At 74.2% G+C, this 57,094-nt stretch carries 51 protein-coding genes (1 of these 51 cut by a window edge); 34 read left to right on the top strand and 17 right to left on the bottom strand.

Annotation, left to right across the window (positions count from 1 at the left end; genetic code table 11):
- Nucleotides 1–745 carry the 5' end (the start) of a polyprenol phosphomannose-dependent alpha 1,6 mannosyltransferase MptB gene (gene mptB / locus ACFQH9_RS09315; RefSeq protein WP_379565527.1) on the bottom strand. Its footprint begins 824 nt before the window's first position, so the window shows 745 of its 1,569 coding nt (coding positions 1–745); the start codon lies at nucleotides 743–745; the stop codon falls past the left edge of the window.
- Between the two features lie 171 nt (nucleotides 746–916).
- Between mptB and ACFQH9_RS09310 the strand changes: the two genes are divergently transcribed.
- From ACFQH9_RS09310 to ACFQH9_RS09280, 7 genes are all read left to right on the top strand, one after another.
- Entirely contained in the window at nucleotides 917–1,741 is an 825-nt protein-coding gene (locus ACFQH9_RS09310) for a helix-turn-helix transcriptional regulator (RefSeq protein ID WP_379565526.1), read from the top strand.
- Nucleotides 1,738–3,174, top strand: coding sequence for a Fe-S cluster assembly protein SufB (gene sufB / locus ACFQH9_RS09305; RefSeq protein ID WP_379565524.1), 1,437 nt, complete (start codon nucleotides 1,738–1,740; stop codon nucleotides 3,172–3,174). The genes ACFQH9_RS09310 and sufB overlap by 4 nt, the downstream gene beginning before the upstream one ends.
- A gap of 88 nt (nucleotides 3,175–3,262) precedes the next feature.
- Complete coding sequence (sufD, locus tag ACFQH9_RS09300; protein ID WP_465269518.1) at nucleotides 3,263–4,426, top strand: Fe-S cluster assembly protein SufD; 1,164 nt, start codon at nucleotides 3,263–3,265, stop codon at nucleotides 4,424–4,426.
- A gap of 31 nt (nucleotides 4,427–4,457) precedes the next feature.
- A complete protein-coding gene (sufC, locus tag ACFQH9_RS09295; RefSeq protein WP_379565522.1) occupies nucleotides 4,458–5,216 on the top strand; it encodes a Fe-S cluster assembly ATPase SufC in 759 nt (252 codons plus the stop codon).
- Nucleotides 5,213–6,535, top strand: a complete 1,323-nt coding sequence (locus tag ACFQH9_RS09290) for a cysteine desulfurase (protein ID WP_379565521.1) — start codon at nucleotides 5,213–5,215, stop codon at nucleotides 6,533–6,535. The genes sufC and ACFQH9_RS09290 overlap by 4 nt, the downstream gene beginning before the upstream one ends.
- A complete protein-coding gene (gene sufU / locus ACFQH9_RS09285; RefSeq protein ID WP_379565520.1) occupies nucleotides 6,535–6,987 on the top strand; it encodes a Fe-S cluster assembly sulfur transfer protein SufU in 453 nt (150 codons plus the stop codon). The genes ACFQH9_RS09290 and sufU overlap by 1 nt, the downstream gene beginning before the upstream one ends.
- Nucleotides 6,984–7,403 carry a metal-sulfur cluster assembly factor gene (locus ACFQH9_RS09280; RefSeq protein WP_379565519.1) on the top strand — a complete coding sequence of 140 codons (420 nt, stop codon included), beginning with the start codon at nucleotides 6,984–6,986 and terminating at the stop codon, nucleotides 7,401–7,403. The genes sufU and ACFQH9_RS09280 overlap by 4 nt, the downstream gene beginning before the upstream one ends.
- 96 nt (nucleotides 7,404–7,499) lie before the next feature.
- On the opposite strand, the gene ACFQH9_RS09275 is transcribed toward ACFQH9_RS09280, so the two are convergent.
- The 4 genes from ACFQH9_RS09275 to ACFQH9_RS09260 form a co-directional block, all read right to left on the bottom strand.
- A complete protein-coding gene (locus ACFQH9_RS09275; RefSeq protein WP_379565518.1) occupies nucleotides 7,500–8,648 on the bottom strand; it encodes an adenylate/guanylate cyclase domain-containing protein in 1,149 nt (382 codons plus the stop codon).
- Nucleotides 8,649–8,655: 7 nt separating this feature from the next.
- Nucleotides 8,656–9,105 (bottom strand): universal stress protein, encoded by a 450-nt coding sequence (locus ACFQH9_RS09270; RefSeq protein WP_379565517.1) that lies wholly within the window; start codon nucleotides 9,103–9,105, stop codon nucleotides 8,656–8,658.
- Nucleotides 9,106–9,186: 81 nt separating this feature from the next.
- The gene (locus tag ACFQH9_RS09265; RefSeq protein ID WP_379565516.1) at nucleotides 9,187–10,395 is read right to left on the bottom strand and encodes a lycopene cyclase family protein; all 1,209 of its coding nucleotides are present in this window, start codon (nucleotides 10,393–10,395) and stop codon (nucleotides 9,187–9,189) included.
- A gap of 2 nt (nucleotides 10,396–10,397) precedes the next feature.
- The gene (locus ACFQH9_RS09260; protein ID WP_379565514.1) at nucleotides 10,398–11,177 is read right to left on the bottom strand and encodes an SDR family oxidoreductase; all 780 of its coding nucleotides are present in this window, start codon (nucleotides 11,175–11,177) and stop codon (nucleotides 10,398–10,400) included.
- Nucleotides 11,178–11,332: 155 nt separating this feature from the next.
- Between ACFQH9_RS09260 and ACFQH9_RS09255 the strand changes: the two genes are divergently transcribed.
- The 5 genes from ACFQH9_RS09255 to ACFQH9_RS09235 all read left to right on the top strand — a co-directional run bounded on the left by ACFQH9_RS09255 (nucleotide 11,333) and on the right by ACFQH9_RS09235 (nucleotide 17,516).
- Complete coding sequence (locus ACFQH9_RS09255; protein ID WP_379565513.1) at nucleotides 11,333–12,955, top strand: ABC-F family ATP-binding cassette domain-containing protein; 1,623 nt, start codon at nucleotides 11,333–11,335, stop codon at nucleotides 12,953–12,955.
- A 220-nt stretch (nucleotides 12,956–13,175) separates the two neighbouring features.
- Entirely contained in the window at nucleotides 13,176–13,385 is a 210-nt protein-coding gene (locus ACFQH9_RS09250) for a helix-turn-helix domain-containing protein (protein WP_028932228.1), read from the top strand.
- A 254-nt stretch (nucleotides 13,386–13,639) separates the two neighbouring features.
- Nucleotides 13,640–15,571: an ABC transporter ATP-binding protein gene (locus tag ACFQH9_RS09245; protein WP_379565633.1), complete on the top strand. Its 1,932-nt coding sequence runs from the start codon at nucleotides 13,640–13,642 to the stop codon at nucleotides 15,569–15,571.
- Between the two features lie 65 nt (nucleotides 15,572–15,636).
- Nucleotides 15,637–17,082: an MFS transporter gene (locus tag ACFQH9_RS09240; RefSeq protein WP_379565512.1), complete on the top strand. Its 1,446-nt coding sequence runs from the start codon at nucleotides 15,637–15,639 to the stop codon at nucleotides 17,080–17,082.
- Entirely contained in the window at nucleotides 17,079–17,516 is a 438-nt protein-coding gene (locus tag ACFQH9_RS09235; RefSeq protein WP_379565511.1) for a MarR family winged helix-turn-helix transcriptional regulator, read from the top strand. The genes ACFQH9_RS09240 and ACFQH9_RS09235 overlap by 4 nt, the downstream gene beginning before the upstream one ends.
- A gap of 63 nt (nucleotides 17,517–17,579) precedes the next feature.
- Here ACFQH9_RS09235 and ACFQH9_RS09230 read toward each other — a convergent pair whose 3' ends face one another.
- Nucleotides 17,580–18,548 carry an AraC-like ligand-binding domain-containing protein gene (locus ACFQH9_RS09230; protein WP_379565510.1) on the bottom strand — a complete coding sequence of 323 codons (969 nt, stop codon included), beginning with the start codon at nucleotides 18,546–18,548 and terminating at the stop codon, nucleotides 17,580–17,582.
- Between the two features lie 260 nt (nucleotides 18,549–18,808).
- On the opposite strand from ACFQH9_RS09230, the gene ACFQH9_RS09225 reads away from it, so the two are divergent.
- A complete protein-coding gene (locus tag ACFQH9_RS09225; RefSeq protein WP_379565509.1) occupies nucleotides 18,809–20,944 on the top strand; it encodes a molybdopterin-containing oxidoreductase family protein in 2,136 nt (711 codons plus the stop codon).
- Nucleotides 20,945–21,025: 81 nt separating this feature from the next.
- On the opposite strand, the gene ACFQH9_RS09220 is transcribed toward ACFQH9_RS09225, so the two are convergent.
- Nucleotides 21,026–21,691: a TetR/AcrR family transcriptional regulator gene (locus ACFQH9_RS09220; RefSeq protein WP_379565507.1), complete on the bottom strand. Its 666-nt coding sequence runs from the start codon at nucleotides 21,689–21,691 to the stop codon at nucleotides 21,026–21,028.
- A 108-nt stretch (nucleotides 21,692–21,799) separates the two neighbouring features.
- On the opposite strand from ACFQH9_RS09220, the gene egtA reads away from it, so the two are divergent.
- The 9 genes from egtA to ggh all read left to right on the top strand — a co-directional run bounded on the left by egtA (nucleotide 21,800) and on the right by ggh (nucleotide 32,640).
- The gene (egtA, locus tag ACFQH9_RS09215; protein WP_379565506.1) at nucleotides 21,800–23,230 is read left to right on the top strand and encodes an ergothioneine biosynthesis glutamate--cysteine ligase EgtA; all 1,431 of its coding nucleotides are present in this window, start codon (nucleotides 21,800–21,802) and stop codon (nucleotides 23,228–23,230) included.
- Between the two features lie 2 nt (nucleotides 23,231–23,232).
- Nucleotides 23,233–24,636 carry an ergothioneine biosynthesis protein EgtB gene (gene egtB, locus ACFQH9_RS09210; RefSeq protein ID WP_379565632.1) on the top strand — a complete coding sequence of 468 codons (1,404 nt, stop codon included), beginning with the start codon at nucleotides 23,233–23,235 and terminating at the stop codon, nucleotides 24,634–24,636.
- A gap of 3 nt (nucleotides 24,637–24,639) precedes the next feature.
- Nucleotides 24,640–25,500, top strand: coding sequence for an ergothioneine biosynthesis protein EgtC (gene egtC / locus ACFQH9_RS09205; RefSeq protein WP_379565505.1), 861 nt, complete (start codon nucleotides 24,640–24,642; stop codon nucleotides 25,498–25,500).
- Between the two features lie 55 nt (nucleotides 25,501–25,555).
- Nucleotides 25,556–26,539 (top strand): L-histidine N(alpha)-methyltransferase, encoded by a 984-nt coding sequence (gene egtD, locus ACFQH9_RS09200; protein ID WP_379565504.1) that lies wholly within the window; start codon nucleotides 25,556–25,558, stop codon nucleotides 26,537–26,539.
- A gap of 104 nt (nucleotides 26,540–26,643) precedes the next feature.
- Nucleotides 26,644–28,017, top strand: coding sequence for an ABC transporter substrate-binding protein (locus tag ACFQH9_RS09195; RefSeq protein WP_379565503.1), 1,374 nt, complete (start codon nucleotides 26,644–26,646; stop codon nucleotides 28,015–28,017).
- A 1-nt stretch (nucleotide 28,018) separates the two neighbouring features.
- Nucleotides 28,019–28,918 carry a carbohydrate ABC transporter permease gene (locus ACFQH9_RS09190; protein WP_379565631.1) on the top strand — a complete coding sequence of 300 codons (900 nt, stop codon included), beginning with the start codon at nucleotides 28,019–28,021 and terminating at the stop codon, nucleotides 28,916–28,918.
- Nucleotides 28,915–29,718, top strand: coding sequence for a carbohydrate ABC transporter permease (locus tag ACFQH9_RS09185; RefSeq protein ID WP_379565502.1), 804 nt, complete (start codon nucleotides 28,915–28,917; stop codon nucleotides 29,716–29,718). The genes ACFQH9_RS09190 and ACFQH9_RS09185 overlap by 4 nt, the downstream gene beginning before the upstream one ends.
- Nucleotides 29,719–29,728: 10 nt before the next feature.
- On the top strand, nucleotides 29,729–30,901 hold the full coding sequence (locus tag ACFQH9_RS09180; protein ID WP_379565501.1) for an ABC transporter ATP-binding protein: 1,173 nt from the start codon (nucleotides 29,729–29,731) through the stop codon (nucleotides 30,899–30,901).
- A 311-nt stretch (nucleotides 30,902–31,212) separates the two neighbouring features.
- The gene (gene ggh / locus ACFQH9_RS09175; protein ID WP_379565500.1) at nucleotides 31,213–32,640 is read left to right on the top strand and encodes a glucosylglycerate hydrolase; all 1,428 of its coding nucleotides are present in this window, start codon (nucleotides 31,213–31,215) and stop codon (nucleotides 32,638–32,640) included.
- A gap of 63 nt (nucleotides 32,641–32,703) precedes the next feature.
- Here the strand turns inward: ggh and ACFQH9_RS09170 are convergent, their stop codons facing one another.
- From ACFQH9_RS09170 to ACFQH9_RS09160, 3 genes are all read right to left on the bottom strand, one after another.
- The gene (locus tag ACFQH9_RS09170; RefSeq protein ID WP_379565499.1) at nucleotides 32,704–33,414 is read right to left on the bottom strand and encodes a TSUP family transporter; all 711 of its coding nucleotides are present in this window, start codon (nucleotides 33,412–33,414) and stop codon (nucleotides 32,704–32,706) included.
- A gap of 250 nt (nucleotides 33,415–33,664) precedes the next feature.
- Complete coding sequence (locus ACFQH9_RS09165; RefSeq protein ID WP_379565498.1) at nucleotides 33,665–36,496, bottom strand: aconitate hydratase; 2,832 nt, start codon at nucleotides 36,494–36,496, stop codon at nucleotides 33,665–33,667.
- A 261-nt stretch (nucleotides 36,497–36,757) separates the two neighbouring features.
- On the bottom strand, nucleotides 36,758–38,218 hold the full coding sequence (locus ACFQH9_RS09160) for a flagellar basal body protein FliL (RefSeq protein ID WP_379565496.1): 1,461 nt from the start codon (nucleotides 38,216–38,218) through the stop codon (nucleotides 36,758–36,760).
- A 249-nt stretch (nucleotides 38,219–38,467) separates the two neighbouring features.
- Here ACFQH9_RS09160 and ACFQH9_RS09155 point away from each other — a divergent pair, with 249 nt between their 5' ends.
- From ACFQH9_RS09155 to ACFQH9_RS09125, 7 genes are all read left to right on the top strand, one after another.
- On the top strand, nucleotides 38,468–39,784 hold the full coding sequence (locus ACFQH9_RS09155; RefSeq protein ID WP_379565495.1) for an NlpC/P60 family protein: 1,317 nt from the start codon (nucleotides 38,468–38,470) through the stop codon (nucleotides 39,782–39,784).
- 57 nt (nucleotides 39,785–39,841) lie between these two features.
- Entirely contained in the window at nucleotides 39,842–40,972 is a 1,131-nt protein-coding gene (locus tag ACFQH9_RS09150; protein ID WP_379565494.1) for an AAA family ATPase, read from the top strand.
- Nucleotides 40,969–41,937 (top strand): DUF58 domain-containing protein, encoded by a 969-nt coding sequence (locus ACFQH9_RS09145; RefSeq protein ID WP_379565493.1) that lies wholly within the window; start codon nucleotides 40,969–40,971, stop codon nucleotides 41,935–41,937. The genes ACFQH9_RS09150 and ACFQH9_RS09145 overlap by 4 nt, the downstream gene beginning before the upstream one ends.
- A 7-nt stretch (nucleotides 41,938–41,944) precedes the next feature.
- Nucleotides 41,945–42,937: a VWA domain-containing protein gene (locus ACFQH9_RS09140; RefSeq protein ID WP_379565492.1), complete on the top strand. Its 993-nt coding sequence runs from the start codon at nucleotides 41,945–41,947 to the stop codon at nucleotides 42,935–42,937.
- A 105-nt stretch (nucleotides 42,938–43,042) separates the two neighbouring features.
- On the top strand, nucleotides 43,043–43,753 hold the full coding sequence (fabG, locus tag ACFQH9_RS09135) for a 3-oxoacyl-ACP reductase FabG (protein ID WP_379565491.1): 711 nt from the start codon (nucleotides 43,043–43,045) through the stop codon (nucleotides 43,751–43,753).
- A gap of 30 nt (nucleotides 43,754–43,783) precedes the next feature.
- On the top strand, nucleotides 43,784–44,560 hold the full coding sequence (gene fabI, locus ACFQH9_RS09130) for an enoyl-ACP reductase FabI (protein WP_379565490.1): 777 nt from the start codon (nucleotides 43,784–43,786) through the stop codon (nucleotides 44,558–44,560).
- Between the two features lie 36 nt (nucleotides 44,561–44,596).
- On the top strand, nucleotides 44,597–45,649 hold the full coding sequence (locus ACFQH9_RS09125; RefSeq protein WP_379565489.1) for a ferrochelatase: 1,053 nt from the start codon (nucleotides 44,597–44,599) through the stop codon (nucleotides 45,647–45,649).
- A gap of 226 nt (nucleotides 45,650–45,875) precedes the next feature.
- Here the strand turns inward: ACFQH9_RS09125 and ACFQH9_RS09120 are convergent, their stop codons facing one another.
- Nucleotides 45,876–47,057 carry an FAD-binding oxidoreductase gene (locus ACFQH9_RS09120; protein ID WP_379565488.1) on the bottom strand — a complete coding sequence of 394 codons (1,182 nt, stop codon included), beginning with the start codon at nucleotides 47,055–47,057 and terminating at the stop codon, nucleotides 45,876–45,878.
- Nucleotides 47,058–47,127: 70 nt separating this feature from the next.
- Between ACFQH9_RS09120 and ACFQH9_RS09115 the strand changes: the two genes are divergently transcribed.
- Nucleotides 47,128–47,985 carry a LysR family transcriptional regulator gene (locus ACFQH9_RS09115; protein ID WP_379565487.1) on the top strand — a complete coding sequence of 286 codons (858 nt, stop codon included), beginning with the start codon at nucleotides 47,128–47,130 and terminating at the stop codon, nucleotides 47,983–47,985.
- Nucleotides 47,986–48,145: 160 nt separating this feature from the next.
- Here the strand turns inward: ACFQH9_RS09115 and ACFQH9_RS09110 are convergent, their stop codons facing one another.
- On the bottom strand, nucleotides 48,146–48,934 hold the full coding sequence (locus ACFQH9_RS09110) for a hypothetical protein (RefSeq protein ID WP_379565486.1): 789 nt from the start codon (nucleotides 48,932–48,934) through the stop codon (nucleotides 48,146–48,148).
- A 158-nt stretch (nucleotides 48,935–49,092) separates the two neighbouring features.
- Here ACFQH9_RS09110 and ACFQH9_RS09105 point away from each other — a divergent pair, with 158 nt between their 5' ends.
- From ACFQH9_RS09105 to ACFQH9_RS09095, 3 genes are all read left to right on the top strand, one after another.
- Nucleotides 49,093–49,932 (top strand): DUF3097 domain-containing protein, encoded by an 840-nt coding sequence (locus tag ACFQH9_RS09105; protein WP_379565485.1) that lies wholly within the window; start codon nucleotides 49,093–49,095, stop codon nucleotides 49,930–49,932.
- A gap of 70 nt (nucleotides 49,933–50,002) precedes the next feature.
- Complete coding sequence (locus tag ACFQH9_RS09100) at nucleotides 50,003–50,434, top strand: NfeD family protein (RefSeq protein ID WP_379565484.1); 432 nt, start codon at nucleotides 50,003–50,005, stop codon at nucleotides 50,432–50,434.
- Between the two features lie 14 nt (nucleotides 50,435–50,448).
- Nucleotides 50,449–51,660, top strand: a complete 1,212-nt coding sequence (locus tag ACFQH9_RS09095; protein WP_379565483.1) for an SPFH domain-containing protein — start codon at nucleotides 50,449–50,451, stop codon at nucleotides 51,658–51,660.
- 89 nt (nucleotides 51,661–51,749) lie between these two features.
- On the opposite strand, the gene ACFQH9_RS09090 is transcribed toward ACFQH9_RS09095, so the two are convergent.
- From ACFQH9_RS09090 to ACFQH9_RS09070, 5 genes are all read right to left on the bottom strand, one after another.
- Nucleotides 51,750–52,544: an energy-coupling factor ABC transporter ATP-binding protein gene (locus ACFQH9_RS09090; RefSeq protein ID WP_379565482.1), complete on the bottom strand. Its 795-nt coding sequence runs from the start codon at nucleotides 52,542–52,544 to the stop codon at nucleotides 51,750–51,752.
- The gene (gene cbiQ, locus ACFQH9_RS09085) at nucleotides 52,541–53,305 is read right to left on the bottom strand and encodes a cobalt ECF transporter T component CbiQ (RefSeq protein ID WP_379565481.1); all 765 of its coding nucleotides are present in this window, start codon (nucleotides 53,303–53,305) and stop codon (nucleotides 52,541–52,543) included. The genes ACFQH9_RS09090 and cbiQ overlap by 4 nt, the downstream gene beginning before the upstream one ends.
- 1 nt (nucleotide 53,306) lies before the next feature.
- A complete protein-coding gene (locus ACFQH9_RS09080; RefSeq protein WP_379565480.1) occupies nucleotides 53,307–53,666 on the bottom strand; it encodes a PDGLE domain-containing protein in 360 nt (119 codons plus the stop codon).
- Nucleotides 53,663–54,379: an energy-coupling factor ABC transporter permease gene (locus tag ACFQH9_RS09075; RefSeq protein ID WP_379565479.1), complete on the bottom strand. Its 717-nt coding sequence runs from the start codon at nucleotides 54,377–54,379 to the stop codon at nucleotides 53,663–53,665. Before ACFQH9_RS09075 ends, ACFQH9_RS09080 begins: the two co-directional genes overlap by 4 nt.
- A gap of 150 nt (nucleotides 54,380–54,529) precedes the next feature.
- Nucleotides 54,530–55,384, bottom strand: a complete 855-nt coding sequence (locus ACFQH9_RS09070; protein ID WP_379565478.1) for a glycosyltransferase family 2 protein — start codon at nucleotides 55,382–55,384, stop codon at nucleotides 54,530–54,532.
- Nucleotides 55,385–55,791: 407 nt separating this feature from the next.
- Between ACFQH9_RS09070 and ACFQH9_RS09065 the strand changes: the two genes are divergently transcribed.
- A partial coding sequence (locus ACFQH9_RS09065; protein WP_379565477.1) for a glycosyltransferase family 2 protein occupies nucleotides 55,792–57,094 on the top strand: 1,303 nt, incomplete at its 3' end.

Below are 57,094 nucleotides of genomic sequence, written 5' to 3'. Positions count from 1 at the left end.
TGTGGATGCCGCTGACCAGGTGGAACAGCACCAGGGGATTGGCCGCGCCGAGCCACAGCGCCAGGCCCGCCTCGACCCCGCAGCGGCGGGCGAGCTTGGGCAGCGCCCAGAGGATCAGGGCCACGCCGCCCAGCGCCAGCACCCGGTGGGCCAGGACGCCGAACACGACGTCGTTGCCGGTCAGCGCGGTGATCCCGCGTCCGACGACGAGGAACAGGGGCCCGTAGGGCGCCGGCGTCTCCCGCCAGATCGTCGGGATCGTGCGGGTCAGCGGGTCGTCGACGCCGAGGGCCTGCGCAGGGCCGAGCACGTACGGGTCGAGGCCGCGGGCGACGATCGCCGACTGCGCGAGGTAGCTGTAGACGTCCTTGGAGAACAGCGGCGGCGCCAGCGCCAGCGGCAGCGCCCACAGGATCCCCGCGCGGCCGATCGAGAGCCGGTCCGGCGCGGGCGGCACCGCACCGCGCGCCGAGAGCATCCGCCCGATCCACAGCCAGGCCAGCACGAGCATGCCCATTCCCGCGTAGGTCAGGGCGAGCGCGAGGGTGGCGTTGCGGGAGGGGAGGCCGACCAGCCGCAGGCCGTTGAGCGGGTTGGGCACGGGCAGCGCCCCGGCGCCCAGGGCGCCGACGGCCATGAGCAGGGCCCCGGTGAGCCCGAGGCGGCGCGCCGGTCTCGCCGGATCGGCCGCGACGGGCCGGTCCGCCGGCGGCGACCCGGTGGGGTCCAGGGCGGGGGCGGCCATGCGGGGAGCCTAACGACCGGCCCCCGGGCGGCCGGCCGGAGTCGCGCGCCGGGACCGCGGACGGCCCGCGGCGGGCCGTCGAACGGCGCCCGGCGGGTGATCGTGGTGAGTCCGCTCACCCGCGCGGGGGGCGCCTTTGCCGTGTCGGCGCATATACGCAACACTGGTGTTGTGAAAACAGCCGGACCGAGCACCGCGACCGGGGCGCCGCAGGCGTCCGGCGTCGTCGTGCCCGCACCGGCCGGGCACGCGGCGCACCTCCCCGCCCATCCCGAGGGTCGCACGCGGCTCGCGGTCGCCCGGCTCCTGCTGGAGCAGGGGCCGGTCACGGCCGCGGAGGTCGCCGCCGAGCTGGAGCTCTCGGCCGCAGCCGTGCGCCGGCACCTGGACGCCCTGATCGCCGACGGCGAGGCGGAGACCCGGGAGGCGCCGCGGCGCACCCGGCGCTCGCGCGGCCGGCCGGCCAAGCAGTTCCTGCTCACCGACGCCGGCCGGGTCCGCTTCGGGCACGGCTACGACGACCTGGCCACCTCGGCCCTGCGGTTCCTCGCGGCGCACGCGGGGGAGCAGGCCGTCGGCGAGTTCGCCCGGTCCCGCGTGCACGAGCTCCTCGGCGGCGCCGAGGACGAGATCCACGCGGCCGGCACGCCGGAGGAGCGGGCCGAGGCGCTGGCGCGGGTGCTCACGTCGCGGGGCTACGCCGCGGCGGCCCGGGAGGCGGGGCACGGCGTGCAGCTGTGCCAGCACCACTGTCCGGTGGCCCACGTCGCGGCCGAGTTCCCGGAGCTCTGCGAGGCCGAGACCGCGGCCTTCGCGGAGGTCCTGGGCACGCACGTGCAACGCTTGGCCACCATCGCGCGCGGCGACTCCGCGTGCACCACCCACGTCCCCACCGTGTTCCCGGAGGTTCCCGAACGCCTCCGGATCGGGCAGCGCCCGGGAGCGGCGGGGCAGCAAGCGACCACCACGTCCCCGAGAGGGAGGCAGTCTTCATGACGACCACTCCTGAGGTGAAGCCAGGGCTCACGCAGGAGGAGACGCTCGCGACGCTCGGCCGGTACGACTTCGGCTGGTCGGACCCGGACGTCGCCGGCGCGTCCGCCCGTCGCGGTTTGTCCGCCGACGTGGTGGCCGACATCTCCCGCCTGAAGAACGAGCCGCAGTGGATGCTCGACTTCCGGCTCAAGGCACTGGACCTCTTCGAGCGCAAGCCGATGCCGCGCTGGGGCTCGGACCTGTCGGGCATCGACTTCGACAACATCAAGTACTTCGTGCGGTCCACGGAGAAGCAGGCCACCTCGTGGGAGGACCTGCCCCCGGACATCAAGAACACCTACGACAAGCTGGGCATCCCGGAGGCCGAGAAGGCCCGCCTGGTCGCCGGGGTCGCCGCGCAGTACGAGTCCGAGGTCGTCTACCACCAGATCCGCGAGGACCTGGAGGAGCAGGGCGTCATCTTCCTGGACACCGACACCGGCCTGCGCGAGCACCCGGAGCTGTTCAAGGAGTACTTCGGCTCGGTCATCCCCAGCGGCGACAACAAGTTCTCGGCGCTGAACTCGGCCGTGTGGTCGGGCGGCTCGTTCATCTACGTGCCGCCGGGCGTGCACGTCGAGATCCCGCTGCAGGCCTACTTCCGGATCAACACCGAGAACATGGGCCAGTTCGAGCGGACGCTGATCATCGCCGACGAGGGCTCGTACGTGCACTACGTCGAGGGCTGCACCGCGCCGATCTACAAGTCGGACTCGCTGCACTCCGCGGTCGTCGAGATCGTCGTCAAGAAGAACGCCCGGGTCCGGTACACGACCATCCAGAACTGGTCGAACAACGTGTACAACCTGGTCACCAAGCGGGCCAAGGCCGAAGAGGGCGCCACCATGGAGTGGGTCGACGGCAACCTGGGCTCCAAGGTGACCATGAAGTACCCGGCCGTGATGCTGATGGGCGAGCACGCCAAGGGCGAGGTCTTGTCCATCGCCTTCGCCGGCGAGGGCCAGCACCAGGACGCGGGCGCGAAGATGACGCACCTGGCGCCGAACACGTCGTCGACGATCATCTCCAAGTCGGTGGCGCGCGGCGGCGGGCGCACGTCCTACCGCGGCCTGATCCGGGTCAACCCGCGGGCCAAGAACTCGAAGAGCACGGTCAAGTGCGACGCGCTGCTGGTCGACACGATCAGCCGCAGCGACACCTACCCGTACGTCGACATCCGCACGGACGACGTGCAGATGGGCCACGAGGCCACCGTCTCGAAGGTGTCGGACGACCAGCTCTTCTACCTGATGAGCCGCGGTCTGACCGAGGACGAGGCCATGGCGATGGTCGTGCGCGGGTTCGTCGAGCCCATCGCGCGCGAGCTCCCCATGGAGTACGCCCTCGAGCTGAACCGCCTGATCGAGCTGCAGATGGAGGGTTCCGTCGGATGACCGGCGATCTTCGGAGCCTGCGGAGAAGGATCGACGCATCGTGACCGTTCCGAACACAGCCCCCGAGGTCGCGGGGCTCGCCCCCGAGCTGGCCGGCGCGAAGGAGGGGCAGGGCGAGAAGCCCGTCCTCTCCGCCGGCGAGCGTTTCACCTCCTACGACGTCGAGGCCTTCGAGGTCCCGGGCGGGCGCGAGGAGAACTGGCGGTTCACCCCGCTCAAGCGCCTGCGCGGGCTGCACGACGGCAGCGCGGCGCTCGACGGGCGGGCGCCGGTGACGGTGCCCGTCGCCGCGGGCGTCACCGTGGAGACGGTCGGGCGGGACGACGCACGGATCGGCGAGGGCGGCACCCCCGCCGACCGCGTGGCCGCCCAGGCCTGGTCCGCGTTCGCCGAGGCCACCGTCGTCACGTTCGACGGCACCCCGGAGCCCCTCACGATCACGGTCGAGGGCCCCGGCGCCGGGGCGACGGCCGCGGGTCACCTGCAGCTGCGCACCACGCCGTTCGCCGAGGCCACCGTGGTGCTCGAGCACCGCGGGTCCGGGGTGCTGGCGGACAACCTCGAGGTCGTGCTCGCCGACTCCTCGCGGCTGACGCTGGTCGTCACCGACGAGTGGGCGGACGACGCGGTGCACGTCTCCGCGCAGCACCTGTCCGTCGGCCGGGACGCGACCCTCAAGGTCGTGTCGGTCTCGCTCGGCGGCGACCTCGTGCGCGTCAGCCCGACGGTGACCTACCGCGGGCCGGGCGGCGACGTCGAGCTGGTCGGCCTGGGCTACGCCGACGCCGGGCAGCACCTCGAGCAGCGCCTGCTCGTCGACCACGCCGTGCCGAACTGCCGGTCGAACGTGCTCTACAAGAACGCCCTGCAGGGCCGCGCGGGAACGCCGGACGCGCACACCGTGTGGATCGGCGACGTGCTGATCCAGGCGGCCGCGGAGAACACCGAGACCTTCGAGTTCAACCGCAACCTCGTGCTCACCGAGCACGCGCGGGCGGACTCGGTGCCGAACCTCGAGATCGAGACCGGCGAGATCGTGTCGGCGGGCCACGCCAGCGCGACCGGCCGGTTCGACGACGAGCAGCTGTTCTACCTGCAGAGCCGCGGCATCCCCGAGGACCAGGCCCGGCGCCTGGTGGTCCGCGCGTTCTTCGGCGAGATCCTGCAGCGGATCCCCGCCGCCACCCTGCCCGACCTGCGCGAGCGGCTCGAGGCGGCCATCGAGGCCGAGCTCGCCGTGACCGGCGTCTGAGCCCTTCCCACCACAGGAGTTCCGAACAGCGATGTCCACCCTGGAGATCAAGGACCTGCACGCGTCGGTGAGCACCGACGACGGTCCGAAGCCGATCCTGCGCGGTGTCGACCTGACCGTGAAGGCCGGCGAGACCCACGCGATCATGGGGCCGAACGGCTCCGGCAAGTCCACGCTCGCCTACGCGATCGCCGGGCACCCGAAGTACGAGATCACCTCGGGCGAGGTCCTGCTCGACGGCGAGAACGTGCTCGACATGAGCGTCGACGAGCGGGCCCGCGCCGGCCTGTTCCTCGCCATGCAGTACCCGGTCGAGGTGCCCGGCGTCTCGATGGCGAACTTCCTGCGCTCGGCGGCCACCGCGATCCGCGGCGAGGCCCCGAAGCTGCGGACCTGGGTCAAGGAGGTCAAGGGCGCGATGTCCGACCTCGGGATCTCGGAGGAGTTCGCGGACCGCTCGGTGAACGAGGGCTTCTCCGGCGGCGAGAAGAAGCGCCACGAGGTGCTGCAGCTCGCCCTGCTCAACCCCAAGATCGCGATCCTCGACGAGACCGACTCCGGCCTCGACGTCGACGCGCTGCGGGTCGTGTCCGAGGGCGTCAACCGGTTCCGCTCGCCGGAGAACGGCATCCTGCTGATCACGCACTACACGCGCATCCTGCAGCACATCACGCCGGACTTCGTGCACGTGTTCGCCGGCGGCCGGGTCGTCGAGTCCGGCGGCCCCGAGCTGGCCGACGACCTCGAGAAGAACGGCTACGAGCGCTTCGTGGCGGCGGCCGCGTCATGACCGCCGTTCAGACCCCCAAGGAGACGGAGCTCGCGGAGTCGACCGTCGGCAGGGCGGGTCTGGACGTCGCCACGATCCGCGCCGACTTCCCGATCCTGTCGCGCACCGTCCGCGAGGGCCGCCCGCTGGTGTACCTGGACTCCGGGGCCACCTCGCAGCGGCCCCGCCAGGTGCTCGACGCCGAGCGGGCGTTCCTCGAGACGCACAACGCCGCCGTGCACCGCGGCGCGCACCAGCTCGCCGAGGAGGCCACGGACGACTACGAGGCCGCGCGGGCGAAGATCGCGGTGTTCACCGGGGCCGAGCCCGAGGAGCTGGTGTTCACCAAGAACGCCACCGAGGCGATCAACCTCGTCGCGTACGCGATGAGCAACTCCTCGATCCGTACGGGCCTGGGCGCGGAGTCGGAGCGGTTCGCGGTCGGCCCCGGCGACGAGATCGTCGTCACCGAGCTGGAGCACCACGCCAACCTGGTGCCCTGGCAGGAGCTGTGCCGGCGCACCGGGGCGACCCTGCGCTGGTACTCGGTCACCGAGGACGGCCGCATCGACCTGGACTCGCTTGAGCTCACCGAGCGCACCAAGGTCGTGGCCTTCGCCCACCAGTCCAACGTCCTGGGCTCGATCGCCCCGGTCGAGGAGCTGGTGCGGCGGGCGCGGGCCGTCGGCGCGCTCACCGTGCTCGACGCCTGCCAGTCGGTGCCGCACATGCCGGTCAACCTGACCGCGCTCGGCGTCGACTACGCCGCCTTCTCCGGGCACAAGATGCTCGGCCCGTCCGGGGTCGGCGTGCTCTACGGCCGCACCGAGCTGCTCGACGCGATGCCGCCCTTCCTCACCGGCGGGTCGATGATCGAGATGGTGCGGATGGAGGGCTCGACCTACGCCCCGCCGCCGCAGCGCTTCGAGGCCGGCGTGCCGATGACGTCGCAGGCCGTGGGCCTGGGCGCGGCCGTGGACTATCTGTCCGCGATCGGCATGGACACGGTCTTCGCGCACGAACGCGAGCTGACCGAGGTCGCGCTGGACACGCTGCGCGAGGTCGAGGGCGTGCGGATCATCGGGCCGGACTCGCTCGAGCAGCGGGGCGGCGCGGTGTCCTTCGTGGTCGACGGGGTGCACGCGCACGACGTCGGGCAGGTGCTCGACGACCGGGGCATCGCCGTGCGGGTCGGGCACCACTGCGCCTGGCCGCTGCACCGGCGCTTCGGAATCGCGGCGACCGTCCGGGCGTCCTTCCACGTGTACACCACGGTGGAGGAGGTGGCCCAGCTCGCCGACGGCGTGCGGGCCGCCCGGGAGTTCTTCGGGGTCGCGTGATGCAGCTCGAACAGATGTACCAGGAGATCATCCTGGACCACTACCGCCAGCCCCACGGGGCCGGCCTGCGGGACCCGTTCGACGCGGAGACCCACCACGTCAACCCCACCTGCGGCGACGAGGTCACCCTGCGGGTGAAGCTCGACGGCGACGGTGCGAACCGCACCGTGCAGGACGTGTCCTACGAGTCGCTCGGGTGCTCCATCAGCCAGGCGTCGACGTCGGTGCTGACCGACCTCGTCGTCGGCAAGAGCGTCGAGGAGGCGTTCCGGATCCTGGAGTCCTTCCAGGAGATGGCGCAGAGCCGCGGGAAGATCCCGGGCGACGAGGAGGTCATCGGCGACGGCATCGCGTTCGCCGGGGTCTCCAAGTACCCGGCCCGCGTGAAGTGTGCTCTGCTGGGCTGGATGGCGTTCAAGGACGCGGTCGCGCGGGTGAAGGAGGAGGCATGAGCGACAACACCGCCGGGCGGACGGACGAGGAGATCGTCCGGGGCGCCGCCGGGATGCCGGAGCCGCCGGCCGCCACGGCCACGTCGGACGGGGAGGGCCCCTCGCTGGACGACATCGAGGAGGCCATGCGGGACGTCGTGGACCCCGAGCTGGGGATCAACGTCGTCGACCTCGGCCTGGTCTACGGCCTGAAGGTCGAGGACAACAAGGCGATCATCGACATGACCCTGACGTCGGCGGCCTGCCCGCTGACGGACGTGATCGAGGAGCAGGCCCGCTCCGCCCTCACCGGCGGCAGCACCGGCGGCCTGGTCGAGGACATCACGATCAACTGGGTCTGGATGCCGCCGTGGGGCCCGGAGAAGATCACCGAGGACGGCCGCGAGCAGCTGCGCGCCCTCGGCTTCCGCGTCTGAGCTGAGTACTCGCACCATGGAACCATGATGCGCAGAGACGGCCGTCAATCGCGCATCATGGTTCCATAGCGCGTTTTCAACCGGTCCAAATGCGCATTATGGTGCCGTAGTGCGTTGTCCGCCGCCGTCGCCGCGCTCGCGCAGCAGGTAGGGCTGCAGGTGCCGGTAGCCCCGGACCTGCAGGGGCTTGAGCCGGCGCACGGTGAACCGCTCGTCGCCCTCGATCCCGTGCGCGACCTCGCGGTCGACCAGCACCGTGTCGGGCCGGGCGTGGGTGGTGAGCCGGGCGGCGATGTTGACCGGCTCGCCGTAGACGTCGCCGAAGCGCTGCAGCACGTCGCCGGCGGCGAGCCCGATCCGCAGCGGGGGCAGCGAGGGCTCCCGGCGCACCCGCTCGCGCAGCCGCAGGGCCAGCCAGGCGGCCTCCGCCGGCTCGTCGGTCACGAAGAGCACCTCGTCGCCGACCGTCTTGACCAGCCGCCCGCCGCAGTCGGTGATCACCTCGGTGGTGGCGGCCTCGAAGCGCTCGATCATCTCGGACAGCTCGGCGGGGGAGCGGCGCCGCGTGGTGCGGGTGAAGCCGACCATGTCCGCGAACCCGACCGTGAGGGTGCGGGTCTCGGCCGACTCCGGGTCGTCGAGCGGGCCGACCACGAACCGCGAGACCGCGGCCGCCAGGTGCCGCCGCCAGATGTAGGCCTGTACCCGTTCCAGGGTCGGCAGCAGCTCGGCCGCGAACCGCAGCGCGGCCTCCGGCGCCATCTCGCCGGAGGCGGAGCCGACCGTCGGTGCGGAGGCGGAGCCGACCGTCGGTGCGGGAGCGGAGCCGACCGTCGGCGCGGCGCGGTCGGCCACCATCCTCGCGAGCATTCCGACCTGCCAGTCCGCGAGCCGGGACACCGACTGCGCGATCGCCCTCAGGACCGTCTCGCGGACGTCGGTGGGCAGCGATCGGGCGACGGTATCGGTGGCGAGCAGCCCGGCGGCGTCGACGTCGCCGTCGGTGAAGTAGACGAGGTCGTCCGGCACCTCGGGGAAGCCGAGCGAACGCCAGAGCCGCAGGCCCTCCTCCTCGGGCACCCCCGCGCGGGCGAGCACCTCCGCGCGGGTGTACCGGCGGGGGCTGCCCAGGATCATCTCCTCCAGGGCCCCGACCAGCGGCGCGGACTCCGCCAGCCGGCGCCGCTCGCCCCGGGCCGCGGCGTCGAGGAAGGACCCGAGGTCGTCCAGCCAGCCCTCGCTCACGGGCCGCTCAGGTGGTGTGCACGATCAGGACGTCGACGCCCGAGCGGCGCGCGACGTCGGACGGGACCGAGCCGAGGATGCGGCCGCTGAGGGTGTTGAGCCCCTTGTTGCCCACCACGAGCAGGTCGGCGTTGCGCTCCTTGACGGCCTTGCGCAGCACGTCGGCCGGGGCCCCGTCCTCCGCGACCTTGGAGATCTTGGTGGCGCCGATCGCCGCGGCCTTGTCCTCGGCGGTGCGCAGGACCTCCTCGGCGGGCGTCCAGCCGCGTACCTGGTAGGCCTCCTCGCCGAGCGCGTCCTCGGCCTCGGCCGTGTCCTCGCGCGAGGCCGGCGTGTACGCGGAGACGAGCACGAGCTCGGCGTCGGAGTCGCGCGCGACGGCCGCCGCGCGCTCCACGGCGACGTACGAGGTCGCGGAGCCGTCCGTGCCGACGACGACGGTGGTGTAGGCGGACATGTGCCCTCCGGGGATCGGTCACACGATGGTCCCGGCAGATTACCGGCGGGTAGTTCGCTGACCTGCACCGACTCGCGAGCGTCACCCGGTGGTGGCGGGCCGGGCCCGGGGCAGCAGCGCGGGGCCGACGAGCCGGGCGCGCAACGGCCAGTCCGCGCGGGCCCAGAGCGCACGCATCGCGGCGGCGGTGCCGGGCAGGTCGGCGCGGCCGGTGAGGTAGGCCCACCGGTGGTGCGCGGGCAGGCCCAGGAACACCTCGAAGAAGGCCGGCACCCGCTCCGGCGGCATCCGCAGCAGCGCCTCCAGGCCGCGGTGCCGCAGCACGTGCACCATCCGGGCCTGTGCGGGCCACACCACCGCCCGGGCCGCGCGCAGGGGAGTCGGGCCGGCGAGCGCCTCCGCGAGCCGGGGTGCCAGCCGCAACGCGGTGGCCACCGAGAAGCCCGTGGCGGGATGCACCAGCGCCCCGGCCGCGCCGAACGCGGGTCCGGGGGCCAGGGTGGCGCCGATCGGGCCCTCGACGGGGAAGCGCACGCGCTCCTCCTCCGCGCCGGCCGGTGCGCGGACGCCGTGGTGCGCCAGGCGCGCGTGCAGCCGGTCGCGGAGCTCGGGCAGCGGCAGCCCCGGCCGGCGCGCCAGGGAGGTCTCCTCGACCAGCACCCGGCCGCCGCCGAGCGGCACGGCGTAGAGGAAGGTCGGCCAGGCCCCGGTCGACCCGGCCGCTCGGCCGTGGTCCTGCCGCCAGTCCATGAACAGCGCCTCGCCGGGCGCGACGAGCGGTGCCGCCACGGCCTCGTCGACGACCAGCCCGTAGGCCGTCTGCTCCGCGACCGGCCTGCGGGCCCGGGCGGGCCGGTGCCCGGTGGCGTCGACGACCAGCCGGGCAGGGATGCGCCCGTCGGTCACCCGGGCGTAGCCCGGCTCGCTGCCCAGCACCTTCGCCCGGTGGACCGTGACGCCGGCCAGCCCCGCGTCGAGGTGGGCGCGCAGGGCCGCGGTGTCGAGCACCGTGTACTCCCAGCCCAGCCGGTGCTCGGCCAGGGCCACGGCCCGGCCCGTCGCGCGTGCGGCGACCACACCCGCGGGCAGGTCCGCGGGCAGCTCGCCGGCCCAGGCCGCGTAGGTCGCGCGCCAGGGGCGGTCCGGGGCGGGATCGGCCAGGGCGGTCCGCAGCCCGATCCGCGCGCAGGCCGCGGCGAGCGCGCGCCCCGCCGGGCCGCCCCCGGCCACCAGCACGTCGACCGCCCCGGGCGCCGGGGCGGACCCGGCCCGCACGGCGGGCTCCCGCACGTTCAGGCGTTCCTCCCCGAGGCCAGGGCGCCGCCGTCGATCCGGACGGTCTCGCCGGTGATCCACCCTGAGGCGTCGGACACCAGGAACCCGACGGCCGCGGCGACGTCCTCCGGCGTGCCGAGCCGCTTCAGCGGGTAGCCGTTGGCCACCCCCTCCTCGTCGCGCTCGTAGAGCGCGGCCGCGAACCGGGTCTTGACGACGGCCGGGGCCACGGCGTTGACCCGGACGCCCGGGCCGAGCTGCCCGGCCAGCTCCGCGGTCAGCCGGATGAGCGCGGCCTTCGACGCCCCGTAGGCGCCGATGACGCCGGTCGACCGGATCCCGGCCATCGAGGCGATGTTGACCACCGCTCCGCCGTGCTCGCGCATCCACGCGCGGTACGCGAGCTGCACGAACGCCAGCGGTGCGACGACGTTGACGTCGAAGATCTTCGACACGGCGCCGAGGTCGGCGTCGACCAGCGGGCCGTACTGCGGGTTGATGCCAGCGTTGTTCACCAGGATCGCGAGGTTGCCGAACTCCTCGACGGTGCGGGCGACCGCCTCCTCGCGGTGCGCGGCGTCGCCCGCGTTGCCGGCGACGGTGAGCACGCGGCCCGGGGCGCCGAGCTCCGTCGCCGCGGCCTCCAGGTCCGGCTGCCCGCGGCCGGTGATCGTGACGGACGCGCCGCGGCCCAGCAGCTCCGCGGCGACGGCGAGCCCGATCCCGCGGCTCGCGCCCGTGACGAGCGCGGCGCGCCCGGCGAGATCGCCGGGCCGATCTCCGGTGACTTCGGTCATGGCAGGGACCCTACGGGGGAAATCGGGGTGCGCGGGCCGGTAGGCTGGAGGCGTGATCCTGATCGAGTAGGCGCCGCGCCGCGGGACCCCCAAGAAGGTTGGGTGGAGCCCCGCAGGCCGCCCTCCTCGTCCTCGACCCCTCCCGGAGTCCCTTCGTGATCACCGCCACCGACCTCGAGCTGCGCGCCGGCTCCCGCATCCTGCTGTCCGGCGCCACGCTGCGGGTGCAGCCGGGCGACCGGATCGGCCTCGTGGGCCGCAACGGCGCCGGCAAGACCACCTCCCTGCGCGTGCTGGCGGGGGAGGGCGAGCCCTACGGCGGCGCCGTCTCCACCAACTCGCCCGTCGGCTATCTGCCGCAGGACCCGCGCGAGGGCGACCTCTCGGTCACCGCGAAGGACCGGGTGCTGTCCGCCCGCGGCCTCGACGAGCTGCTGCGCAAGCTGGAGAAGGTCCAGACCAGGATGGCCGAGCTGGTCGACGGCCCCGAGAACGAGAAGGCCGTCCGCGAGTACGGGCGGCTGGAGGAGCGCTTCGCCGCCCTCGGCGGGTACGCCGCCGAGAGCGAGGCCGCCCGGATCTGCACCAACCTGGGTTTGCCTGAGCGGGTGCTGCACCAGCAGATCGCCACGCTCTCCGGTGGCCAGCGCCGGCGCGTCGAGCTGGCCCGCATCCTGTTCGCGGCGTCGGACGGCGGGTCGCAGAGCGCCACCACGCTGCTGCTCGACGAGCCGACCAACCACCTCGACGCCGACTCCATCACCTGGCTGCGCGGGTTCCTGCAGGCCCACGAGGGCGGGCTCGTGGTGATCAGCCACGACACGGACCTGCTGGCCGCCGTGGTGAACAAGGTGTGGTTCCTCGACGCCACCCGCGGCGAGGTCGACCAGTACAACATGAACTGGAAGCGGTACCTCGAGGCGCGCGCGACGGACGAGAAGCGCCGCCGCCGGGAGCGGGCCAACGCCGAGAAGAAGGCATCGGCGCTGCACGCCCAGGCCGCGAAGATGGGCGCCAAGGCCACCAAGGCCGTCGCCGCGAAGAACATGGCGCGCCGGGCGGACGAGCTGCTGGCCGGGCTGGAGCCCGAGCGGCAGGCGGACCGGGTGGCGAAGATCCGCTTCCCCACGCCGGCGCCGTGCGGGCGCACCCCGCTCACCGCGGAGAACCTCTCCAAGGCCTACGGGTCGCTGGAGGTGTTCACCGGCGTCGACCTCGCGGTCGACCGCGGCACCAAGGTCGTGGTGCTGGGGCTCAACGGCGCGGGCAAGACCACGCTGCTGCGGCTGCTGGCCGGCACCGAGCAGTCGGACTCCGGCGAGGTCGTCCCCGGGCACGGGCTGCGCACCGGGTATTTCGCGCAGGAGCACGACACGCTCGACATGGACGCCAGCGTCTGGGAGAACATCCGGCACGCCTCCCCGGACGCCCCGGAGCAGCAGCTGCGCACGGTCCTGGGGTCGTTCATGTTCTCCGGCGAGCAGCTGGAGCAGCCGGCGGGCACGCTCTCCGGCGGTGAGCGCACCCGGCTCGCGATGGCGGGGCTGGTGTCCAGCGCGGCCAACGTCCTGCTGCTCGACGAGCCCACCAACAACCTCGACCCGGCGAGCCGCGAGCAGGTGCTCGACGCGCTGCGCCGCTTCGAGGGGGCCGTCGTGCTGGTGACGCACGATCCCGGGGCCGTCGAGGCACTCGAACCCGACAAGGTGATCGTGCTTCCGGACGGTACCGAGGACCACTGGTCCGCGGACTACCTGGAACTCGTCCAGCTGGCGTAGGAGACACACCCGTGACGCGGAGGTGACCTCCGCGTGACCTCCGAGCTCCCCGCGATCACCCGTCCGCGTGATCCGAACGGGCGAACCGTTCACCGATCATGCGGGATGTTGCGCTGGCCACATCCCGGCAGAAGGATCATCATGGCTCGCACCGACGAGCCGATCGGCGGCTCCGGTCCGCGGGCGGGGGTCCGCGGTGGGGCAGAGGAGGTCAAGTGTCGTGGCCGACCTGAAGAAGGGCGCTCGGATCACGGGCACCCAGCGGGACAAACTCGCCACCGATCTGAAGAAGAAGTACGAGAAGGGCGCCAGCATCCGCGCCCTGGCCGAGCAGACCGGGCGCAGCTACGGGTTCGTGCACCGGGTGCTCAGCGAGACCGGGGTGACGCTCCGTGGCCGGGGCGGGGCGACCCGCACCAAGAAGAAGTAGCACCGCCGCACGACCCAGGACGTCACCGAACAGCAGCCACACACCTCACGCGCGCCCGCCACCGTCCGCAGCGCGACGGCGGCGGGTCGGCGCGCGGGCGCCCGTACCCGGGCGCATGATGGAACCGGTCGAGACGCGAATCGTGCGCCCGGAACCGCATTGTGGATCCATGATGCGCGGCAGGAGCGCAGGAATCCGCATTATGGTTCCGTAATGCAGTCCGGGTGAGGTGTGTGGACAGGCCTTTCACGATCATGCGCGGGATGACGCGGGCAGCCGACGCCCCGCGTTCCGTCGCCAAGGGCACGATCCCGCGGATCTGGGCGTTCGCCCGCCCCTACCGCCGCTGGCTGCTGGCCTTCCTGCTGCTCACGACCTGTACGGCCGTCATCGGTGTGGTGACCCCGATCCTGGCCGGGCGGGTCGTCAACGCCATCGTCGCCGGGGGCGACGGGGCCGCCCGGCAGGTCGTCACGCTCGCCCTGGCCATCGCCGCGCTCGCCGTGGGCGAGGCCCTGATCGGGCTGGGCACCCGCTGGTTCTCCGCCCGGATCGGCGAGGGCCTGATCGTCGACCTGCGCACCGCGGTGTTCACCCACGTGCAGCGGATGCCGATCGCCTTCTTCACCCGCACGCGCACCGGTGCCCTGGTCAGCCGGCTCAACAACGACGTCATCGGCGCCCAGTCGGCGATCACGACCACGCTCGCGAGCGTCCTGTCCAACGTCATCCAGCTGACCCTCGCGCTCGCCGTGATGATCGGCCTGGCCTGGCAGGTCACCGTGCTCGCCCTGCTCCTGCTGCCGATCTTCGTGCTGCCCGCGCGGCGGATGGGCCGGCGCATCGCCGACCTGCGGCGCGACTCGGCGAACCTCAACGCCTCGATGAGCACGCAGATGACCGAGCGGTTCTCCGCGGCGGGCGCGACGCTGGTCAAGCTGTTCGGGCGGCCGGCCGAGGAGGCGCGCGAGTTCGGCGAGCGGGCCGAGCGGGTCCGCGACATCGGGGTCCGCACGGCCATGGTCTCCCGGGTCTTCGTCGCGTCCCTGTCGCTGGTCTCGGCGCTGGCCCAGGCGCTGGTGTACGGCCTCGGCGGGTGGCTGGCCGTCACCGGGCGGATCGAGCCGGGCACCGTCGTGACCCTGGCCCTGCTGCTCACCCGGCTCTACACGCCGATGACCGCGCTGGCCAACGCCCGGGTGGACGTGATGACCGCGCTGGTCGCGTTCGAGCGGGTCTTCGAGGTGCTCGACCTGCAGCCGATGATCCGGGAACGGCCCGGGGCCCGCGGGCTGCCGCCCGGGCCGGTGTCGGTGCGCCTCCGGGACGTGCACTTCTCCTACCCGACGGCCGAGCAGGTCTCGCTCGCGTCGCTCGAGGACGTCGCCGTGCTGGACCGCCGCGCGCCGGGGGAGGTCCTGCACGGTGTCGACCTGGAGGTGCCGGCGGGTTCGCTGCTGGCGCTGGTGGGGCCGTCGGGCGCCGGGAAGTCGACCATCGCCTCGCTGCTGCCGCGGCTGTACGACGTCGACTCGGGGGTTGTCGAGCTCTCCGGCGTCGACGTCCGGGACCTGACCTTCGAGGCCCTGCGCGGCGCCGTCGGCGTCGTGACCCAGGACGGGCACCTCTTCCACGACACCATCGCCGCCAACCTGCGCTACGCCCGCCCGGAGGCCACGGACGCGGAGCTGCGCGAGGCCCTGCACCGGGCCCGGCTCGGCGACCTGCTCGACCAGCTGCCCGACGGGCTGGAGACGGTCGTCGGGGAGCGCGGCTACCGGCTCTCCGGGGGCGAGCGGCAGCGCCTGACGATCGCGCGGCTGCTGCTGGCCCGCCCGCCGGTCGTCGTGCTCGACGAGGCCACGGCGCACCTGGACTCGGAGTCCGAGGCCGCCGTCCAGGAGGCCCTGGCCGAGGCCCTGGTCGGGCGCACCGCGATCGTCATCGCGCACCGGCTCTCCACCGTCCGCGCCGCGGACCGGATCGCGGTCGTCGAGGCCGGGCGGGTCACCGAGCAGGGCACGCACGCCGAGCTGCTCGCCGCCGAGGGGCGCTACGCCGCGCTGCACCGCACCCAGTTCGCCGACCCGGACAGCCCGGTCGACGAGCGGAACCTCGCGACGCAGTGCCTCGTGCCGGGCTGCACCCACACCCACGACGAGGGCGATGTGCCTCTCATCCGCTGACGGACGCCGGGCGATGGTTGTACTCTGCTAACGATTGTGTTCCGGCAACCGTTGCGGAGTTCCCCGTGCCCGAGCTCGACCGCAGGCGCCGCCTGCTGGTCCTCGTGATCTGCTGTTCCAGCCTGTTCGTGGTCAGCATGGACTCGACCATCGTCAACCTGGCGCTGCCGTCGATCCAGACCGACCTGTCGGCCTCCGTGACCTCGCTGCAGTGGACCATCGACGCCTACACGCTCACCCTCGCGAGCCTGCTCATGCTGGCCGGGTCGACCGCGGACCGGGTGGGGCGCAAGCGGGTCTTCCGGATCGGGCTGGTGCTGTTCGGCCTCGGGTCGCTGCTGTGCAGCGTGGCGCCGTCGGCCGGCGCGCTCGTCGGGTTCCGGGTGGTGCAGGCGCTCGGCGGCGCGATGCTCAACCCGGTCGCGATGTCGATCATCGTCAACGTCTTCACCGACCCCCGCGAGCGGGCCCGCGCCATCGGCGCGTGGGGCAGCGTCGTCGGGCTGAGCATGGCGCTGGGCCCGCTGATCGGCGGCGCGCTCGTCGACGTCGTCGGCTGGCGGTCGGTGTTCTGGGTCAACGTGCCGGTGGTCGCGGTGGCCGTCGTGCTGGCGACCCGGTTCGTGCCGGAGTCCCGGGCCCCCCGCCCGCGGCGGCTCGACCCGGTCGGCCAGGTGCTGATCGCGGTGCTGCTGGGCGGCGCCACCTTCGCGATCATCGAGGGTCCGGCGCAGGGCTGGACCTCGCGGTGGGTGCTCGGGTGCGCGGTGGCCGCGGTGGCGGCGCTGGTCGCGCTGCTGCCCTGGGAACGCCGCCGCCGGGAGCCGCTGCTCGATCCGCGGTTCTTCCGCAGCGTCCCCTTCGCCGGGGCCACGGTGATCGCGGTCTGCGCCTTCGCGAGCCTGGCCGGCTTCCTCTTCGTCAACGCCCTCTACCTGCAGTCCGCCCGCGGGTACTCGCCGCTGCACGCCGGGCTCCTGACGCTGCCGATGGCCGCGATGGCCGCGGTCCTGCCGAGCGTCGCCGGCCGGTTGATCGCCACCCGCGGCGCCCGGATCCCGCTGCTCGTCGGTGGGGCCGGGATCGTGCTGTCCGGCCTCGTGCTGCTGATGCTGCGCACGGACTCGCCGCTGTGGGTGCCCATCACCGCGTACGTGCTGTTCGGCATCGGCTTCGGCATGATCAACCCGCCGATCACCAACACGGCCGTCTCCGGGATGCCCGCCGCCCAGGCCGGGGTGGCCTCCGCGGTGGCGTCGACGAGCCGGCAGGTCGGCACGGCGCTCGGCGTCGCGGTGATCGGGTCGCTGGTCACGGCCTCGGTGGTCGGGCCGCTCCCGACGGGCCTCGCCGCGGCCACCCACGTCGGCTGGGCGGTGCAGATCGGCTGCGGGCTCGTGGTGCTGGTCCTCGGGGTGGTCTCGACCGGCGCCTGGGCCCGGCGCACCGCCGCCCGGACGGCCGAGCTCTTCTCCTCGCCGGACGCGCCGACCCCGGCGGGTGTGCGGTGAGCACGGCCGCCGACCCGGTCCGGCCGCTCGACCCGGCCGATCCCGCGGTGCGCGCGTGGGGCCGCATGCGGGCGCTGGTGGTGGACCAGCACGACCGGCGGCGCGAGGCGTGCGAGGCCGTCGGGCTCAGCTTCGTGCGGGTCAAGGCGCTGCTCGAGGTGGCGCGCGAGCCCGGGACGCTCTCCGAGCTGGCCGACCGGCTGTCGGTCGACCGCCCCTACGCCACCGTGGTGGTCGACGAGCTGCAGAAGCGGGGGCTGGTCCGGCGGGAGCACCACCCGGACGACCGGCGCTGCAAGATCGTCAGCGCGACGGCGGAGGGGGAGCGGGCCGCCGCCACCGCGCGGGCGATCCTCGGCGACCCGCCGCCGGCCCTGCGCGCCCTCCCGCCCGAGGACCTCGCCCACCTCGACCGGATCCTCGCCTCGCTCTGACCGCCTCCGCGAGTCGGGAGTTCCGGCCCCGCGAGTCGGGGTTTCGGCACCGCGAGTCGGGGTTCAGGGGACGAGGTGCCGGGCCCGGTAGACGCTGGGGGAGACCCCGTAGGCGCCCCGGAAGGCGCGGCTGAACGTCGCGAGGTCGGGGAAGCCCCAGCGCCGCGCGACGTCCGTGACCGGCTCGCCCGCCCGCCGCCGGTCGGCGAGCTCGCGGCGGCAGTGCTCCAGTCGCAGCCTCCGGATCCGCCGGTTCACCGTCTCCCCGGTCGTGGCGAACAGCCGGTGCAGCTGGCGCACGGACACGAAGTGCGCCCGGGCCATCGCGGCCGGCCCCAGGCCGGGGTCCGCCAGGTGCGCGTCGACGTAGGTGAGCATCTCGCGCAGCAGCGCCTGCTGCGGGCGGTCGACCGCCATGGGGCCGGTGAGATGCTCCGCGGCCAGCGTGGTGACGAGGTCCCCCGTCTCGTCGGCGACCCGGGCGGCCCCCGCGGGGCTCAGGCGCGGCGGGGCGGCGAGCAGCCCGCGCAGCAGCCCGCCGACGATCCCGGACAGGCCCTCCCGGCCGTGCATCCGCACGGCGGTGACCCGGGCCGACTCCCCGGCGTCGAGCCCGACGGAGGCGCGCGGCCAGGTGAAGACGTCGAGGCGCCAGTCTCGGCCCAGCCGCCAGCGGAACGGCCGGCCGGTCTCGTAGATCGCGAAGTCGCCGGCGGCGAGCGCGGCCCGGCGGCCGTCCTGCTCCACCACGCCGGTGCCCCGGGTGATCATCCCGATCTGGAGGAACTCCCGGTCGTCCGCGGCGGCGAGCGAGGGCGTGCGCCGGCACACCTGGTCGACCGAGCAGACCTCCGACACCTGCAGGTGGGCGACGGTCGCGCTGCGCACCGTGCCGCTGAACGTGCCGACCCGGCGGTCGGGGGCGATGTCGAGGGCGACGAAGTCGTGCCGGATGGCCTCCCGCCACTCGTCGAACCGGCGGGTGGCGCACGTGTCGGTGCCGCCGGGCACGGATCCCGGTGCGAGGACCACGGTCACCTCCTGCTCACGGCGGCGGTCCCGCCGGCCCGCTCCGGAGGGAACCAGACGCAGGTTCGCAGCGTGTTGCGGGCGCGTCAACGCCTCCGCCCGCCGGTCCCCACCGCCGGCACCCGTCGCTCCCTGCCGGGGTGGCCGTCGCCCCTTGCCCACCACCGGTCACTCGCTGCCCACTTCCGGTCGCTCCGTGCCAATCCCGTCCGCGCGCCGGCGACCCAGGATGGATCACCCCACCACGATCCGGAGCCGCAGCGATGACCCTGGCCGACCTGCCCCTCCTCGCCGTCGGGGAGACGGGCACCCACCGCGCGATCTGCCCGCACGACTGCCCCGACGGGTGCTCGATGCTCGTCGGCGTCGAGGACGGGAGGGCGACGGGCGTGCGCGGGGACCCCGACCACCCGTTCACCCGCGGCGGCCTGTGCGTGAAGGTGAACAACTACGTCGACCGGGTCTACAGCCCGGACCGGATCACCACGCCGTTGCGCCGCAGCGGCCCCAAGGGCTCCGGCCGGTTCGCGCCGGTCACCTGGGACGAGGCGATCGCCGAGATCGCCGACCGGTTCCGCGGCGTGGTCGCCGAGCACGGGCCCGAGGCGATCATGCCGGTCAGCTACCTCGGCACCCAGGGCACGCTGAACGGGCTCAACGTCGGCGACCCCTTCTTCAACCGACTCGGCGCGACCGTCGCGGAGCGCACCTTCTGCGACTCCGGCGCCTCGACGGCGTACGTGATGAGCCTGGGTCCGACGGCCGGCGTCGACCCCGAGAGCCTGGTGCACTCCCGGTACATCGTGATCTGGGCCTGCAACATGGTCTCGACGAACCTGCACCTGTGGCCGTTCGTGGCCGAGGCGCAGAAGCGGGGCGCGAAGGTCGTCGTCATCGACCCGGTGCGGCACCGCACCGCGAAGCGGGCGGACTGGCACATCCCGATCCGCCCCGGCACGGACGGGGCGCTGGCCCTGGCGCTGATCCACGTCATCCTCGCCGAGGGCCTGACGGACGCCGAGTACGTCGCCGAGCACACCGTCGGCGTCGAGGAGCTGGCCGAGCGGGTGCGCGACTGCACCCCGGAGTGGGCCGCGGAGGAGACGGGCGTCCCGGCCGAGGACATCCGGACGCTCGCGCGCGAGTACGCCGCCGGGCAGCCGTCCATGATCCGGATCGGGGTGGCCGTCGAGCGGCACTCCGGGGGCGGGCAGACCGTCCGGGCCATCTCGTGCCTGCCCGGTCTGGTCGGCGCCTGGCGCAGGCCCGGCGGCGGGCTGCTCGCGCTCCCGCTCTGGGCCTTCCCGGTGAACTGGGACGCGCTCTCCCAGCCGCAGCTGCGGCCCGAGGGCACCCGGGTGGTCAACCAGTACCTGCTGGGGAAGGCGCTGACCGGGGAGATGGGGCTCGACCCCGGGATCCACGCCTTGATGGTGTACAACGCGAACCCGGTCGTCGTGTGCCCGGACCAGGAGCGGGTGGTCGCCGGACTGGCCCGCGAGGACCTGTTCACCGTGGTCAGCGAGCAGTTCCTCACCGACACCGCGCAGTACGCGGACATCGTGCTGCCGGCCACGACCCAGCTCGAGCAGCTCGACGTGATGTTCTCGTGGGGGCACTTCTACATCGGGCTGAACCGGCCCTCGATCGCGCCCGTGGGGGAGGCGGTCCCGAACACCGAGCTGTTCCGCCGGCTCGCCGCCGCCATGGGCTTCGACGACGAGTGCTTCACCCTGAGCGACGAGGAGCTGATCGAGCGGGCCTACGACTGGGGTGCCCCGGCGCTGCAGGGCATCACCCCGAAGTCCCTGGCGAGGACCGGTTGGGCGCGGCTGAACCTGCCCGACGCCGACCACTACGCCCCGCACGACGTCGGCGGCTTCCCGACGCCGTCGGGCAAGCAGGAGTTCCTCTCCGCCGCCGCGGCGGGGGGCAACTTCGTGCTCCCGCTGTTCCGGCAGGGCTCGAACGAGGCCCAGCCGGGCGGCGAGGTGGACCCGCTGCCGCACTACATCCCGCCGGCGGGCGCCGACCCGGCCTACCCGCTGCACCTGATCTCGCCGAAGGCGCACGCGTACCTCAACTCCAGCTACGGCAACCTGCCCGCGCAGCAGCGGGTGCAGGGGGAGCCGTCGGCCACGGTCCACCCGGCCGACGCCGCGGAGCGCGGGATCGTCGAGGGCACGCTCGTGCGCGTGTTCAACCAGCGCGGCGAGTTCCTGGTCCGGGCGCGGCTCTCCGACGAGGTCGCCCGCGGGGTGGTGCTCGCGACGATGGGGCAGTGGCGCTCGCTGGCGAAGGGCCTGGCCACGGTCAACGCCGTCAACCCCACCGAGTTCGCCGACCTGGGCAACGCGCCCACCTTCTCCGACGCGCGGGTCGAGGTCGAGCCCGCCTGAACGGTCCGCTCCCGACCTGCCCGCCGGCCCCTCACCCCCTCCGGGGCCGGCGGGCCTGCCCGCCCACCCGGGCCCGGCGGGTCAGCGGCGCAGGGTCCGCACGCTCTGCTCGACGAGGTCCAGCACGCCGTCGAGCGCGTCGGCCGGCAGGCCCATGGCCAGGTGCGAGACCAGCCCCTCCAGCACCAGCTCGAGGTACTGGGCCAGCACGGGGACCGGGACGTCGTCGCGCAGGGCCCCGGCGGCGGCCTGCCGCTCGAGCCGTTCCCGGGTGGCCGCGGTGAGCTCGGCGGAGTGCGCCTGCCAGCGCTCCCGGAAGTCCGGGTCGGTGCGCAGCCGGCGCGAGACCTCCAGCCGGGTGCCCAGCCAGCTGCGGTCGCCGTCGATGTCCGGTTCGCCGTCCGGGGCGCCGTCCGGGTCGTCGTCCGGGTCGTCGTCCGGGTCGTCGTCCGGGTCGTCGTCCGGGGAGTTCCCGCGGGCGCCGTCGAGCAGGTCCCGCATGACCTGGACCAGGCCCTGCTCGGCGACGACGTCGGCCATCCGGCGGGCGTCCTGCTCGGCGAGGGCGAGGAACAGCGCGTCCTTGTCCCGGAAGTAGTGGAAGATCGCGCCGCGGGAGAGCCCGGTGCTCTGTTCGAGCCGCCGGACCGTCGCCCCCTCGTACCCGTGCGCGGCGAAGCACCGCCGGGCGCCGTCGAGGATGTGCTGGCGCCGGGCGGCGAGCTGGTCGGTACTCACGCGGGGCACCGGCCCAGTATCCCGTACGTACGTCTTGGGGCGCAGGACGTGCACCGTCCCCGGAGAGGGCCCGGGAAGGACCTGAAACTGTCGGGCCTCGCGGGTAGCGTTCGATCCGTGCTTCCAGACGCGGGGATCGTGCCCGCCGTCCCGGGGCCGGAGGGCGGGTCCGCGCCCTCCGGGATCCCGGTGCAGGCGGGACCCAGCTCCACGACCCAGAGGGCGGAACCGCCCGCGGGGGGTGCCGAGCTGCGCAGCCGGGCGGAGGCCGAGGCCTACGTCGCGTCGGTCTGCTTCAAGCACGGGCCCCCGCGGTACCTGGGCGTGGAGCTCGAGTGGCTCCTGCGCCCCGGTGGTCCCGCCGACCCCGACGGTCCCACCGACCCCGCCGGTCCCACCGACCTGGCCGACGTGCTCGCCGCGCTCGGCCCGCACGCCCCCGCCTCGCTCGTCCCCCGTTCCCCCGCCGCCCCGCTGCCGCACGGCTCGGTCGTCACCGTCGAACCCGGTGGCCAGGTCGAGCTCGCCAGCCCCCCGACGGCCGGCCTCGGCGCCCTCCTCGCCGCCGTGGAGGGCGACACCGCCGCCCTCCACGCCCGGCTCGCCGTCCGCGGCCTCACCCCCGAACCCCGCGCCGCCGATCCCGTACGGCCCGCGCGGCGGCTCCTGCAGCTCCCGCGCTACCGCGCGATGGAGCGCGCCTTCGACCGGCTCGGTCCGCACGGCCGCAGCGGCATGTGCTCCACCTCCGCCGTGCAGGTCGCGCTCGACGCCGGCGAGCGGGCCGACCTCCCGGCCCGGTGGGCGGCGTTGCACGAACTCGGCCCGGTCCTCGTCGCCGCCTTCGCCAACTCGCCGCTGCTGCACGGGCGGCGCACCGGCTGGAAGTCGAGCCGGCTGGCCGCGTGGCTGGCGCTCGACCCGGCCCGCACCGCCCCGCCCGTCTCGCTCGACGGGGATCCGGCCCTGACCTGGGCCGAGCGCGTGGTGGGCACGCCGCTGCTCTGCGTGCGCAGCGACGGCGAGTGGCCCACGCCGGAGGGCGTGAGCTTCGCCGACTGGGTCGAGGGCCGGCTGCCCGGGCGCAGGCCCACCGTCGCCGACCTCGAGTACCACATCTCCACGCTGTTCCCGCCGGTCCGCCCCCGCGGGTTCCTCGAGGTCCGCTACGTCGACGGGCAGCAGGGCGCGGACTGGGCGCTCCCGGTCGCCGTGCTCGCGGCGCTGACCGCCCGGCCCGCCGTGGTCGACCGCGTGCGGGAGATCTGCGCCCCCGCCCGGCTGCGCTGGACCTCCGCGGCCCGGCACGGTCTGGAGGACCGCGTGCTCGCCGCCGCCGCCGTCGAGGTGTTCACCCTCGCCTGCGCCGAGCTGCCCGCGCTCGGCCCGCCGCCGGCTCTGCTGGCCCGGCTCGTCGAGGTCACCGAGCGCCGCGTGGCCGCGGGGCGCTGCCCCGCGGACGTGCCGCTGCCCGGGGAGCCGGCCCCCGCCGGCCCCCTCGAGACCCTCGAGATCATCCCGTCCCCGACGGAGGGAGCACTCCCGTGACGATCACTCCCGAGACAGACCCCCACCGCACCCCCGAGCAGCTCCGCACGCACGTGGCGGCGCTCCTCGACCGGTCCCGCGCCCGGAGCACCGGGCTCACCGACGCGGTCGACGAGGCCGACCTCCTCGCCCAGCACTCGCCGTTGATGTCCCCGCTGGTCTGGGACCTCGCGCACATCGGCAGCCAGGAGGAGCTCTGGCTGGTCCGGGACGTCGGCGGCCGCGCGCCGCTGCGCCCGGAGATCGACGGGCTGTACGACGCCTTCCGGCACAGCCGGGCCAGCCGCGTCGAGCTGCCCCTGCTGACCCCGGCCGAGGCACGGCGGTACGTCGCCGAGGTGCGGGAGAAGGCGCTCGACGCGTTGGAGCGCAGCCCGCTGCGCGGCCGCCGGCTGGAGCACGAGGGCTTCGCCTTCGGCATGATCGTCCAGCACGAGCAGCAGCACGACGAGACGATGCTCGCCACCCACCAGCTGCGGTCCGGGGCGCCGGTGCTGCAGGCGCCCGAGCCGCCCGCCGGGCGCCGGCTCGCCGCCCGCGAGGTGCTCGTGCCCGCGGGCGGGTTCACACAGGGCACCTCCACGGAGCCGTGGGCGCTGGACAACGAGCGCCCGGCACATACCGTCTCCCTGCCCGCCTACTGGATCGACACCCATCCCGTGACGAACGGCGAGTACACCGCGTTCGTCGAGGCCGGCGGGTACGCCGACCCGCGCTGGTGGAGCGAGGAGGGCTGGCGGCACCGCACCGCGGACGACCTGGTCGCACCGCAGTTCTGGGAGCGCGACTCCGCGGGGGAGTGGTGGCGGCGCCGGTTCGGGGTCGTCGAGCGCGTGCCGGCGGACGAGCCGGTGGTGCACGTCTGCTTCCACGAGGCCGCGGCATACGCCCGGTGGGCCGGGAAGCGGCTGCCGACCGAGGCGGAGTGGGAGAAGGCCGCGCGGCTCGACCCGGCGACCGGGCGCAGCCGGCGCTACCCGTGGGGGGACGAGGCGCCCACCGAGCGGCACGCCAACCTCGGGCAGCGCCACCTGCGGCCCGCCCCGGTCGGCGCCTACCCGGAGGGGGCGTCCCCGCTGGGCGTCGAGCAGCTGATCGGCGACGTGTGGGAGTGGTGCGACTCGGGGTGGCACCCGTACCCGGGGTTCGAGGCCTTCCCGTACCGCGAGTACTCCGAGGTCTTCTTCGGCGGCGACTACAAGGTCCTGCGGGGCGGCTCCTTCGGCACGGACCCGTCCGCGATCCGCGGCACCTTCCGCAACTGGGACCACCCGATCCGCCGGCAGATCTTCTCCGGCTTCCGCTGCGCACGGGACGCGTCGGCCGCCGAGGTCGCCGAGGTCGCCGAGGTCGCCGAGGTCGCCGAGGTCGCCGAGGTCGCCGACCTCGTGGATCCGCGCGCCTGACCCGTGTGCCGCCACCTGGCCCACCTGGGCCCGCCGCGGACGCTGTCCGCGCTGCTGCTGGAGCCGCCGCACGGGCTGCTGCACCAGTCCTACGCCCCCGCCGACATGCGCGGCGGGGGCACGGTCAACGCGGACGGCTTCGGCGCCGGGTGGTACCCGCCCGTCGACCCGGCGGGCAACGGGCACGCTCCCGAGCCCGCGCGCTACCGCTCCGACCAGCCGATCTGGTCGGACGGCGCGTTCGCCTCGCTCGCCGCCGCCACGCGCAGCCCGGCCGTGCTCGCCGCCGTCCGGTCGGCGACGACGGGGATGCCGGTCGTCAGTACCGCGGCGGCCCCGTTCACCGAGGGGCCCTGGCTGTTCAGCCACAACGGTGTGGTGCGCGGCTGGCCCGGCTCGGTCGCGGACCTGGCCGCCGGGCTGCCGGTCGTCGACCTGCTGACCCTCGACGCCCCCACGGACGCGGCACTGCTGTGGGCGCTGGTCCGGCACCGGCTGCGGGCGGGGGAGGACCCGGCCCGGGTGCTGTCCGGCGTAATCCTCGCCGTCGAGGCCGCCGCGCCGCACTCCCGGCTCAACCTGCTGCTCACGGACGGCAGCACGATCTGGGGCACCGCCTGGGACCACGCGCTGTCCGTGCGCGTCACGGACGAGGCGGCCACCGTCGCGTCGGAACCGCTCGACGCGGACCCGGGATGGACGCCCGTGCCGGACCGGCACCTCGTCGTCGCGGCACCCGGGCGCCTCGAACGACGGGCGATCGGCCCTGCCACCACCCCTGCCGTCACCCCTGCCGTCATCCCCGGCCACCACCCCACGGACACCGGGATCCCGGACCACGGGACCCGCGCGCCCCACCCCTGAGCAGCGACCCTGCTCGACCCGGGCCCGTCCCGGACGCACCGCGAGGAGCACGTACATGACCCGGCCGAACCACCTGACGGAGCTGGTCGTCCACCTCACCGCGGCCGACGCGGAGGCGGCGCTGCGGACCGACGCCCGCGCCGGGCTCACCGCGCACCCGAAGGAGCTCCCGCCCAAGTACTTCTACGACGCCCGCGGCAGCGAGCTGTTCGAGAAGATCACCGAGCTGCCCGAGTACTACCCGACGCGCACCGAGCGGGCCCTGCTCGAGGAGTCGGTCGCGGCCATCGCCGAGGCCTCCGGCGCCGACACCGTCGTCGAGCTGGGGTCGGGCTCCTCGGCCAAGACCCGGCTGCTGCTCGACGCCTTCCGCGCGGCCGGCACCCTGCACCGCTACGTCCCGCAGGACGTCAGCGAGGCGGCGCTGCGCGGCGCGCTGGACGCCCTCGCCGTCGAGTACCCCGACCTGTACCTGCACGGCGTGGTCGGCGACTTCACCGAGGACCTCACCGCCCTGCCCACCGGCGGCCGCCGCATGATCGCGTTCCTCGGCGGCACGATCGGCAACCTGCGCCCCGCGGAGCGCGCCGCCTTCCTCGCGCACGTCCGCTCGGTGCTCGAACCGGGCGAGCAGCTGCTGCTGGGCACCGGGCTGGTGATCGACGAGCCGACCCTGCTCGCCGCCTACGACGACGCCGCCGGCGTCACCGCGGAGTTCAACCGCAACGTCCTGCACGTGCTCAACCGCGAGCTGGGCGCCGACTTCGTGCCCGAGGCGTTCGCCCACGTCGCGGCCTGGGACGCGGAGAACGAGTGGATCGAGATGCGGCTGCGCGCCGAGAAGGACATGCGGGTGCGGGTGGCGGAGCTGGACCTCACGGTCGACTTCGCCGAGGGCGAGGAGATGCGCACCGAGATCTCGGCGAAGTTCCGGCGCGAGGGTGTGCAGGAGATGCTGTGCGAGGCGGGCTTCGACCTCACCCGCTGGTGGGCCGACGCCGACGGGCGGTTCGCGCTCTCCCTGGCCACGGCCGTCTGAATCGCGTTGTGGAACCATGACGCGCCCTGTCGCACTATGGTTCCACAACGCGTTCTCGACGGTCGATTTGACGCGTTGTGAAACCACAATGCGTCTCGCTCTGCATGATCCGTCCTCTCTGGATAGTGTTCCGCCCGACGGGGGAGGGCGGGATGCAGCTGTCGCGGCGCCAGGTTCTGCGGCTGGGGCTCGGTGCCGCCGCGTCGGGCCTGCTCGCCGGCTGCGCCCTGGACACCACCGGTGCGCCCGGCTCGCAGGGTTCGGGCGGGCTGGTCTTCTACTCGACCCAGCTGGCCACCACCGCGGAGGCCGAGGCCGTCCGGCGGCAGATCCTCGCCGGGTTCCCGCGCGAGGTGCAGTTCGTCAGCGACAGCTCGGCCAGCAAGATGTTCGACCGGGTGCGTGCGGACGTGCGGGCGGGTTCCTCGAGCATCGCCCTGCTCGGCGCCCTGCAGGGGGAGTTCGCCACGCTGGCGAAGGAGGGCCTGCTCCGCGACATGACGGACGTCGTGGAGCAGCTCGCCGACCGCGGCTTCACCCGCCAGTACCTCGACCTCGCCCGCATCGACGGCCGGTACGCCTTCGTCCCGTGGATCTCGGCGAGCTACATCATGGCGGCCCGCCGCGAGGCGCTGCAGTTCCTGCCCGCCGGGGCCGACCTGCAGCGGCTCACCTACACCCAGCTCCTGGACTGGACCCGGGCGATCCAGCAGGCCACCGGCGCCCCGCGGTTCGGCCTCCCCGCCGGGGAGAAGGGCCTGCTCAAGCGGTTCCTGCAGGGCTACACCTACCCGAGCTTCACCGGCGGGGTGAACACGACCTTCGCCTCGGCGGACGCCGTCGCGATGTGGGAGTGGCTGCGCGCGATCTGGGCCACGGCGAACCCGCAGTCGGTGACCTACGGCTTCATGCAGGAGCCGCTGCTCTCCGGCGAGGTCTGGGTGGCGTGGGACCACGCCGTCCGGCTGGTCGACGCGCTGCAGACCCGGCCGGACGACATCGTCTCCTTCCCCGCACCCACGGGCCCGAAGTACCTGGGCTACCTGCCCGTCCTCGGCGGTCTGTCGATCCCGCGGGCCGTCGCCGACCCGCAGCCGTCGATCGAGCTGATCCGGCACCTCACCGACCCCGCGCGGGTCTCGACCACCCTGCGGACCGTGGCCTGGTTCCCACCGCAGGACCTGGCGACGGTCCCGGGCGGGCTGCCGCCGGGCGTCGGGCAGGAGGCGGAGACCCTGCAGCGGATGGTCGGCACGCCCGGTGCGGTGGCGGGGTCGCTCGCGGTCGGGCTGGGCGGGCAGAGCGGCGCCTACGACAAGGTCTTCACGGACACGTTCCGCGCGATCGTGCTCGACAACGGCGACGTGCGCGGCACGCTCGCCACCCAGGCCGTGGCCCTGCAGGGCGTGCTCGACACCGCGAAGGCCGCGTGCTGGGCGCCGGACCCGGTCGGACAGGGGGTGTGCCGCGTTGGCTGAGGTGACCGAGGCGGTGCGCACGACCTCGCCGACGACGGAGCGGGGTCGCGGGGGGCCGCGGCGCTGGCTGCCCTACCTGCTGCTCGCGCCGAGCGTCGCCTACCTGCTGATCTTCTTCGCGTCGCCGATGATCCAGGCGTTCGGGCTCGCGTTCACCAGCACCAGCGGCGAATGGGGGCTCGGGTCGGTCCGCGCGATGCTCGGCGACGACCGGTTCTGGCCGGCCCTGTGGACCACGCTGATCCTGCTGGTCGTGCTGCTGCCCCTGCAGTTCGCGCTGGCCCTGGCGATGTCGATGGTGATCACCTCGCGGCTGCGGGCCTCGGGCTTCTGGCTCTACGTGTTCCTCCTGCCGCTGGGCGTCAGCGAGCTCGGGGCCGGCATCCTGTGGTACTCGATCTTCGTCGAGCAGGGCTGGCTGAACACCGTGCTGCAGTCGTTCGGGCTGATCGACCGGCCGGTGATCTGGCTGGACTACCGCGAGCCGTGGCGGGTGGTCGGCACGATCGTCGTCGCGGAGGCCTGGCGGTCCACCTCGCTGATCGTGATCATCCTGGTGGGCGGGCTGCGGGCGATCCCGCGGGACTACCTGGAGGCCGCGGACGTCTTCCACGCCGGCCCCTGGCAGCGGATGCGGCACGTGGTGCTGCCGATGATGCGCCCGACCATCCGGACCGCGCTGATCGTGCGGACCGTGCTGGCGTTCGAGGTGTTCGCCACCGTCGTCGCGCTGGGCGGCACCGGCACGGACGTGCTCGCCACCCAGGCCAACCGCGCCTACACCGAGTACCAGGACGCGCACCTGGCCTCGGCCTACGGGCTGGTGATCCTCGTCGTCTCGCTGGTGGCCGTGGGGATCATCCTGGCCGCGCTGCCCACGCGGAAGGAGCGCGGGGAATGACCGCGCGGCGGGTGCTCGGCTACGGCGGCGCGGTCCTGCTCGCCGGCTGGATCCTGGTGCCGATCTGGTTCGTGGTGGTCGGCGCGTTCAGCACCGCCGACGCCATCTACAGCTACCCGCTCGCGGCCTGGCCGGACTGGTCGCTGGAGTCGATGCGGTTCTTCGTGACCTCGGCCGGCGTGCCGGAGGCGCTGCTGTCCAGCGTGACCGTCGCGGTGCTCACCGGGGCGCTCACCCTGCTGCTCGCCGCCCCCGCCGGCTACGCGCTGGCGCGGTTCGTCTTCCCCGGTGCGGACGCCTACCGGCTGGCCGTGCTGTCCACCCGCGCGTTCCCCGTGGTCGTGCTGTCCATCCCGCTCGCGGTGTTCTTCCTGCAGTGGGGGATCTACGACTCGATGTGGGGCGTCGCGCTCATGCACACCGCGCTGGCCCTGCCGTTCGTGGTGCTCATGGTGGCCGCGGTGTTCGCCGGCGTGCCGGTGGACCTGGAGGAGGCCGCGCAGATCTTCGGCTGCAGCCGGTTCGGGGCGTTCCGCCGGGCCGTCGTGCCCAACGCCGCCCCCGGGCTCGCCGCGGCGGCGACCTTCGCGGTGCTGCTCAGCTACAACGAGGTCTTCGCCGCCTCGATCCTCACGCTCCAGCACCCGACGCTGCCGGTCTTCGTGCTCACCGGCCTCACGCAGGCGCCGCTGCCCTTCCGGTACGCCGGCGCGTTGTTCCTGCTGGCCCCGGCCTTCCTGTTCATCCTGCTGATCCGCCGCCGCCTGCTCGGGGTCGGCGGCAGCCCGACGCTGCGGTAGAGGAGCCCCCGTGTCCGACATCCGGCTCAGCGGGATCACCAAGCGGTACGCCAGGCACGCCGCCCCCGCCGTCGACGACGTGTCCCTGACCGTCCGGGACGGTGAGTTCTTCGTGCTCCTCGGCCCCTCCGGCTGCGGCAAGACGACGCTGCTGCGCACGATCGCCGGCCTCGAGCAGGCCGACGCCGGCACCGTGCACCTGGGGGACCGGGACGTCACCGCGCTCCCGCCGCGCCGCCGCGACCTCGCCATGGTCTTCCAGGGCTACGCGGTCTTCCCGCACCTGACGGTGGCCGAGAACATCGGCTTCGGGCTCGCCATGCGCAAGGCGCCGAAGCGGGAGATCGCCGAGGCCGTGGAGTACGCCGCGGGTCTCGTCCGGCTCGACGACGTCCTCGACCGCTACCCGTCCGCCCTGTCCGGCGGGCAGCGCCAGCGGGTCGCCGTGGCGCGGGCGGTCGCCGTCCGGCCCGGCGTGCTGCTGATGGACGAGCCGCTGTCGAACCTCGACGCCCTGCTGCGGCTGAGCTTCCGCTCCGACCTCAAGGCGCTGGCCAAGGAGCTGAACACGACGATCGTCTACGTCACCCACGACCAGGTCGAGGCACTCTCGCTCGGCGACCGCGTCGCGGTGATGCGCGCCGGCGGGATCGTGCAGTGCGGCACCCCGATGGAGGTCTACGACCGGCCCGTGACCCGCTTCGTCGGCGGCTTCCTCGGCACGCCGCCCATGAACCTGCTCCCGGTGCGGCGCGCGGAGGGCGGCTGGTCGGTGGCCGGGCACCCCTTCACGGTCCCCGCGGCGATCGCCGACCGGGTCGGCGACGAGGTGTGGGCCGGCATCCGCGCCGAGAACATCGAGGCCTCCACCACCGAGGTGCCCGACGCGCTGCCCGCCCGCATCCGGCTCGTCGAGCCGCTCGGCTCGCAGCTGCTGGTCTCCGCGACGACGAACGCGACGACGGGTGGGACGGCGGGCGGGACGGCGGCCGCGGGGGTGGTCGGCGTTAGCACGGCGGGGGAGGAGAGCGTGAAACTCCTCACTCCCACCGACTTCCCGGCCGGCGACGGCACCCCGCTGTGGCTGCGCGTCCCCCCGGAGCGCGTGCGGTGGTTCGACCCCGCGAGCGAGCGCGCGCTCGACGGCGCCGACCGGGCCGACGCCGCGGTGAGCAGCGGCTGAGCGCCGTCCCTGCGACCGTCCACACCGGATTGTGCGTGAGCGGGCGTAACGCGCCGCAATCGTCGTTCGAATAGCGAGGAAACGATCGTCGTCCGCGGCGTGGGCCGATCCGCGCCGCAGGTCGACGGATCGTGGCGCCGTCGTGCTCGTCGACCACCCGTACCGGTGATCCGGCGGCCGTAACGCCTCCGCGGCGGCCCGATGAAGCGAGCGACGACATATTGAGCCGTTCGATACTCGCGGTTACCCTGCAGTTAAGTACCGCCGATACCGATGAGGCGTGGATATACGCCGGAAGGAAGCACATCCCCGTGAGCACGGAGTCCGACACCGGCAATCATCCGGCCCCCTCCGCCGCCGCTCCCCAGGCCCCCGGCAGGCCGGGCGGAGTTCCGGACGCCGCCTACGGCTCCGCGCTCACCGAGGCAGGGCTCGGCATCCGTGCGGCCGAGGTGCTGCGGACCAACGACATGGGTGGGTGGACGAAGGCGGCTCCGCTGCTCTACCCGCACCAGTGGAGCTGGGACAGCGCGTTCGTCTCCCTCGGCTGGGCACAGGTCGACGTGCGCCGGGCGATGACCGAGCAGCTGCGGCTGTTCGAGGCGCAGTGGCGCAACGGGATGGTCCCGCAGATCGTGTTCAACCCGCTGGCCGGGCCGGAGTCGTACTTCCCGGACCCCGCGCGCTGGGCCGTCGAGGTGTCGCCCGAGGCCCCCGTCGGCGTCGCCGAGACCAGCGGCATCTGCCAGCCGCCGGTGCACGCGATCGCCGTGGCGCGGATCTGGGAGGTCGCGCTCGGCACCGAGGCCGAGGCGGACGTCCGCGGCCGGCTGCGTGAGCTCTTCCCCAAGCTCCTCGCGTGGCACCGGTACCTCGCCGAGCACCGCGACCCGTCGGCGTCCGGCCTGGTCACGACGTACCACCCGTGGGAGGGCATCGACAACTCCCCGCGCTGGGACGGCGTGCTCGGCCGGCTCGAGATCGGCGAGGTCCCGCCGTACACCCGTCGGGACGTCCAGCACGTCGCCGACGCCGGCCAGCGCCCCACCGACGCGCACTACGACCGGTTCCTCTGGCTGCTCGAGCTGCTCAAGCGGTACCGCTACGACGACGCCGTGATCCACGAGCGGTACCCGTTCCTGGTCAAGGACGTGTTCTTCACCTCGGTGCTGATCATGGCGAACCGGGCGCTGCTCGAGATCGCCGACGTCGTCGGGGCCACGCAGGCCCAGCGCGCGGCGATCCAGGGCTGGATCGACCGGGCCCGCGCGGGCGTGGCGGCGGCGACCGACCCCGCGAGCGGCATGACCTACGACGTGGACCTGGGCGCGGACGCGCCGATCGAGGTCGCGACGTTCGCCGGCATGTCCGCCCTGCTCGACGCCGGCGCCCCGACCGCCCGGCGCGCCCGCGCGCGCTCGCTCCTCGACTCCGAGGACTTCGCCGGTCACCCGGACCTGCGCTGGGCGATGCTGCCGAGCACCAGCCCCCGCGAGGAGTGCTTCGACCCGCGCAACTACTGGCGCGGCCCGGTCTGGCCGATCGTCAACTGGCTGTACTGGAAGGGCCTGCGGGACGGCGGCGACACCGCCCGCGCCGCCGCCCTCCGCGAGGCCGCGCTCGACTCGCTGCGCCACGTCGGCTTCGCCGAGTACTTCGACCCGATGACGGGCGAGGCCCTCGGGTCGGCGATGCAGTCCTGGACCGCCGCCGTCGCCCTCGACTGGCTGGCCTCCTGACCCTGAGCGTGCCTGCTGCCCCGGAGCGGACGGGATGCCTGCACGAGCACGGCCGGCCCACGGCTAGGCGAACTGCGCCTGCACCAGCAGAGCGACGGCGGCGACCGCGGCCAGGCCCAGGACCGCGGGGCGGGTCCAGCCCCGGTCGAGGATCCGGCGCAGCGGGTTCGACAGCAGGAAGCCCACGGCCATGAACGGGATCAGCACCGCGCCCTGCAGCAGGTGCGCCCCGTCGACCTGGCCGCCGAGCGCCAGGACGGCCAGCGAGAGCAGGGTGCCGAGGCCGAAGTAGGCGCCGAGGGTCGCACGGACCGTGGCGCCGTGTTCGTGCTGGTAGAGCAGCGCGACCGGCGGCCCGCCGATCCCGGCGGCGGTGCCCGACACCCCGCTCACCGCGCCCGCGACCAGCAGCGCCGCCGGGGTCGGGCGCAGCTGCAGCCGGACGAGCGAGGCAGCCACGCACACCAGGACCGCGGCGGCGACGAAGGTCGCGAACTCCCGGTACGGCAGCAGGGCCACCACCGTCGCGCCGAGGACGGCGCCGGGCAGCCGCCCCGTGAGCGCCCACGCCACGCCCCGCCAGTCGGCGTCGCGCCACTCCCGGACGAGGGCGAGCACGGCGTGCGCCCCCGCGACGACGATCAGCGGGACCGGGACGTAGGCCGGGTCCAGCAGCGCCAGCAACGGTGCGGCCACGAGTGCTATCCCGAAGCCGACGGTGCCCTGCACCACCGCCCCCGCGGCCACCACCAGCCCGGCCCACAGCACCACCACGGGGTGTCACCGTACGAGCCCCTTCGCACCGCCCGCGCACAGGAGCGGAGAAGACGGTGTGGAGAACGAGTCCCGGCTGGTGCTCGGCGGCCTGGCGCAGCACCCGCTCGAACGTCGACCGGCGACACCGCACCGCCATCAGCGCCTCCGGTCGAAGGTCTGCCCCTCACACAAGGGCACGCGCATGATCGAGACGACGACGGGCCCCGCACTCGTGAACCGAGTGCGGGGCCCGTCGTCGAGTCGTTGCTCAGGAGCGGAGCATGCCGCGCAGCACGTACTGCAGGATGCCGCCGTTGCGGTAGTAGTCCGCCTCACCGGGGGTGTCGATGCGGACGGTGGCGTCGAACTCGACCGTCTCGCCCGACTCCTTCGTGGCCGTCACGTGCACCGTCCGCGGGGTGGTCCCGGAGTTGAGCTCCGTGATGCCGGCGATGTCGAAGGTCTCGGTGCCGTCGAGGCCCAGGGACCGCGCCGACTCGCCCTGCGGGAACTGCAGCGGGATCACGCCCATGCCGATGAGGTTCGAGCGGTGGATGCGCTCGAAGGACTCCACGATCACGGCCTTGACACCCAGCAGCGCGGTGCCCTTGGCCGCCCAGTCACGCGACGAGCCGGAGCCGTACTCCTTGCCGCCCAGCACGACCAGCGGGGTGCCCGCGGCCGCGTAGTTCTGCGCGGCGTCGTAGATGAACGCCTGCGGGGCGCCCTCCTGGGTGAAGTCCCGGGTGTAGCCGCCGGAGACGTCGTCGAGCAGCTGGTTGCGCAGCCGGATGTTCGCGAACGTGCCGCGGATCATCACCTCGTGGTTGCCCCGCCGCGAGCCGAAGGAGTTGTAGTCCTTCTTCTCCACGCCGTGCTCGTCGAGGTACTGCGCCGCCGGGGTGCCCGGCTTGATCGAACCGGCGGGGGAGATGTGGTCGGTGGTGACCGAGTCCCCGAGCAGCGCGAGCACGCGGGCGCCGGTGATGTCCTCGACCGGGGCCGGGTCGCTCGCCATGCCCTCGAAGTACGGGGGCTTGCGGACGTAGGTCGACTCCTGGTCCCACTCGAAGGTCCGGCCCTCGGGGGTGGGCAGCGAGCGCCACCGCTCGTCGCCCCGGAAGACGTCCGCGTAGTCCTTGGCGAACATCTCCTCGGTGATCGCGCCGTCGATCGTCGCCTGGACGTCCTGCGCCGACGGCCAGATGTCGCGGAGGTAGACGTCCGTGCCGTCCGTGTCCGTGCCCAGTGGCTGGGACTCGAAGTCGAAGTCCATCGTTCCGGCCAGCGCATAGGCGATGACCAGCGGCGGGGACGCCAGGTAGTTCATCTTGACGTCCGGGTTGATCCGGCCCTCGAAGTTCCGGTTGCCGGACAGCACCGAGACGACGGCGAGGTCGGCCTCGTTGACCGCCTGCGAGATCTCCTCGGGCAGCGGGCCCGAGTTGCCGATGCAGGTGGTGCAGCCGTAGCCGACCAGGTGGTAGCCGAGCTTCTCGAGGTAGGGCCAGAGGCCGGCCTTCTCGTAGTAGTCGGTGACAACCTGCGAGCCCGGGGCCATCGAGGTCTTCACCCACGGCTTGACCGCGAGGCCCTTGTCGACGGCGTTCTTGGCCAGCAGGGCCGCCCCGAGCATGACCGAGGGGTTCGAGGTGTTGGTGCACGAGGTGATCGAGGCGATCACGACGGCGCCGTGGTCGATCTCGAACTCCGCGCCGCCCATCGTGACCTTGGTCGGCTTGCTCGCCCGGCCCGTGGAGCCGTGGGCGGCGGAGATCGGCGCGTGCGGCTTGCCGGCGTCGCCGTTGCCGTCGTGCGCCGGGGAGGCGGGGTCACTGGCCGGGAAGGACTCCTCGCCGGCCTCGTCGACCGTGGAGCCGGAGGAGGCGGCGTCGTCCGGGTCGGTCTGGTCCGGCGCGGAGGCGTAGTCGACGAGCGACGACCGGAACGCCTCCTTGGCCTGGGCGAGCTCGATGCGGTCCTGCGGGCGCTTCGGGCCGGCGATCGACGGGACGACCGTCGACAGGTCCAGCTCGAGGCTCTCGGAGTACCGCGGCTCGGCCTTCGGGTCGTGCCAGAGGCCCTGCTCCTTGGCGTAGGCCTCGACCAGGGCGACCTGCTCGGCGGAGCGGCCGGTGAGCTTGAGGTACCGGACGGTCTCGTCGTCGATCGGGAAGATCGCGGCGGTGGAGCCGAACTCGGGGCTCATGTTGCCGATGGTGGCCCGGTTGGCCAGCGGCACGGCGCCGACGCCCTCGCCGTAGAACTCGACGAACTTGCCGACCACGCCCTGCTTGCGCAGCATCTCCGTGATCGTGAGCACCACGTCGGTGGCGGTGGCGCCGGCCGGGATCTCGCCGGTCAGCTTGAAGCCCAGCACCTTCGGGATCAGCATCGACACGGGCTGGCCGAGCATGGCGGCCTCGGCCTCGATGCCGCCGACGCCCCAGCCCAGCACGCCCAGGCCGTTGACCATCGTGGTGTGCGAGTCCGTGCCGACCAGGGTGTCCGGGTAGGCCTGGCCGTTGCGGGCCATCACGACGCGGGCCAGGTGCTCGATGTTGACCTGGTGCACGATGCCGGTGCCCGGCGGGACGACCTTGAACTCGTCGAACGCGCCCTGGCCCCAGCGCAGGAACTGGTAGCGCTCCTTGTTGCGCTGGTACTCGAACTCGACGTTGCGCTCGAACGCGTCGGGCCGGCCGAACACGTCGATGATCACCGAGTGGTCGATGACCAGCTCGGCGGGCGCGAGCGGGTTGACCTTGGACGGGTCGCCGCCCATCTCGGTCACGGCCTCGCGCATGGTCGCCAGGTCGACGACGCACGGGACGCCGGTGAAGTCCTGCATGATCACGCGCGCAGGCGTGAACTGGATCTCGGTGTCCGGCTCGGCCGCCGGGTCCCAGTTCGCGAGCGCGCGGATGTGGTCGGCGGTGACGTTGGCACCGTCCTCCGTGCGCAGCAGGTTCTCCAGCAGCACCTTGAGGCTGTACGGCAGGTTCTCCGAGCCCTCGACGGCCGAAAGCCGGAAGATCTCGTACTCGCTGCCCCCGACCCCGAGGGTCCCCTTGGCTCCGAAGCTGTCGGTACTGGCCACTGTCGGCTCTCCTCCTGGTGGCGTGGTGGGCGCGTCTTCTTCTCGGGTGTCCCGCGGGAGTCTCGCGCACCGTGGGCTCCACGGCAGGACGACCCCGTCCCACCTCAAACAGTACGCCTGTCCTATATACGGGGTCGAGGGAGGGGGTCGCAGGTCACGGGCGTACCCCGAAACGGGCGGGGGAAAGACCGGGAACGACGCCGGAACGCACGGCGACCGGCGGCGCGAGGTNCCCCGCCCGCCCGCCGCGCGGACGGGGGATCAGTTGCCGGCGACCAAGGCGTCGAGGTCGCCGGGCTGCAGCGCGCCGAGCAGGTCGGCGTAGAGCTGGACGACGGTCTGACCGGGCGAGACGTACCAGGACCCGCCGTCCTCGGTCGTCACCACCTTCACGTCCAGCACCGCCGCGGCCAGCCGCGGGACCAGCTGCCGGACGGCCGGCGTGGTGCCGACCTGGGCGCCGACGAGCGAGCCGAGCTGGCCCGCGCACAGCTGCGGCGGCGCGCCCTCGACCCCGCTGATCGTCAGGCAGTCGCCGGTCCGGGTCACGGTGACCCCGGTGCCGGTGCCGTCGTCGACGGTCAGGCTCGCCAGCGAGAGCGCGGTGCGCCCGCGGACCTCCGTCTCGGTGGTCCGCAGGTCGACGAGGCGCGCCCCGGTGGGCTGCGCGCCTGCGGCGTCGTCGACGAGGGCGGGTCCGGCGTCGTGCAGCGCGGCCATCTCGGTCGGGTCGGTCAGCTCGATCACCCGGCGGACGTCCGCGTCGAGCGCGGCCTGGACGAGGTCGCGGACGGCGTCCTGCGCGCTCCCGGCCCCGCGGGCGTCGACCGACGTCGTCGGCCACGGCGCCACGGCGTCCTTCAGCGCGTAGTCGGCCGCGGTGTAGAGGCCGCTGACGTACCACTCGCCGTCGACCTGCACGGTGGCGACGCGGATGGGCTCGCCCTGCTCGCGCACGACCTGCGCGATGTCGATCGTCTCCGGGACGGCCGCGGGCGGGGCCCCGTTCGGGTAGACCTTGGCCTTGAAGGAGTCGGTGAACGGCAGGCTCGCCGGATCCCGGGTCGTCGTGATGGTGCCGGCGACGAGCTTGGTGATCGTGACGTTCGGGCGGACCTGCTCGGCGCCGGCCTCGTCGAACCGCAGCCCGGAGAAGGTCACGGTGTCGAGGCTCGCGTCGGCCCGCGCGTCGGGGCGCAGCACGTCGAGCCGCTGCAGCTCACCGGTGAGCACCGAGCCGAGGTCGGTGAGCAGGCTGGCCTCGTCGGGCGCCATCCGGCTGTAGGCACGCAGGTAGTCGCGGCCCTCGAGGTCCGCGGCGAGCGCGGTGACGGCGCCGTTCGGAGAGCTCGCGCCGCCGCTGCCGCCGAGCAGCGCCCATACCGCGACGCCCCCGCCCGCCAGCAGGGCGAGCACCGCGACGGCCGCGGTGACCAGTGGCCACCGCCGCTTCCGCCGCGGCCCCCCGGCGCCGCCGCCACTGCCGTCGCCGCCGGGCCCGGGCGGCGGGCTCCAGGCGGGCGGCCCACCGTAGGCCGGCTGGGCCGGGTACTGCTGCGGCGGGTACTGCTCGGTGGGGTACTGCGCGGCCGGGGCCGCTCCGACGCCGGGGCCCTCCGCCCACGCGCGGTCGCCCGGGTACGGCTGCGGGCCGGTCGACGGGCCGGGGTCCCGGCCTCCCGCGTGCGGACCCTGCCCGGGCCCCTGGCCGCCGTCGCTCACCGTCGTACCCCCTCGTCGGGCACCCGCCGTCGGGTGCGCTCGCCGGGATCATGGTGGATCCCGGGTGTCCGGAACAGGGTGGGAGTACCGGGTTGTGCTCCTCCGTCCGGCCCAGCCCGCGGCGCGGCCGGGACCGGCCGCCGTCCTCCGAGTGGAGGAAGTTCGCCCCGCGTACCGGCGTGGCGACCGGGGGTGACGGGCGGCCGGTGCCAAGGTGCCCCCGATCCAGTCGATCACCGGGGGGAAGCGGTGCGGTTCGCGCGGGGGTTCCTGCTCGTCCTGCTCGTCACGCTGCTCACCGCCGCCTCGGTGGCGCCGGCGGGCGCCGCGCCCGACCCGACCCCGCCGCCGAACCCGAGCAACGAGGACCTGCAGCGCAGCCGCGACGCCGTGCACGGCCGCGCCGCCGACGTCGCGCGGCTGACCCAGCGGCTCTCCGAGCTGCAGGCGGAGGCCGACGAGCTGCAGATCCAGGTCGCCGAGCAGCACGAGTCCGCCAACCAGGCGCTCGACGTCCTCACCGGCGCCCAGGCCGAGGCCGACGCGGCGGCCGCCCGCGCCGACTCGGCACGCGCCCAGACGCTGGCGGCGGGCAAGGCCGTGGACGCCGCCCGGACCCGACTCGACGACTTCGTCGCCGGCACCTACTCGCAGGGTCTCGACCTCGGCCCGATCGGGCTGCTCACCACGGCGACCGGGCCGCAGGACCTCGTCGACCGGGCCCAGCTCACGGACGCGCTCGCCCAGCAGCAGGCCGCCGCGCTCGACGGGCTCGAGCGCGCCCGCGTGCAGCAGGCCAACGCCGACTCCACCGCCCGGAAGGCGCAGGAGGAGGCCGAGGAGCGCCGGCAGGCCGCCGCCGCCGCCAAGGTCGCCGCGGACCAGGCCCTCGCCGGGGCGCAGCAGGCCGCGGACGTGCAGGCCCGGCGGATGGAGGCGGTCGCGGGGGAGCAGGCGCAGGTCCAGGCCCAGCTCGACGCCGCCGAGGACGCCGACGCCGGCCTGCGCGCGCAGCGGCAGCGTTTCCAGGACTGGCAGCGGGCGCAGGAGGAGGCCGAGGCCGCCCGGCAGCGCGCCGCGCGCGAGGAGGCCGCGGCCCGGGCCGGGTCGGCGCCGCCGCCCACCGTCCGCCGCACCGGCTCGGGCGCGGTGCAGACCGTGATCGACCGGGCGATGTCGCAGCTCGGCGTGACCTACGCGTGGGGCGGCGGGACCGCCCGCGGCCCGTCGCTCGGCATCCGCGACGGCGGGGTCGCCGACCGCTTCGGCGACTACCGCAAGGTCGGCTTCGACTGCTCGGGTCTGATGCTCTACGCGTTCGCCGGGGTCGGGGTGAAGCTGCCGCGTTACAGCGGCAACCAGCACGCCTACGGCGACCAGGTCCCGCTCGCGCAGATGCGGCCCGGCGACATGCTGTCGTGGGCCCGCAACGGCCGCGTCTACCACATCGCCCTCTACATCGGGGGCGGGAGGATGATCGAGGCCCCGTACTCCGGCGCGCGGGTCACGATCTCCCCGGTCCGGTACTCGGGTGGCCTGCTGCCCACGGTCTCCCGGGTGATCTAGCGCCGCGGCCGCACCCCGCTCACCGGTAGTTCACGGGACGTCCGGTGTGATGGGGCGGTGAGCGTGCAGCCTTCCCCCGACCCGACGCCGCCCTCCGGCACCCCGGCCGCCACGCCGCCGGCCCCCGCGTCCACCCCCGCGTCCACCCCCAAGGACGACGCCGAGCTCCTCGAGCGCGCGGTCTTCGAGATCAAGCGGGTCATCGTCGGGCAGGACCGGCTCGTGGAGCGGATGCTCGTCGGGCTGCTCGCCAAGGGGCACCTGCTGCTGGAGGGCGTCCCGGGCGTCGCCAAGACCCTCGCCGTGGAGACGGTCGCGAAGGTCGTCGGCGGCACGTTCGCGCGGCTGCAGTTCACCCCGGACCTCGTCCCGTCGGACATCCTCGGCACCCGGATCTACCGGCAGGGCCGCGAGGAGTTCGACGTCGAGCTGGGCCCGGTCGTCGCCAACTTCGTGCTGGCGGACGAGATCAACCGCGCCCCGGCCAAGGTCCAGTCCGCGATGCTCGAGGTCATGGCCGAGCGGCACCTGTCGATCGGCGGCCGGACCTTCCCGATGCCGGACCCGTTCCTCGTGCTGGCCACCCAGAACCCGATCGAGAACGAGGGCGTCTACCCGCTGCCCGAGGCGCAGCGGGACCGCTTCCTCTTCAAGATCATCGTGGAGTACCCGGGCGTCGAGGAGGAGCGCGAGATCGTCTACCGGATGGGCGCGGTGCCCCCCGTGGCCGAGCAGGTCATGGAGCCGGCCGAGCTGGTCCGCCTGCAGGGCGTGGCCTCGCAGGTCTTCGTGCACCACGCGCTCGTCGACTACGTGGTGCGGCTGGTCGTCGCCACCCGCACCCCGGCGGACCACGGGCTGCAGGACATCGCCGGCTGGGTCGCCTACGGGGCGTCCCCGCGTGCCACGCTCGGCATCGTCGCCGCGGCCCGCGCGCTGGCGCTGGTCCGCGGGCGGGACTACGTGCTGCCGCAGGACGTCCTCGACGTGGCGCCGGACGTGCTGCGCCACCGGCTCGTGCTGTCCTACGACGCCGTCGCCGACCAGGTCCCGATGGACCACATCCTGCAGCGCGTCCTGCAGACCGTGCCGCTGCCGCAGGTCACCGCCCGCCCGCAGGTCCAGCCGCAACCCGCCCAGGCGGCGCAGCCGGCGGCCGCCTACCCGCCGGCGGCCGGCTCGTCGTGACCGCGCCGAGCCCGGCGGGCCCCCGCGCGGGCTGCGCCGCCCACTTCGCCCACTCCGGCCCGCCGTCGCTGCGGCAGGGCAACCTCGAGGCGGCGCTTCGCACCCTCGAGCTGACCGTGCGCGGCCGGCTCGACGGGTTGCTGCAGGGCAACCATCTCGGCCTGCTGCCCGGTCCGGGATCCGAACCGGCGGAGGCGCGGCCCTACCGGGCGGGCGACGACGTCCGGCGGATGGACTGGGCCGTCACCGCCCGCACCACCGAGCCGCACGTCCGCGAGACGATCGCCGACCGCGAGCTGGAGACCTGGGTCGTCGTCGACCTGTCGCCGAGCCTCGACTTCGGCACCGCGCACTGCGAGAAGCGCGACCTGGCGGTGGCCGCCCTGGCGGCGGTGGCGCACCTGACCCGCGGCGGCGGGAACCGGATCGGCGCGATCGTGTCGACCGGCGCCCGGACCGTCCGGATCCCGGCCCGCGGCGGTCTCGCCCACACCCGCAGCGTGGTGCGCCGGGTGGCCGAGGTGCCCCGCGCGGAGGACGGCACCCGCGGCGACCTCACCGCGGCCCTCGAGCAGCTGCGCCGGCCGCCGCGCCGCCGCGGGCTCGCCGTCGTGATCTCGGACTTCCTCGGCGAGCCGGAGTGGGAGCGCTCGCTGCGCGGCCTGGGCGCCCGGCACGACCTGCTCGCCGTCGAGGTCCTCGACCCGCGCGAGCTGGACCTACCGGACGTGGGCACGGTCGTGCTGGCCGACCCGGAGACCGGCCGGCAGCGCGAGGTCGAGACCACGCCGCTGCTGCGCCGCGAGTACGCCGCGGCCGCCTCCGCGCACCGCGACCGGGTGGCCGACGCGCTGCGCCGCTGCGGGGCCGGGCACCTGCGGCTGCGCACCGACTCGGACTGGATCTCCGACATCGTGCGGTTCGCGCTGGCCCGCAAGCGGGCCTGGTCGGGCGGTGGGCGGTGACCCCGGCATGACGTTCGCCTCGCCCTGGTGGCTGCTCGGACTGCTGATCGTGGCCGCCCTGGTGGCCGGGTACCTGGTGCTGCTGCGCCGGCGACGCCGGGACGTCCTCCGGTTCACCAACCTCGAACTGCTGGAGAAGGTCGCTCCCAAGCGGCCCGGCTGGTACCGGCACCTCCCCGCGGCCGCGCTGGTCACCGCGCTCGCGGTGCTGACGATCGCGCTGGCCGGCCCGCAGGCCGAGGCCAAGGTCCCGCGGAACCGGGCCACGGTGATGCTGGTGATCGACGTGTCGCTGTCGATGCAGGCCACGGACGTCGAACCCACCCGGCTCGCGGCCGCGCAGGCCGCGGCGAAGGCGTTCGCCGACCAGCTCACGCCCGGGATCAACCTCGGCCTGGTCTCCTTCGCGGGCACCGCGGCCGTCCTGGTCTCGCCGACCACGGACCGCAACTCGGTCAAGCGCGCCGTCGACGGGCTCAAGCTCTCGGAGTCCACGGCGACTGGCGAGGCGATCTTCGCGTCGATGCAGTCGATCGAGTCGTTCTCCCAGTCCGTGGCGGCCTCGGGGTCGGGCGGCGAGGAGGCGCCCCCGCCGGCCCGGATCGTGCTGATGAGCGACGGCAAGCAGACGGTCCCGGGACCGGACGGGGAGAACGAGCCGCGCGGCGCGTTCACCGCCGCCCGGCAGGCCGCCGAGGCGAAGATCCCGGTCTCCACGATCTCGTTCGGCACGGAGTACGGGACGATCGACATCGAGGGCGGCCGCACCCGCGTCGCCGTCGACGACGCCTCGATGAAGCAGATCGCCGACCTCTCCGGCGGCCAGTTCTTCACCGCCGCGAGCGAGGACGAGCTGCGCCGGGTCTACGCCGACCTGTCCGAGCAGATCGGGTACGAGGTGCGCCGGGTCGACACCAGCCGGCCGTGGCTCGCCGGCGGCGCGCTGCTGCTCGTGGTGGGGCTCGGCAGCGGGCTGCTGCTCGGGCGCCGCCTGCCGTGAGCGCGGGCGTGCCATCGCGGCGACCAGCGCCCCGCCCACCACGCCGACGAGCGCCGTGACGCGTGTCGCGGCCCGCCGCGCGCCCGTGCACTAGGTTCTGTGCCCGTGGGTAGGAGCGTGCTGGTCACCGGAGGAAACCGCGGCATCGGCCTGGCGATCGCGGAGGCGTTCGCGGCCCAGGGGGACCAGGTGGCGGTGACGTACCGCAGCTCGGCGGAGGGGCTCCCGGGCGAGCTGCTGCCGGTCCAGTGCGACGTCACCGACGCCGCCGCCGTCGACGCGGCGTTCACGACCGTCGAGGAGAAGCACGGCCCCGTGCAGGTCCTGGTCTCCAACGCCGGGATCACGGACGACGGGCTGCTCATGCGGATGAGCGAGGACTCGTTCACCTCGGTCCTCGACGCGAACCTCACCGCGGCCTACCGGGTCGCGAAGCGCGCCTCGCGCGGGATGCTCAAGGCCAAGGGCGGGCGGATGATCTTCATCTCGTCCGTCGTCGGGCTGCTGGGCAGCGCCGGCCAGGTCAACTACGCCGCCTCCAAGGCCGGGCTGGTCGGGCTGGCCCGCTCGGTCGCGCGCGAGCTCGGCTCCCGCGGCATCACCGCCAACGTCGTGGCCCCCGGCTTCGTCGACACCGACATGACCCGCGCGCTCTCCGAGGAGCGGCGCGCCGAGATCACCAAGCAGGTCCCGCTGGGCCGCTACGCCTCGGTGGCGGAGGTCGCCTCCGCCGTCACCTGGCTCGGTTCGGAGCAGGCCGGGTACGTCACCGGGGCGGTCATCCCGGTCGACGGCGGCCTCGGCATGGGCCACTAGAACTCCCCGACACGCGAGGAAAGGGTCCTGATGGGACTGCTCGAGGGCAAGAAGCTGCTGATCACCGGCGTGATCACGGACGCGTCGCTGGCGTTCCACGCCGCGAAGATCGCGCAGGAGCAGGGCGCGGAGGTCGTGCTCACGGGGTTCGGCCGGCTGCGGCTGGTGGAGCGGATCGCGCAGCGGCTGCCGAAGCCCGCCCCGGTCGTCGAGCTCGACGTGGCGAACCAGGAGCAGCTGGACTCCCTGGTCGAGCGGGTGTCCCCGCACCTCGGGGACGCGCCGGCGCTCGACGGCGTGCTCCACTCGATCGGCTTCGCCCCGGCCTCCTGCCTGGGTGAGGGCGCCTTCCTCAACGCCCCGTGGGAGGACGTCGCCACGACGATCCAGGTCAGCGCGTACTCGTTCAAGTCGCTGTCCACCGCGCTGCTGCCGCTGCTCGGGCCGGGCGCGTCCGTCGTCGGGATGGACTTCGACAACCGGCAGGCCTGGCCGGCCTACGACTGGATGGGCGTCGCCAAGTCGACGCTCGAGTCCGTCACCCGCTACCTCGCCCGCGACCTCGGCCCCAAGGGCATCCGGGTCAACCTGGTGGCCGCCGGGCCGGTGAAGACGATGGCCGCGAAGTCCATCCCGGGCTTCGCCGCGTTCGAGGACAACTGGGACGGCCGCGCGCCGCTGGGCTGGGACGTCGGCGACCCCGTGCCCGTCGCCAAGACGGTCTGCGCGCTGCTCTCGGACTGGCTGCCCGTCACCACCGGCTCGATGGTGTGGGCCGACGGCGGGTTCCACGCCATCGGGGTCTGACGGGCGGGCGTTCGCGGGCCGGGGTTGAATGAGCGCGTGGTTCCGTCCTCGACCCCGCCCCCCGGTCCGTACGACGCGCTGCTCCTGCTCTCCTTCGGCGGCCCCGAAGGGCCGGCGGAGGTGCGCCCGTTCCTCGAGAACGTGGTGCGCGGGCGCGGGGTGCCGCCGGAGCGGCTCGACGCCGTCGAGGAGCACTACCAGCACTTCGGCGGCGTCTCGCCGATCAACGCCCGCAACCGGGAGCTGATCGGCGCGCTCCGCGCGCGCACCGAGCTGCCGGTCTACTTCGGCAACCGCAACTGGCACCCGATGGTGGAGGACACCCTCGCGGAGATGACCCGCGACGGGGTGCGGAACGCCCTGGTGTTCGCCACCAGCGCCTACGGCGGCTACTCCGCCTGCCGGCAGTACGACGACGACATCGCCCGCGCCCGCGCCGCCGTCGGCGCCGGAGCCCCGCACCTGACCAAGCTGCGGCACTTCTTCGACCATCCGCTGTTCGTGCAGGCCAACGCCGACGCGGTGCGCGCCGCGCTGGCCCAGGTGCCCGACGGTGCCCGGGTCGTGTTCACCGCGCACTCCGTCCCGGTCGCCGCCGACGCCGCGGCCGGGGTGCCGGAGGAGGGCGGGCACCGCTACTCGCGGCAGGTCGCCGAGGCGGCGCGGCTGGTCGCGGCCGAGCTGGGGACCACCGAGTACGACGTCGTGTGGCAGTCCCGGTCCGGCCCGCCGCAGGTGCCGTGGCTGGAGCCGGACGTCGTCGACCACGTCGAGGCGCTGCACGCGAAGGGCATCGAGGCGGTCGTCGTGGCGCCGGTCGGGTTCGTCTCCGACCACGTCGAGGTCATCTGGGACCTCGACAACGAGGCCGCGGAGAAGGCCTCCGAGCTGGGGATGGCGTTCGCGCGGGCCGCGACGGCCGGCCCGGACCCGCGCTTCGCCGACATGGTCGTGGAGCTGATCGCGGAGCTGCAGGAAGGCGCCCCCGTCCGGGCCCTGGGCAGCGTCCCCCGCGCAGGCCGCACGGTCGACGGCGCCCCCTGCGCGCTGAACTGCTGCGAGCCGGTCCGCCGCCCCACCCGCCCCTAGCCACCGGGGGTCCCCCGAGGCCGCGCTCTGTGCTCCCGCGAGTCGGGAGTTGCGGCACCGCGAGTCGGCACTTCCGCGGCACCGAACCGCACATCCCGGGAGCTCCCGGGATGTGCGGTTCGGACGCCCCGGGGTGCGGGAACGGCGGTCGTCGTGGGCATCCCACGCTCCCCTCCTCGAACTCGACGCCGACAGAGCCGACTCGGTCAGGAGAACCTGTCAACGACTAGTCCTGGCCGTCCAGGCCGTAGGCGAAGGTCCACGCACGGCCGAGATCGTCCGCGCCGAACGGCCGGAACAGGTCCCGGTGCACCGCGCGGGCGGCGGTCTCGTCCGGGCCGTCGAGAACGGTGACCGCCCGCAGCAGGTACGCGGCGTCCCGGAAGCTCGCGGGAACCGTCCGGCCACGGGCGTACGCCCCGCCGAGGCGGCGCACCTCGGTGACCGAGGGGACCGGGGCGCCCGGGCCGGTCAGCGGGGGGATCGCCTGCAGCCCGTCGCGATCGAGGGCGTGGAGGAGTCGGGCGTCGCCGACGTACGGCTCGGGCTCGGTCGGGTCCCGGTGGATCGTGTGCGACTCGGCCGCCGGCATCCACCGCAGGCGCTCGTGGAGCACCGGACCCAGGTCGCGCAGGGAGCCGGCGAGCGCCTCGGCGTCGACGGTGGCGGCGATGGTGATCATGGCGATGTGCCGTCCGCGGAACGGCGGCGGCAGGCCCGGGTCGTGTCCGAAAGGGACGAGGGAGATCCCGCTCGTGACCTCCTCGGGCAGGTCGGCGCTCCACGCGGCCCAACCGTCGAGCACGGCGGACGTGACCTCGAGCGCGAGCGAGCCGCCCCAGATCTCGGCGACCTCGACGAGCTCGATCTCGACGGCGGTGACGACCGTGCCGTCCGCCGCAAGCCGGTCCCGCTCGACCGTCTCGCCGGAGGCGGCGACGCCCTCGACCCGGCGGACCCGGTCCGCCGCGAACCCGAAGGTGCGGCCGAGCAGGCCGAACCCGCCGCCGAGGAGATAGCCCACCACGCCGACGTTCGGGGAGCTGCCGCTGAGCGGCGCGAGGCCGTGCGGGCTCGCGGCGGCGACGACGTCGGCCCACGTCGCGCCGGCCTCGACCCGAGCGCGTCGAGCGGCCGGATCCACGCGGACCTTCCGCAGCCGGCGCGTGCTGATCAGCAGCCCGCCGTCGAGCGGTGACGTGAGCCCGTGCCCGCTGGACTGGACGGCGAGCGCGAGGCCGTGTTCGGCGGCGTGGCGCACGGCGGCCCGGACGTCGGCCGCGGACCGGGCGGCGACGACGAGGTCCGGACGGTGCGCGCGGGCGGCCTGGAAGCCGCGGCGCTCGGCGTCGTAGCCGGGGTCCCCCGGGCGGAGGACGGCGCCGATGAGGGTGTTCGTCGTGGTCATGACCCCAGGCTGGGCGAGGGAAGGGCAGAAGTCCAAGACATGGGTGGTCTCTCGGCTAGCATTACTGCTTATGGAGCTGCGTCACCTGCAGTATCTGGTCGCGGTGATCGAGGAGGGGACCGTGACGGCGGCGGCCGCCCGCCTGCACGTCGCCCAGCCCGGTGTGAGCGCCCAGCTGCGGCAGCTGGAGCGGGAACTCGGCGAGCCGCTGCTGACCCGGACCTCGCGCGGGGTCGCCCCGACGGCGGCGGGGGAGGCCGTGCTGCCCTATGCGCGGGCGGCGCTCGCGGCGGTCGAGGGTGCCCGGCTGGCGGTCGACGAGCTGAAGGGTCTGGTCCGGGGACGGGTGGCGGTCGGGATGGCGCCCTCGCTCGCCGCCACCGACCTACCCGACCTGCTGGCGGACTTCCGCGCGGCGCACCCCGCCGTCGAGATCTCGCTGCGGGAGGGGACCTCGGACGACCTGCTCGCGCAGCTCGTCGCGGGGGAGGTCGACCTGGTGTGGGCGGGGATGGCGGGGAACCCGCCGCCGGGCGTCGCGACACGCACGATCACCGACCAGGCGCTGGTCGCGGTCGGTTCGGACGCGGCCGAGGTGGGGCTGGGCGAGCTGATGGGTCGCCCGCTGATGTGCATGTCGCCCGGAACCGGGCCGCGCGGCGCCTTCGACGCGGCGTGCGCAGCGGCGGGCGTGCGCCCGGCGATCGCGTTCGAGGCCGGGGACCCGCTGCTGCTCGCCCGGCTCGCTGCCCGCGGCCTGGGGGTGGCGGTGCTGCCGGCCGGTGCGGTCCGGGCCGCCGGGCTGGAGGTCCCGGCCGCGGCCCTGGTACCGGAGGTGCGCAGCCGGATCGACCTGGCCTGGCGGTCGGACGGGCCCAACGGACCCGCGGCGCGGGCGCTCATCGCCGCCGCGCGGGCGCGGGGGTGAGGACCCGCGAGTCGGCACTTCCGGGGCACCGAGACACACATCCCGGGAGCGACCGGGATGGGCAACTCGGCCGCCCGAAACCGTCGACTCGCGGTGTCAGAAGTCGCGACTCGCGGTGTCAGAAGTCGCGACTCGCGGTGTCGGAGCTCGCGACTCGCGGTCACGGGGTGGGGGCGTAGGAGCGGACCGCCTCGGCGACCGCGGCGCGCCGGGCGACCCGGACGGCGGTGTCGAGCGGGCGCAGGGCCTCACGTCGGGCGGTGGCGGCGGAGGCCGACAGGGCACCGCCGGGCTCGTCCGCGGAGGCGGCGGCCAGGATCGCCTCGACCTCGTCCGCCTGCTGCAGGACCCGCAGCGCGCGGCCCGGCATCCCCGCGGGCCAGTGCGTGGCCGGCCGGGCGCGCAGGGCGGCGGCGATCTCCTCGCGCACCCCGGGCCGGTGCCGGGCGACCCCGAGCTCGATGAGGATCGACGTCGACTCCCGCACCTGGGCGCGCAGCTCGTGCTCGGCCTCCGCCAGCGGCACGTACTCGGCGGGCGGCAGCGGGGCCGGGACCGGGTGCACCGTCCAGCGCAGGACGCCGTCGGCGATGGGGCTCGGCACCACGCCCAGCCCGGCCTCCGCGAACAGCACACCTTCCCCGGCCGCGATCGCGGCGCGGGTGAAGGAACCGGGGCCGGGCAGGCCACGGATGTCGCCGGGCACCGGGAGCACCAGCCGGCCGGCCCCGCGCGGGGCCCGGCGCAGCGCGGCGAGCAGGAAGGTGAGCGACGAGACGGGCGCGCCCGGCGCGGGGAGGTCCGTGGCGGCCGCGGTGGCCTCGTCGACGGCGACGACGTCGTGGGCCTCGGCCCACGGGGTGAGCGCGTCGAGCACGTCGTCCGGCGCGGCGGAGCCGGCCAGCCAGGCCGACGACCACACCGCGAAGGTGGCGGAGGAGCGGGGCACGAACGCCAGGCTAACCACGCGTGACGGGGGGTCGGCCTCTGCCGTGCGGGTGACGGTGGGTGACGTTCGGTGAGCGGTCGCGTGCGCGCTGCGCTCTTCGGGCGCCACGCCCGCGTGTCGGCGGCGATCCGGTGTGCCCCTTGGGATACAACCCGGACATGCCCGCACCCCACACGCACGACTACCGTGGCGCGTTCGGCGCCGACGGGACCCGGGTCCGGACGAAGCGTGAGATCCCGGAGATCCCCGCGGAGCCCGGCCTGGTGGTCGAGGACCCGGGCAGCGGCTTCTGCGGGGCGGTGGTGCGGATCGACGCCCGCGAGGTCACCCTGGAGGACCGCTTCGGCGCGCGCCGGGTCTTCCCGCTGCGACCCGCGGCCTTCCTGTACGAGGGGCGACCGGCCACGCTCGTGCGGCCCGCGGCCGCGCCGAAGGGACCGGTCCGCTCGGCGTCGGGCTCGGTCAGGGTGGAGAACCTCAAGGCCCGCACCGCCCGCGCGGCCCGCATCTGGGTCGAGGGCATCCACGACGCCGCGCTGCTCGAGACGGTCTGGGGGCACGACCTGCGGGTCGAGGGTGTGGTCGTGGAGCCGCTGCACGGCGTGCACGACCTCGCCGCGGCGGTTCGCGAGTTCGGCCCCGCGCCGCACCGGCGGCTCGGGATCCTCGTCGACCACCTGGTCGCGGGGAGCATGGAGACCCGCCAGGCCGCGTCCGTCATGAACGATCTGGCTGCCGGGCCGAACGTACTGGTCACCGGCCATCCCTTCGTCGACGTCTGGGAGGCCGTCAAGCCCGAGGCGGTCGGGATCCGGGCGTGGCCGACGGTCCCGCGCGGCACCGACTGGAAGACCGGCGTGTGCCGGGCGCTGCGCTGGGGCGAGCCGGCCGACGGCGCGCGCCGGGTGCTCGGCGCCGTGAAGTCCTTCCGGGACCTGGACTCCTCGCTGATCGGGGCCGTGGAACAGCTGATCGACTTCGTGACGCAGGAGGGCTGACCGCGGTCGTTGTGCGACCGCAATGATCGTTTCGGCCACCTCGCCGCGGGACCTCTGCCATCCTGAGGTCATGGTTCCGCTGATCTGGCTGATCGCCGGGATCGCCCTGCTCGCCGGCGAGATGCTGGCGGGGGAGTTCGTCCTGCTGATGCTCGGCGGCGGGGCGCTCGTCGCGGCGGGGGGCTCGGCGCTCTTCGGCCTGGGCTGGCTGGGCAGCACGCTGTTGTTCGCGATCGCCTCGGTGCTGCTGCTGGCGGGGGTGCGGCCCGTGCTGCGGCGCAAGGCGCAGAAGTCCATCGAGGGTTACGTGCACCACACCGACCGGATCGTCGGGGGCACGGCGGTGGTCTCCCGGCGGGTCGACGGGCACGGCGGCCGCGTGCGGATCGGGCCGGACGAGTGGTCCGCCCGCGCCTTCGACGGCGAGCAGGTCATGGAGCCCGGCGACCGGGTCACGGTGGTGCGCATCGAGGGCGCCACCGTGCTCGTGCTCGCCGAGTAGACGGGGGAAGGGACATGGACACGGTGAACGTCGGACTGCTCGTCGTGGTCGTGCTGATCGTGCTGTTCGTGATCATCACGCTGACGAAGGCGGTGCAGATCATCCCGCAGGCCACGGCCGCGGTGGTGGAGCGGTTGGGCCGGTACAAGACCACGCAGAACCCGGGGCTCGCGTTCCTGGTCCCGTTCGTGGACCGGATCCGGGAGCGGATCGACCTGCGCGAGCAGGTCGTGTCCTTCCCGCCCCAACCGGTGATCACGCAGGACAACCTGACGGTGAACATCGACACCGTCGTCTACTTCCGGGTCACGGACCCGAAGTCCGCGGTCTACGAGATCTCGAACTACATCGTCGGCGTCGAGCAGATCACCACGACGACGCTGCGCAACGTCGTCGGCGGCATGACGCTGGAGGAGACGCTCACCTCGCGGGACCAGATCAACACGGTCCTGCGCGGCGAGCTCGACGACGCCACCGGCCGCTGGGGCATCCGCGTCGAGCGGGTGGAGATCAAGGCCATCGACCCGCCGCCGTCGATCCAGGAGTCGATGGAGCGGCAGATGAAGGCCGACCGCGAGAAGCGGGCGATGATCCTCACGGCCGAGGGCCAGCGGGAGTCGGCGATCCGCAGCGCGGAGGGCCAGAAGCAGAGCCAGATCCTCACCGCGGAGGGCGCCAAGCAGGCGGCGATCCTCAACGCCGAGGCCGAGCGGCAGTCGCGCATCCTGCGGGCGCAGGGCGAGCGGGCGGCGCAGTACCTGCGGGCGCAGGGTGAGGCGAAGGCGATCGAGAAGCGGTTCGCCGCGATCAAGGCCGGCCGCCCGACGCCCGAGCTGCTCGCCTACCAGTACCTGCAGACCCTGCCGCAGATGGCGGCGGGCGAGGCGAACAAGGTGTGGCTGGTGCCGTCGGACTTCGGCAAGGCGCTCGAGGGCTTCACCAAGATGCTCGGCGCCCCCGGCGAGGACGGCGTCTTCAAGTACACCCCCTCGCCCGACGACGGCGTGCGTTCGGTCCCCGAGGAGGACGAGGAGTCCGTCAAGGACTGGTTCGACACCACCGGGGACCCGGAGATCGCGCGGCAGGTCGCCGCGGCCACGGCCGAGGCGACCCAGCATGTGCCGGCGATCGGGGAGGAGCCGCGCCCCGCCCGGGGCACCGGGGAGATCCCGCCCAACGGCGTCCCCACCCGGGGCGACTGGTCCGAGGACGCCCCACCCCGCTGACTCGAATCATGGAACCATGATGCGCTCCAGGCCGGGGGTTCTTGCGCATCATGGTTCCATAACGCTCATAGAACTGATCGGAATCGGCGTTATGGTTCCATGATGCGATCAGGAGGTGAGAACCCGAACGGGAGCTCCAGGCGGTGGCGCTCGAGCAGGGCGCGGTCCGCCAGGAGCTCCCGGGTGGGCCCGTCGGCCACGACCACGCCGTCGTCGAGCACGACGCTGCGCGGGCAGAGCTGCAGGGCGTAGGGCAGGTCGTGGGTGACCATCAGCATCGTCCGGCCCAGCCCGAGCAGCACCTCGGCGAGCTCGCGGCGGGCGACCGGGTCGAGGTTCGACGACGGCTCGTCGAGCACCAGGATCTCGGGATCGCAGGCCAGCACCGTGGCCAGCGCGACCCGCCGGCGCTGCCCCCCGGACAGGTGCAGCGGCGAACGGTCGGCGTGCTCCCGCATCCCGACGGCCGCGAGTGCCCGGTCGACCCGCTCCGCGAGCGCCGGCCCGCGCAGCCCGAAGTTCGCGGGGCCGAAGGCGACGTCCTCGCGGACCGAGGGCATGAAGAGCTGGTCGTCGGGGTCCTGGAAGACGATCCCGACGCGGCGGCGGATCTCCTGGACGTGCTCCTTCGTGACGGGCAGCCCGCCGACCTCGACGGTGCCCTCGCCGGGGGCGAGGATGCCGTTGAGGTGCAGCACCAGGGTGGTCTTGCCGGCGCCGTTCGGGCCGAGCAGGGCCACCCGCTCGCCCGGCTCGATCCGCAGGTCCACGCCGTGCAGCGCCTGGTGCCCGTCCGGGTAGGCGAACAGCAGGTCCCGCACCAGCAGCGACGGCGGCGGGGGCGCCGTGCCGCCGGTGGTGCGCGACGGGTCGGCGAGGGTCATGCGATCACCCATCCGGTCACGGCCAGCGCCGCGGCGACGGCGACCGGCGCCAGCCCGGCGGCCCAGTCCCGCCGGGTCGTGCGGTTCTCGGTGAGCACCGGCATCGCGCCCGTCCAGCCGCGGGACAGCATCGCCAGGTGCACCCGCTCGCCGCGCTCGTAGGAGCGGACGAACAGGGCTCCCACGCCACGGGCCGTCGCGCCCGCCTGCCACAGGAACCGCGGGTCGTGCCCGCGCGCGATCCGGGCGAGCCGCATCCGCCGGGCCTCCCCGGCGATCACGTCGACGTACCGGAGCATGAGCGTGGCGATCGTGGTGACCAGCGCGGGGGCGTGCAGCCGCTGCAGACCCACCAGCAGCTCCCGCATCGGCGTGGTGGCGGCCAGGGTGAGCGAGGTGAGGACGCCGAGGGTGCCCTTGGCCAGGATGTTCCACGCGCCGAGCAGGCCGGGCTCGGAGAGCGGGAGCCCCAGCCACTCGATCCGCGGGTCCGGCCCGGTGATCGGCAGCAGCACGGCCAGTACCACGAACGGCAGCTCGATCACCGAGCGGCGCAGGATCCAGCCGACCGGGATCCGGGCCGCGACCCAGACCGCGAGGAGCAGCACCACGTAGCCCGCGAACACCGGGAACGCCTCGCGCGGGGTCGCGACCACGCACACCACGCCCAGGAACGCGGCGACGATCTTCACCTGCGGCGGCAGCCGGTGGACGGGCGAGTCGCGGTGCAGGTGCAGCGGGTGCGCGTGGCCCGCGCCCACCTCAGTCGTCCCCCGGCGGCGTGGACCCGGTGGGGGCGCGCCGGCGCAGCACCTGGAACAGCCCGCCGGCGAGGACGAGGGTCACGAGCACGCCGATGATCCCGGCGATCCCGACCGTGCCCTCGCCGCCGGCCACCGAGTAGTCGGCCAGCGGGGAGCCCGCGGTCGCGTGCTCACCGGCGTTCTGCGCGATGCACGTGCCGTCGAGCTGCTCGCCGGTCCCGGTCCGGGTGACCTGGCAGCCGTGCAGCGCGACCGTGTCCAGTCCGTCCGGGCTCGAGCTGGCGAAGGAGGAGAGCCCGCCGGCGACGAGCAGGGCGACCAGCAGGAAGCCCAGGAGGAAACCGCGGCGGCCGCTCACGCCCCACCCCCGGCCGCCGGCGCGGACGGCGCGGACGGCGCGGACGGCGTCGACCTGCGGGTCAGCGGCGTCGCCGTGCCGCGCAGCAGGTACACGAGGTCGGGCCGGACGGACGCGACCGCACCGACGGTCGTCGCGGTGATCACGCCCTCGCCGATCCCGATCAGCGCGTGCAGGCCGACCATCAGCACGAACACCGTGCCGAGGGCGGCGCCGCCGCTGCCGCCGATCGCGTACTCGAGGACGAAGCCCAGCGAGGCGACCACGGTGTTGACGAACGCGGCGACGAAGGCCGTGGCCATCAGCCCGCCCCGGCCGCGCCGGGCGACCCGGCGCAGCAGCAGGGCGACCCCGTAGCCGGTGAACACGCCGATGAGCGCCATGTTGGTGACGTTCGTGCCGAGCGCGGTGAGCCCGCCGTCGGCGAACAGCAGCGCCTGGACCAGCAGCACGATCGCGATGCACACCGTGCCGACCCACGGCCCGACCAGGATCGCGACGAGGGCGCCGCCGAGCAGGTGGCCACTGGCGCCGGGCAGGATCGGGAAGTTGATCATCTGCGCGGCGAACACGAACGCGGTGACCAGACCGGCCATCGGCGCGGTGCGCTCGTCGAGGTCCGCGCGGGCGCGCACGAGGCAGAGGACGAGGCCGACGACGGCCACGGCCCCGAAGACGAGCGAGGTCGGGGCGTTCACCAGCCCGTCGCTCATGTGCATGGCGGTGACCACGAGGCCTCCCGGGGTGCGAGGGGTGCGCCGGTCCCGGCGCCGCCCCTCATCTCAACGCCTCGGCGCCGCAATCGCAAACAACCTGCGGGAGCGAAGGCGCGGCGACTGTCCGGTCGGAGGGGGCCGCCCGCCTCAGGCCGCGGCGAGCTCCCGCCGGCGCTCCCGCTCCTCGCGCTTCTCCGAGCGCGAGGCGAGGACGGACAACGCGGAGCGCCGCACCGCACCCACCGGCGCGAGTACCGCACCGACGAGGCGGTCGAGCGCGCGGACCTCGTAGACGGGGGAGTCGCCGAGCTCGGCGACGATGGCCGTGTGCTCGCCGCGGACCCGCTCGGCGTAGCCCGGCTGGCGCGGCGAACCGCTGATCCGCACGGCGGCGAGCGGCTCGGGCCGGCCGAGGAACTCGCCGTGGTGCAGCAGGCGCAGCCAGCAGTCCAGGTCGAGCAGCTCGTCCCGGCGCCCGCGCCAGCCGCCCGCGGCGGTGAAGCTCTCCCGCCGGAAGGTGACGTTGCACGCGTCGCCGATCAGGTTGCTCCGGCTGCGCACGATCTTGCGTGCCACCTCGTCGCCGCTGCGGGTGCCGATCAGCCCGTTGAGCCCGCGGCGGGGGACGAGCACCCGGCTCTTGTCGTCGACGACGTGCCGGCGGGCCGCGACGAGCGTCAGCCCCGGGTCGTCGAGCAGCGGCTGGGTCTGCAGCTCGAGGCAGCGCGGGTGGAGGATGTCGCCGTCCGTGACGGTCTTCACCAGCGGGGCCCGGCTCAGCGCGATCGCGCGGTTGCGGGCCTCGGCGCGGGAGACGCGCTCGTCGGTCCGCTCCACCCGGATCCGCGGGTCCGCGAAGGACCGCATGATCTCGAACGTGCCGTCCGTGCTCCCGTTGTCGACGAGCACGAGCTCGAACTCGGGTTCGGTCTGCTCCAGCACCGAGCCGATCGTCTCGGCCAGATGACGCTCGCCGTCCGTGACGGCGGCGACCACGGACACCGTGGCCTGATACACACCGGGGAAGCCGGCCGCGGTCACCGGCGGCCCGGTTCCCGCTGCTCCGCCGCGTGCGCGAGGCGGTCCGTGCTGTCCATGGCGCGACTGTACCGAGCACACCGGACGGGGCCGGTCGGCGGCCCGGACGCACTGTCCGTAAGGTTCGCGTCGTGATCCCGGAGCAGCCGAGCACCCGCGGAAGTGCGGAGCGGAGTCGTCCGGGTCACGATCGGGGGCGGCGGGGGGGTGCGTCCACGCGGGCGGGCGAACGTCCCGTCACGTAACGCGCCGACGAGGCCGAGGGATAGACCAAGCGATGACGGAGTACCGGGTGACATCTCGACCTGCAGAAGTCGGGCGCCGACGCGTCAACGCGACAGCACACGACGTGCGACGAGGGGGAGACTGCGATGCAGCGCAGTGACCGGCGCAGTGTCCAGCGCAGCGACGATCCGACCGTCTCCGTGGTGGTGCCCACCCGGAACGAGGCCCGCAACCTGCAGGTGGTGCTGCCGGCCATCGCGGCCGTGCGGCCCGCGGTCCACGAGGTGATCGTCGTCGACGGCAACTCGGTCGACGGCACCGTGGAGACCGCACGGCGCGTCCTGCCGTGGGTCCGGATCGTCGAGCAGACGCGCAAGGGCAAGGGCAACGCGATGGCGTGCGGGTTCGCCGCCGCCACCGGGGACATCCTCGTGATGTTCGACGCCGACGGGTCGGCCGACCCGGCCGAGATCCCGGCGTTCGTGGCGGCGCTGAAGGCGGGAGCCGACTTCGCCAAGGGCAGCCGCTTCGCGCGCGGCGGCGGCAGCGACGACATCACGCTGCTGCGCCGCAGCGGCAACGCCGGGCTGAACGGGGTCGCCAACGCGCTGTTCGGCACCCGGCACTCGGACCTGTGCTACGGCTACAACGCCTTCTGGGCCGACCTCCTGCCCCTGCTGGAGCTGCCGCCGGTGGACGCTCCCGCACCGGACGACGGGTCGATGCTCTGGGGCGACGGGTTCGAGATCGAGACCGTGCTGGCCTGCCGTGTCGCGGCGGCCGGGCTGCGGGTCACCGAGGTGCCCTCCTACGAGCGCGAGCGCCTCTTCGGCGACACCAACCTGCGAACCTTCGCCGACGGCACCCGGGTGCTGCGCACCCTCGCCGCCGAGCGGCGGCGCGCCAACCGGCGTCGTGAGGAGCCACCGGCGGTGGCGGCTCCCGCGGTGGCGCCGCAGGCGACCCCCGAGGTGACGCCGCAGACGGCCCCGGTGACGGCGCAGGTGACGGCGCAGGTGACGGCCCCGCTGACGGCACCGGTCACGGCCCGCTTCGGCACGACCCTGGAGAGCGCGGTCGCCGGCGCGGTGAACGGGCACGCGAACGGCCGTGCGCACAACGGGCACGTGAACGGGCACGCCCGGAACGGCCACGTGAACGGCCACGCGCAGAACGGCCACGTGAACGGCCACGCGCAGAACGGCAGCGGGTACGCCCGGAACGGGCACGTCAACGGACGGCCGTCCGGCAAGGCCGACACCCTGCCGGTGCCCCCGACGACCGAGCCGGTGCAGCCGACCGCGTCCGCCGCGTCCGCCGCGTCCGCCGCGTCGACCGCCCCGGTCGCGCCGGCCGTGCAGGCCGAGCCGACCGCTCAGCAGGCGTCGGCCGCCGCGACCCCGCCCAAGCCGCCCACGCCGCCCGCGGCGACCCCGCCCGCGCCGCCCG

Source organism: Pseudonocardia lutea, from assembly GCF_042658055.1.
Lineage (GTDB): Bacteria > Actinomycetota > Actinomycetes > Mycobacteriales > Pseudonocardiaceae > Pseudonocardia > Pseudonocardia lutea.
Note: the sequence above shows the minus strand (reverse complement) of the source record. Positions and strands in the feature narration are given on the sequence as shown.

Excerpts from the sequence above, each read along its gene's own strand:
- ACFQH9_RS09290 (WP_379565521.1), top strand. The coding sequence starts at position 5,213 with ATGACCGCCGTTCAGACCCCCAAGGAGACGGAGCTCGCGGAGTCGACC.
- egtD (WP_379565504.1), top strand. The coding sequence starts at position 25,556 with ATGACCCGGCCGAACCACCTGACGGAGCTGGTCGTCCACCTCACCGCG.
- ACFQH9_RS09105 (WP_379565485.1), top strand. The coding sequence starts at position 49,093 with ATGCCCGCACCCCACACGCACGACTACCGTGGCGCGTTCGGCGCCGAC.
- ACFQH9_RS09120 (WP_379565488.1), bottom strand. The coding sequence starts at position 47,057 with ATGACCACGACGAACACCCTCATCGGCGCCGTCCTCCGCCCGGGGGAC.
- ACFQH9_RS09075 (WP_379565479.1), bottom strand. The coding sequence starts at position 54,379 with ATGAGCGACGGGCTGGTGAACGCCCCGACCTCGCTCGTCTTCGGGGCC.
- sufU (WP_379565520.1), top strand. The coding sequence starts at position 6,535 with ATGCAGCTCGAACAGATGTACCAGGAGATCATCCTGGACCACTACCGC.
- ACFQH9_RS09090 (WP_379565482.1), bottom strand. The coding sequence starts at position 52,544 with ATGACCCTCGCCGACCCGTCGCGCACCACCGGCGGCACGGCGCCCCCG.
- ACFQH9_RS09115 (WP_379565487.1), top strand. The coding sequence starts at position 47,128 with ATGGAGCTGCGTCACCTGCAGTATCTGGTCGCGGTGATCGAGGAGGGG.
- ACFQH9_RS09095 (WP_379565483.1), top strand. The coding sequence starts at position 50,449 with ATGGACACGGTGAACGTCGGACTGCTCGTCGTGGTCGTGCTGATCGTG.
- ACFQH9_RS09195 (WP_379565503.1), top strand. The coding sequence starts at position 26,644 with ATGATCCGTCCTCTCTGGATAGTGTTCCGCCCGACGGGGGAGGGCGGG.
- sufB (WP_379565524.1), top strand. The coding sequence starts at position 1,738 with ATGACGACCACTCCTGAGGTGAAGCCAGGGCTCACGCAGGAGGAGACG.
- ACFQH9_RS09245 (WP_379565633.1), top strand. The coding sequence starts at position 13,640 with ATGCGCGGGATGACGCGGGCAGCCGACGCCCCGCGTTCCGTCGCCAAG.
- ACFQH9_RS09185 (WP_379565502.1), top strand. The coding sequence starts at position 28,915 with ATGACCGCGCGGCGGGTGCTCGGCTACGGCGGCGCGGTCCTGCTCGCC.
- ACFQH9_RS09225 (WP_379565509.1), top strand. The coding sequence starts at position 18,809 with ATGACCCTGGCCGACCTGCCCCTCCTCGCCGTCGGGGAGACGGGCACC.
- ACFQH9_RS09100 (WP_379565484.1), top strand. The coding sequence starts at position 50,003 with ATGGTTCCGCTGATCTGGCTGATCGCCGGGATCGCCCTGCTCGCCGGC.
- fabI (WP_379565490.1), top strand. The coding sequence starts at position 43,784 with ATGGGACTGCTCGAGGGCAAGAAGCTGCTGATCACCGGCGTGATCACG.
- ACFQH9_RS09140 (WP_379565492.1), top strand. The coding sequence starts at position 41,945 with ATGACGTTCGCCTCGCCCTGGTGGCTGCTCGGACTGCTGATCGTGGCC.
- ACFQH9_RS09270 (WP_379565517.1), bottom strand. The coding sequence starts at position 9,105 with ATGTCCGCCTACACCACCGTCGTCGTCGGCACGGACGGCTCCGCGACC.
- ACFQH9_RS09280 (WP_379565519.1), top strand. The coding sequence starts at position 6,984 with ATGAGCGACAACACCGCCGGGCGGACGGACGAGGAGATCGTCCGGGGC.
- ACFQH9_RS09260 (WP_379565514.1), bottom strand. The coding sequence starts at position 11,177 with ATGACCGAAGTCACCGGAGATCGGCCCGGCGATCTCGCCGGGCGCGCC.
- sufC (WP_379565522.1), top strand. The coding sequence starts at position 4,458 with ATGTCCACCCTGGAGATCAAGGACCTGCACGCGTCGGTGAGCACCGAC.